Genomic DNA, 56,534 nt, shown 5'->3' with positions numbered 1-56,534 from the left:
GTGAAGAATGGGCAAGAAAAAAAGAGAAACTATTAAAGCTGTTTGAAAAAGGAATCGTCGTTGTGAAACCGATGAAAGAAACGGAAGTAACGAAAAAGAAAAAAGTTGTGAAACAAGTCGTTCCAGTAAAGAAAGAAGAAGTAGCTCCAAAGAAAGAAAATCAAGAATCTGTACCGTTTATTATTCAAAAAGTAATTCGGATGCTAGAACAAAACGATGTGGAACAATATTTCATTCATGCATATGCTGAAAAGTTAAAAATAAAGTTTGAAAATGCAACGATGATTACGGAAGAAGAAGTTATCAGGTACATATTGGAAGATATGAAATCTCATTTTAATACGGAAAACGTCTTTGAAAAAGAAGTACAAACAATTGCATTAATAGGTCCAACTGGCGTTGGTAAAACGACGACACTTGCGAAAATGGCATGGCAATTTCACGGTAAGAAAAAAACAGTTGGTTTTATAACGACCGATCATTCGCGCATAGGGACAGTGCAGCAATTGCAAGATAACGTAAAGACAATTGGATCTGAAGTAATTGCTGTGCGTGATGAAGCTGCAATGACAAGAGCGCTTACGTATTTTAAAGAAGAAGCACGCGTCGATTATATTTTAATTGATACAGCAGGGAAAAATTATCGTACGTCAGAAACAGTGGAAGAAATGATTGAAACGATGGGACAAGTAGAACCAGATTATATTTGTTTAACGTTATCAGCTTCAATGAAAAGTAAAGATATGATTGAAATTATTACAAACTTTAAAGATATTCATATAGATGGTATTGTGTTTACGAAATTTGATGAAACAGCAAGTAGTGGCGAATTGTTGAAAATTCCAGCAGTATCATCAGCTCCTATTGTATTAATGACAGATGGCCAAGACATAAAGAAAAATATACATATCGCTACAGCTGAACATTTAGCAAAACAAATGTTACAAACATCGTAGAAAAGAGGTGAAGAATAAGGCGCTTGCCTTATTCAAACGAATATGAACGGTCTTTATATAGGTTCTATGGGCATGATGAATTACATGCAGCGCATTAATGTTCATTCGAATAACGTTGCAAATGCTCAAACTACAGGATTTAAAGCAGAAAATATGACGTCTAAAGTATTTGATGTACAAGACACATATCGCCGCGGAGATGGGGCGGTAACAAATATCGGTTCGGTCGATTACGCTGTAGTACCAGCTGCAACGCATGTGAATTTAGTACAAGGAAATATACAAATGACAAATAGCGCTACAGATTTCTTTTTAGATGACGGCGCGGCCGGCACAACATCATTTTTTGTTACTTCTAAAAATGATGAAACGTTTTTAACGAGAGATGGTAGTTTCACATTAAATAGTGATCGATATTTACAAACATCTTCAGGTGCTTATGTTATGGATGTTAATAATGAGCGCATTCGTATTCCTGAAAATGTTGAGTTCTTCGTATCTAATAATGGAGAAATTTATAGAGAAGTTAACGATGGAACTTTGCAAAAACCAGATATTAAGAGAATAGTAATTGCACAATTACAAACAAAAACAGTAGATGCAGAAACGAATGCACGTCTCGTGCAACGTGAAAACAAAAGCTTTACACTAGCAGAAGGAAACATTGCTAATTTACCGAACGGAACAGGAATAGTAAAAAATCATATGCTAGAAAATTCAAATGTAGATATGACGAAAGAGATGGCCGATCTTATGACAGATCAAAAGATGATTCAAGCATCACAGCGTGTTATGACGTCATTTGATAAAATTTATGAAAAAGAAGCGAATGAAATATTGAGATAGTGGACTCCTAATAAAGGAGTCTTTTATTAATTTCAAATTTCAGAATTATCAATTGACTTTACGGAGCTTCTTTTTTATATTAGTAGGTATAACTATAACTACTAAAGAGGTGAGAGTATGGCAACGGCATTATATTTAGAAGATGCATACAAAACGAGTTGCGAAACAGAAGTGATAAGAGTAGAAGGGAATAAAGTATTTGTAAAAGAAACAATTTTTTATCCAACTGGTGGAGGACAGGAATGTGATACGGGTGTCATTGTACAAGATGGGTCTGTATTTGAAGTTGAAAAAGTAAAGAAGGAGCAAGGAGAAATAGTTCACTATATAAAAGATGAGGCGCAAGTAAAGTTAGGTCCAGTTAAATTAGAGATAAATTGGGAAAGACGTTATAATTTAATGCGTCATCACTCTTTACTTCATCTTATCGGAGCTGTTGTTTATGAAAAGTATGGAGCTCTATGCACCGGAAATCAAATTTATCCTGATAAAGCACGTATTGATTTTAATGAGTTACAAGAGTTATCGAGCGTGGAAGTAGAAGAAATTGTTGAGGAAGTGAATAAACTTATTAAGCAAAATAAAGAAATTTCCACTCGTTATATGAGCCGCGAAGAAGCAGAAAATGCTGTAGGAATGATTAAAACAGCAATAAATCTCCTGCCAACTACTATCCAAGAAATCCGCATTGTTACAATTGAAAATTTAGACGAACAAGCTTGTGGAGGCACACATGTGAAAAATACGAGTGAAATAGGAACACTTGTTATTGATAAAGTAAAAAGTAAAGGGAAGCAAAATCGTCGTTTTGAAGTAAGAGCGATTTAGATTGTGAGGGGTTACCGATGGATGAAATTATAAAGGAATTACAAAAGTTGGGATTTTCTCAGTATGAATGTAAAGCGTATATTGGACTACTAAAACATTCCCCAGTAACAGGCTATGAAGTGAGTAAACAAACAGGAGTACCTCGTTCTATGATTTACGAGGTACTCGGTAAGTTAATGGATAAAGGAGCGGTGCATATTGTACCTTCTGAACCAGTTAAATATGTACCAGTACCAGCTACCGAATTAATGAATCGAATGCGAAAAGACTTTGAGAAGTCCTTTGAGTTTTTAGACCAGAAATTAAATGATTTAGAACAAGAAAGACAGATTGATGTAATTTCGCATATTCGTTCAAATGATCGTGTTTTGAAAGAAATATGCAATATAATTAGTAGAGCTAAGGAAGAGTTATGGGTTTCTGTATGGGAAGATCAAGTGCATGAAATTGAGCCATACATTCATCAAAAGGAAGAGGAAGGCGTACATATATTTTCAATCTTATTTGGAGCTCCAGAAACAAAAATAGGAGCGACATTTCACCATAATTATATGACGCCCCACGTTGTTGAAAAGAGAATGGGTGGTCATTTAACTGTTATTGCTCGTGATGGAGAGGAAGTATTAATTGCGAACTTTTCAAATGATAGCACTTCATGGGCCGTTACAACGTATGACCCAGCGCTAGTTCTCGTTGCTACAGAGTATGTGCGGCACGATATTATGGTTGAAGAAATCACAAAGGAATTTGGGGCGGATAAGTTAGATACGTTATGGCGTGAAAATATAGATTTAGTTCATGTCGTAACAGGAAAACGAACTTTAGAAGGAATGGAGGATGATAGAGATGAGTAAAGCTCAGGCACATGTAGCTTTGCAGAGCGATGATACATTTCAGCAAGGAGTAAAAGATTGTTTACCAACTGTATTTGGTTACTTGAGCATCGGTATAGCAGCTGGTGTAATTGCAAAAACAGCTGGTTTCTCCATCATTGAAATTGCGTTTATGTCCACTTTAATTTATGCAGGTTCTGCCCAATTTATATTAGCTGGTATGTATGCAGCCGGTGCTCCTGCTTCCGCAATTATTTTTACTGTATTTTTTGTTAACTTGCGCCACCTTCTTATGAGTGCTGCACTTGCGCCATACTTTATGAAACTGCCTCTATTTAAAAACTTACTAATCGGTTCTCAAATTACAGATGAAACGTTCGGTGTTGCAGTGCAGCATGCAGCGCAAAAAGGATATTTAGGCGAAAGATGGATGATTGGGCTAAATGTAACGGCTTATTTAAACTGGATTCTTGCTACTATTATCGGCGGGCTATTTGGTGAGTGGATACCAGATCCACATACATACGGGATGGATTATGCATTACCAGCAATGTTTATCGGATTATTTGTACTTCAGCTCATAAGTAGTAAACCAAAGCTAGCAATTCATTTAAGTGTTGCAATTGTAGCGATTATTATCGCATACGTTTCACACCTATTTATGCCAGATAGTATAGCGGTTATTATCGCAACCTTACTAGCTGCGACGATTGGAGTGTTGATTGAAAAATGGAAATGAGATTAGATGTATTATTACTTTTACTAGCAGCAGGAGCTGTTACAATCGTGCCACGTATTTTACCTCTACTCGTATTTAGCAAACTACAAATTCCTGACTGGGGTTTAAAATGGTTAAATTACATACCAATTGCGATATTAGCAGCGCTTTTAGCACAAGTTTTATTTATGCATGAAACGATGCAGTGGGATTATCTTATTGCAGCAATTCCAACATTTCTTGTAGCGATATATACTCGTAGTTTATTAGGTACAGTATTAACGGGAGTGATTGTGATTATTTTGTTACGTTTCCTTTTCTAAAAAGGATTACACTCATATCATAGCGAAAAGTGTAATAACATGAAAAATATAGGGGTGGTGTTATGATACTTTTAACGATAGGAGCAATTTTGTTAACGTTATTTATTTTCTTTATTATCGGTTTCGTTACGTTTATGATGTTTGTTGATAAGGCGACACCTCAAATATATTATACACCTTGTGAATCAGTGACAGTGAAAACTAAAGGTAAACATAGAAGGAAGAAAAGTTGAACGTTAGCTTTTCTTCCTTCTTCTATTACATCCCCGAAAGAACTAACAACAATAATCCAAATAAAAAACTAGTCAAGGAAAGAAAACCGATACATATGGAGAATACACGATTATTTCCCCATTCACGCCAGAAAGTTATAAAACCTAAAATACAAAGGAAAAACCAAATGGGTAAGAATATGAACTCACTAACTTTCTCGGGGAGTAGCGAATAAAAAGTTGTTACATATAAGATCCAATTAGTAAAAAATAAAATGCAAACGATAATAGATTGTAAGTAGGGGCGGTTGAAAAATCCTCCTTTTTTTACGGTTATAAAAATGATAGTTAGCGCTGAGATAAAGGCAATGAGTATGAAAACAAGTAAGAGTAATGTCAGCGTCATTTGAGTCTCCTTCATAAGCTTGTTTTTATCCTGCATTAACGGGCAGTAAGACCCCCGCCTCAAAATTCAGCGTAAGAAAAGAGGTTATGTGGGGGATGAACAACCCCCACTGATTAAAGTTTCACTTTACAAGAAATGAATCTATTAAATTGTATGCTTGTTTTGTAGAGTGCTCGTTATATTTTTCAGTGTACGGATTTAGAAATCCATGTTCACCGTGTAGTTGTTTTATTTCTAATAAAGGGTTATTCTGTTGCTGCAATGTTTGAATGAAAGAGGATACTGAAAAACTAGCTTCTTTTTCAGGGAATATAAGTAATGTAGCGCATGTAGGCTTTATGTGAACATAGTCGCGTATACGAGAACCGTAACATCCGATAATAAAATTTATTTTCGGATTGTTACTACATAGCCATGAGATGGTAGCTCCAACACTAAAGCCGATAAGTCCAATATGTGTATAACTACTAGAAAGATGAGAAATGAATTCTTCAATTTGCTTTTTTCCATCATCAAATCCAATATGATTTACAAAATGTTCATATGCCTTTTCTTCATCACGATAATGAAATGCATGTTGTAAGTGTAGAAGATTAGGACAGAATACGTCTATATGAGATGAAGTAAAGTGCTGGGTAACGTGATGCATATGGTCGTTCACACCATATATTTCATGAACAATAACGAGAGCTAATTTTTCCTTCATAGTTATATTGTGCCTCTTTGAAACTTAAATTCTTTCTCAACAAGACAAATACGCAGGTGGAAGTTTTCATACCATTGCTCACGACCTCTTTTTTTCGCTTCTTTATGTAAGGTGTTCTTTTTCCAATTTTCAATCGCATCAAGTGATTCCCAATAAGAAATTGTTATTCCGAGTCCAGAATTACCTCTTGCACTTTCTACACCTAAAAATCCAGGTTGTTGCTTTGCAAGTTTCTCCATTTCTTCGGCAACGGTATTATAGTCTGTTGTATCATTTGATAAATTAGAAGTGAATATAACTGCATAATAAGGCTTGTTTTTTTCTAAAGTAGATGCCATTATTTTTCCTCCTTAATGTATAGTACGAATAATTAATCCATAGTTTGTATTTTAGCAGGTCACAAAAAGAAAAGAAGTAGAAAATTCTTATTTTTTCAGCTCATGTAAAATAAAGGGTTGAAGAAATTTATAATAAGTAATCTGAAAGAAGAAAAATGCCACTTCAAAAGAGAAGTGGCATTTCTTATATTTCCTCTAAGCTATTAACTGGAACAGTTAATTCGCGTCCTGGGTTTTTTACTTCATATATGCGGGCGGTTTCATTGCTTTCATCGACGTGTTGAATCATAACAGGCATGCCTTGAAAATTGACATTGGCTTGTTCTGCTGACATAGAAAGCTCTCTTGCACGTTGTATATTCATTTATATTCCTCCCATCATTATTATCTTTGCTAAAAAAGAGGAATAATATACCATTTAGAGACATTCTTAAAGTTTTTGTATTATTTGTAATGTTTCTTTAATAAATGAAGTGAAGATGGAATCAGGATAGCTATCTATTGCTTGAACGGCTTCTTTTGCCTCTTTTAAGGCAGATTTTTTATCTTGAAGTTCTATATAGCAAAGGGTACGATAAGACCCAGCTGTTAATACCCACGATTGATCAAGTGGATGACTCATATAATCTGGTATGGTAGCGTGTTTTAATATTGCCAAAGCTTCCTTATAACGTTTTAAGCCATACAAAGATTTTCCTTTTTCAAGATAATATAATCCATCGTCTTGAAAGATTGGTTCATCTTTTAGTTTTTCTCGAAATTGTTCTAGATGTTTTAATGCGATTGTATATTCATTAGTAATTGTGTTGTAATAGTATGCTTTTAAAATATCAATAATTGCGATGGATAGAATATCTTCTGTAAAAATGGCAAATTGCTCAGATTTTTTTATGTAATATAAATATTGTTCTTTATCAGCTGTAATGACTTTTTGGTAAGATAAAATCCGGTAAAATTCATCTGTTTTATAATACACTTGATGCTTTTTTGAAAATGCAAGTGCATCTAAAATGACTTTTTCACATTTTTCATAATTGCCGTATGCGAGTAAAATAATGGCTTCTTTTAAGTATAGTTGTATATGTGTAATCAGATCCATTTCTAAATTCTTTGCTTTATATTCATCACGAATTGTAGCAATCATCTGTAAACATTCTTTATATTTTTTACGTTTGAAGAGCATATAGTAAAACAGTAGTTTCGTTTCAGTGCTTTCTCGATATAAAGTATATTTTTCAAATATAGAAACAGCAGTTTCAACGTAATATTCAATATGATAATCGTTCATAATAACTGCTCCTGTTAGGAACTGTTTATATAAGCGAGCTGTATTTAAAGTAGAAGGTAGCTCTGTTTGAACGATAGGTAGTAAAGTCTTGTATACTTCATCGCATTTATTTGCTTTTATTAATGGCTCCATTTTTTGAATGAGTTCTACAATTTCTCCTTCATCTTCTTCTAATAAAAAGCTCATTTCACATTCAAGTTTTTCAGCAATATATTGTAATGTTTTCATAGAAGGTGTAGCTTTTCCATTTTCAATTTGACTAAGCATACTTTTTGTCAGTTCCGAACCTACCAGCTCTGTTTGTGTAAGTTTTTTTTCTTTTCTTAATGTTTTAATTTTTTCGCCGAGAGTTGCCATATTACTGCTCCTTTATATTTAAAAAGTTAAATTATATTTAACTTTATGTTGTGGAAATCGGAAAATTGATTATATAATAAGTTTAACACAATTTAACTTTTAAGGGGAGAGAGTCAAAAATGGGAGATATAAGTATAGGACAACATGATTCAAGAATGAAGATTGCAACGAGAAACATCATTTTAATGATGATTGGAAAAATGACGTCTTTATTAGGCGCAGGTATTTATACGTTCGCAATGGGGTTATACGTATTAAAGACTACTGGTTCAGGGATGGGGTTTGCAACTACGCTTATTTGCGGATCACTTCCAAGGATGATCTGTGGTCCAATTGCTGGTGCTGTAGCAGATCGCGTCAATCGAAAATGGCTTGTCATTGGTACTGATTTATTAAGTAGTTTAACGATGCTTAGTATGTTTATTCTTGCTACTATATTTGGACCATCACTTCTTTTTATTTATATTTCAGCAGCATTATTATCAATTTGTGCAAGTTTTTATTCCGTTGCATTAACTTCGTCTATTCCGAGTTTAGTAGATGAAGGACGTATTCAAAAAGCGAGTGCTTTAAATCAAACGGCGGCTTCTTTATCAAATATTTTAGGGCCGATTATTGGCGGAGTTGTATTTGGTTTCTTTTCAATTCAGTCGTTCTTTTTGTTGAATAGCATTACATTCTTTTTAGCGGTTATTTTGCAATTATTTATTGTATTTGATTTATATAAAAAAGAAGTGGCTGAGAGTAAAGAGCATTTCTTGACGAGTATAAAAGAAGGTTTTTCATATATAAAACGAAAACATGAAATATATGGTTTAATGAAAATAGCATTGTGGGTAAACTTTTTTGCGTGTGGTCTAACCGTTGCACTTCCATACATTATCGTACATACATTACATTTATCTTCAAAGCAACTTGGTACTGTAGAGGGAATGTTAGCAGTCGGGATGTTAATTGGTGCGATTGCTTTATCGGTGCGTAAAGAAGTGAATAATCCGTTTCGTTCAATTTATACTGGACTGTTTTTGTTTGCAGGTTTAAGTTTATGTACAGTCTTTCCGTTGTTAGTTACCATTCCAAAAGTAGCAAGTTTTATTTACTATATTGCTTTTATGATGTTAACTGGTATAGCAATTATGATTGTAAACATTCCAATGCAAGTACATATGCAAAAAACGACAGATCCGAACTACCTAGGGCGTGTGTTTGGCCTACTTGAAACAATTGCGACTGCAATCGCACCACTTGGTATGATTGTATATGGACTACTATTAGATATGTTGCCAACTAGCATTGTTATGATGACATTAGGCGTAGGTTTATTGTTAGTTGTATTAGTTGGAGTAAAGCAACATATGGCGAAAAAACAACTAGATGTGTCCGCTTAAAAATAATAAAAATTTGACTTATCATTATAAAAATGACTAAATTAGTATTTTAGTTTTTGAAACTCTTTTTCATGTATGTTAAAGTAAAGTGAGCTTGCAAAGAAAAGGAGACAACAGCATGAAAAAATTAAGTTTTGTTATGCTTTTTCTATTAGTCGTAATGGCTGGATGTAGCAATTATGACACATATATTGAAACAGGTATGCAATCATTGAAAGATGAAAAGTATAGTGATGCAACAATGTGGTTCGAAAAAGCAGAAAAAGAGAAATCAGGAAATGAAGCGAAATCATATAAAGAAGTTGCTGAGAAAATGGATCATGGAGCAACAGCATTAAAAGACGGTAAGTATTTAGAAGCGAAAGACATTGCAAATGAAGTGTTACAAAAGAAAAAAGATGATGAACTTGAAAAAGCTGTAACATCAAATGCAGAGAATATGCTTCAAAAAGCAAAAGATGTGGAAGAGAAAGTAAATGAAAGAGTGGCAAAGCGTAGAAAGGTAGAAGAAGAAGGAATCGATAAAATTATTAAAGCTGTCGATAGTATAGATGAAGTGAAAGAAAAAGAGAAGAAAGTATCAGAAGCATTAGATAAGGCTGAAGAGGCGCAAGCAAAAATTGAGGCAAAGAAAAATAAATAGATTTATAGTTTAAAAGGCTGTCGTGCATAACGACAGCCTTTTAATTTTTTGTTGCAAATGAAGTGATGCTCTGTAGTAAAAAAGAAATGATTTTAGAATTCCATCTGTCCTCATGATGAATCGTATAAATATTACGCTGAAATTCAAATTCAGGGATTGGTATATAGCATAGCTCATTTCGTTGTATTTCTTGTTCGATAGCAAGTTTAGAAATCAAGGCAATTCCATTACCATATTTTAAAATTTGTTTCATCGTTTCTAATGAATCTAATTCAATTTCTGATTGGAATGTAATGTTGTGCGCTAACGTCCATTGTGTAAGTAAATCTCTCGTTGTAGATGGGTTACGATGCAATAGTATGCGTTCCTTTTCTATATTTTGTAACGATACATTGTCTTTTTTTGAAAAATGATGTTCTTTGGAAAAGGCAAGAACAAGTGTATCGGGCATTATATTCGTTTGTTTTAAAAGTGGTTCATCAAATGGAGCAGCGGAAATTATCCCAAGATCGATTTCGTGATTTTGTAGCATCATTCGAATTTCAGGGGCTGTTTTCACTAGTAGCGTTATTTTTATATTGGGAAATTCACATTGAAATTGATGAACGACTGCTGGCAAAAGATAAGTCGCTGGTACATAACTAGCGCCGATTGTTATAGCACCTTTATGAAAATCTTTAAACTCTTGCGTGACACGTCTAGCTTCTTTCATAAGTGCATCTATTTTACAAGCATAATGGTGCAAAGCCTCACCAGCCTCTGTTAAGAAATACCTTCCAGAACGTAATTCGAATAAAGACACACCGAGTTCTTCTTCTAAGCTTTTTATATGAAAAGTAATAGTTGGTTGTTTAACGCCAAGTTTTTCTGCAACGATTGTAAGCTTTTTGTATTTCTTAATAAGTACTACAATTTCTAATTTTAAGAGATTCATTATGAATTGCCGCCTTTTTTATTTTAACTATAGAAAAAATCTATAGAAATAAATAGTTTATTAGAAGTTTTTTAATTTAATCTTTACAGTACATTAACATTAAGTATAAATCTTCCATATAGAATGAAAGCAGGTTAAGAATGAGGGGAGAGAGGTGAGACGATGGATATTAAAATTAATGGATTAGAAAAAACATTTGGAAAAACACAAGCGTTAAAGCCGTTGCAGATTGTAATGAAACAAGGGGAATTCACTACACTTTTAGGACCTTCGGGATGTGGGAAAACGACTTTACTTAGAATGATAGCAGGACTTGAAGAACCGGATAAGGGAGAAATATATTTTGGAGACCAGTGCATGTATTCTGCTACAAAAAAGATAAAGACATCTCCTCATGAACGGAATATCGGTATGGTATTTCAAGATTTTGCTTTATGGCCGCACATGACTGTTTTTGAAAATGTTGCATTTGGTTTAAGAGCTACAAAGCAAACGAATCATTTACGAGAAAAAGTAGAAGATGCAATAAAGCGAGTTCGCCTGCAAGGTATGGAGAAAAGGTATCCACACGAACTTTCTGGTGGACAGCAACAACGTGTCGCATTCGCTAGAGCAATTGTAACAAAACCTCATTTTATTTTGTTTGACGAACCGCTAAGTGCGCTCGATGCAATTTTGCGAGAAGAAATGAGAATAGAGCTTATGGATATCGTTCATTCCATTGGTTTAACTGCACTGTATGTCACTCACGACCAAACAGAAGCAATGTCAATGTCAGACCAAATTATTGTTATGAAACAAGGAGCAGTATTACAAAAAGGAACACCCGAAGATATTTATGTGAAACCGTCTCATGAATTTGTTGCCAAATTTGTTGGTAAGGCGAATTGGCTTGTAGAGGGGGAAAAAATGATTCGTCCAGAGCATGTGAGTTGGACAAAAAATGATGTGTGCGAAATGTATACAGGTGAAATTCAGCACGTTACATACGTAGGAGAGCGTTATGAAGTGAAAGTAAATATGGGGACTTTAGGCATCTGGACAGCCTATCACAATAGTAAGCTAAGCATCGGGAAACCAGTATTGTTATATGTACCCAAAAAATGTATTCATCATATAGGGGGAGAATCGTATGAAGAAATTCAGTTCGCTTAAGTCTTTATTTGTATGTACTTTACTATTTTCTACTGTAGTAACAGGTTGTAGTTCAAAGACAGGTAATGCAGATGCAAAAAGTAAAAATACGAATGAAAAGAAAATTGTTGTATATAGTGCAGGGCCAAAAGGGTTAGCAGAAAAAATTCAAAAAGACTTTGAAAAGAAAACTGGTATAAAGGTGGAAATGTTTCAAGGGACAACTGGTAAAATTTTAGCGAGAATGGAAGCTGAAAAGAAAAATCCAGTCGTTGACGTTGTCGTACTCGCTTCCTTACCAGCGATGGAAGGATTAAAGAAAGAGGGTCAAACGTTAGCTTATAAAGAGGCGAAACAAGCTGATAAGCTGCGTTCTGAATGGTCAGATGATAAAGGCCATTATTTCGGGTATAGTGCTTCAGCATTAGGGATTGTGTACAATACAAAAAATGTGAAGACGGCGCCTGAAGATTGGAGCGATATAACGAAAGGAGAATGGAAAGGGAAAGTGAATCTTCCAGATCCAGCACTTTCAGGTTCAGCTTTAGACTTTGTAACAGGATACGTGAAAAAGCATGGACAAGATGGATGGAATTTATTTGAGCAGCTTAAGAAAAATGAAGTTACAGTAGCAGGAGCAAACCAGGAAGCGTTAGACCCAGTTGTAACAGGTGCGAAAGATATGGTCATTGCGGGTGTTGATTATATGACGTATAGCGCAAAAGCAAAGGGTGAACCTGTTGATATTGTATATCCAAAAAGCGGAACAGTTATTAGTCCGCGTGCAGCGGGGATTATGAAGGGTAGTAAAAATGTTGAAGGTGCAAAAGAGTTTATTGATTATTTATTATCCGATGATGTACAAAAACAAGTTTCTAAAGCGTATTTATTGCCTGGTAGAACAGATATAAAAGCTGAAAATAGACCAAATATAGAAGAGATTCCAGTATTAAATATTGATTGGAAAACAGTTGAGAAAGAGCAAGATGAAATAGGAAAACAATTTAAGAAAGTATTTCAATAAGATGGTGATTCCATGGTAAATCGATTCGTATCAGTAAGACAAGTTGGAATGACGGTAGCATTATTACTTGTGGCGATGTTAATCGTCATTCCACTTTTTCTTATTTTATTTTCTAGTGTATATGAAAATAGCAGTTGGAATTTTTTAAAGCCTTTTGAAGTGATGCAGAGTGGTGGATTAGCTGGGATTTTTCTAAATTCGATGCTTCTAGGTGCACTCGTTGTAATAGGTGCTACAATATTTGCATTTCCATTGGCATTTATTATGAGCAAAACAGATGTAGGAAAGTATAGTAAGTTAGATATTGTTTTTATGATTCCATTTATGACACCGCCGTATATTGGATCGATGGGCTGGATTTTGTTCATGCAACCTAACGGCTATTTTGAACAATTTTTCCCGATGCTAAAGACAGTTTCATCATCGTTTTTTAGTTTAGGAGGTATGGTATTAATTATGAGTCTGCATTTATTCCCATTCCTTTATTTCATGCTGAAAAACACGTTACTTCAGATTGGGAGTAGTAAAGAAGAAGCTGCAGCAGTTCATGGCGGAAGTTTTTTCTATCGCTTAAGAAAAATAATATTGCCGTTATTAGTATCAAGTTATGTAATGGGTGCTTTACTCATTTTCGTAAAGACGATTGCTGAATTTGGAACACCGGCTACATTCGGACGTAGAATAGGATTCCACGTGTTAACATCAGAAATTCATAAATTTATTTCGAGTTGGCCAATTGATTTCAGTAGTGCAACAGCATTATCTTCTTTATTACTTAGTGCTTGTATGCTCATTTGGTATATGCAAAATGTATTGAATCGAAAGTATTCATATGCAATGGTTAGTGGAAAAGGTGTGAAATCTAAAAGATATACTTTGTCTATATTTACGCGCGTTGTAGCATGGATGTATGTAATTGGTTTATTAATCGTATCAATTGGAATTCCATACTTTTCTATACTTATTGCTTCTTTTTCAAAATTAAGAGGCGGCGGTTTACATGTAAATAACTTTACAATAAGTCATTATGAGGCATTGTTTACAATGGGGTCTCCGGGATTAGAGGCTTTATGGAATAGTTTTCTTTTTTCACTCGTAACAGCGATTATTGCGGTAATGATTGGAGTCTTTTTGGCACTTATGATTCGAAAGGGGAAAAAAACCTCTGAAAAATGGCTTGATATGTGCGGTATGTTACCGAATATGGTACCAGGAATCGTTATGGTTGTAGGTCTTATTCTATTTTGGAATTCACCATATATGCCTATGTCAATTTATAATACACCAATCATGGTTATCGTAACGTATGTTGTTCTGTTTTTACCTTACACGGTGCAATATGTAAAATCATCACTCGGACAAATTGATGATTCTCTCGTGCAGGCAGGAAGTATTTTTTCTGGAAATTATATTTATATTTTTAGAAAAATAATATTGCCTCTTATTATCCCAGGCATTCTTGCCGGATGGGCGATGACATTTACAATTTCAATAAGAGAGTTAGTAGCATCACTTCTCGTATTACCTCCATCAGTAGAAACGTCAGCAACGTTTATTTTTGCTCAATTTGAACAGGGTGAAGTATCTATAGGAATGGCGATGGCCGTTGTTTCTGTTGGACTTACAACAATGTGCTTATTACTGCTGCAACATATGGAGCAAAAGCGAAAAGGGGTAGCATGATGAGAGTGGAAGTATGGGGAGGAGCAGGAGAATACGGTCGCTCCTGCTATTTTGTAAAAAATAAAGAGACGAAAATAGTATTTGATTGTGGTATTAATCGATCTTATGAGAATGGTTATCCAAAAATAGAGAGAGAAGCTGTTCCATTTTTAGATGCGGTATTTTTATCACATATTCATGAAGATCATACGATGGGTTTACCTTTATTAGCGAAGTATGGCTATAAGAAAAAAATTTGGACGACTCGTTATACGAAGGAGCAACTGCCGTTATATTATGAAAAATGGAGAAACTATAATGTGATGCAAGGATGGAATTTACCTTATAGCGACCAACATATAAAAGATTTAAATTATGTATGTATTGATGAGATTAGCAATCCAAATGAATGGTTACAAATTACTCCTACATTGCGGTTTCAGTGGGGGTATAGTGGGCATGTATTAGGAGCTGTTTGGTTTTTAGTTGATATGTGTAATACATACGTATTTTATTCAGGCGACTATTCAGCAGAGTCTAATATACTACGAGCTAATTTACCTGAGAAATTGGGCCACAATATAAAAGTTGCAATTGTAGATGCCGCTTATCACACAGATGATGTTTCGCAAAATGAAAGATTAGACGACCTATGTGCAGAAATTGAACGAGTTATGCAAAATGAAGGAATAGCATTATTACCGCTGCCACAACTTGGTAGGGCGCAAGATATAGTATTGTATTTATATGAACGATATAAAGAATTTCCGCTTATAGTAGATAAAGAAATTTTGGCTGGATTTGAAGAGATGTTCATATATAAAGGTTGGATAAAAAATAATGAAGAACTTAAATGGATTATGGAGAGTTTAAAAAGAAACATAATAGTTATGGATAATGACATTAGTATGCAAAATAGTTACGGAATAGTTGTAATGAGTGATGCGAATATGCAAACGAAACGAGCACAGTTATACTATGAACAACTTCGGAATGAAAAACGGAATGCCGTTATTTTTACTGGGCATATTGCGAAAGGGAGTTTTGCAGAAAAAGTTATGAAAGAACATGTAAGGAGTACATGTAGGGTGAAGCGAGTTCCGTATAAAGTTCACCAAAGTATAAGAGACGTTAAAGAGATGTTAAATACATTATTACCAGAACATACGGTGTTAGTGCACGCTTTGAAAGAGGATACGGATCGATTACAACAAAAGCTAAGTACAGCAGGGTATGAAAATGTATATTCACTTGCAATGGAACGTATAGAAGTCATTTGAAATGTAAAGGGGATAGGTATATGAAAAAAGTATTTGTATTCGTCAGCATTTTCTTTTGTTGTTTCCTTTATAACGTTAAGGAAGGGTTTGCAGCTAGTCCAATGAAACCTAGTTTTGAAGTAAAGTTATTATTGAAGCCAGAACAAGTATTAGGTGATAACAAAGAGATGAAGCAAGAGGTGCTAGAACATTTCCAGGCTGGTACAAAATATGAAAGAATACAAGTGCAATTTTTAGATACTGCGAATAAAAGTTTAAGCGAGGAAGGTTGGTTTGCTAGAATTCGAAAGAAAGAATTTAGTAAAGATTTTGAATTAACATATAAAAAAAGATATCCTACTCCAAATGGTGTAATTCAAGATGCACTAGAAGTAGCTAAAAAAGAAGGATTCGATAGTAATACGGATAGTTATGAGGCGGAAATAGATTGGGGATTTGAGAAGAAAACATTAAGCATTTCAAATAAGAAAAGTTACAGCGCTAAAGGATATGGGATACTTGATTTACCAAATGAACAAGCTGCTCAAAACATGTTAATAGAAAAATTACCAGGGAAAATGAACAAATGGTTGTATACAAATTGGGGAGAGGAAATGTTAAAGAATTCCCGTATTTACGGTCCTGTATTAATGAAACGATATACAGGAGAGTTTGAAAACATAAAAGCAAATATTGAAATTTGGCCATTAAGTAATACCGGAAAATTAGAAGATGACTTCGTAATAGAAGTGTCATTTAAAACAAATGAAGAAAGTATTGCGACAAAGCAAAGGGAATTATTAATGGCGAGTTTAGAGAAAAAAGGCTGGTTGTTACCGAAAGATAGTTTGAAGACAGAGCTTATTTTTCAGTAAATGAGAAAAAAGGAATCCATATTTCGTGGATTCCTTTTTCCAATATATGAGTATTAAGCTAAGTCAGCTGACACGAACATATCACTATTTTGAAGGTTTTTAGAGCGTAAACTATAAGCAACTACCTTCTTTTTATATTGTTTTACAACATCAACATGCTCCTCGTGACTATAAATATAAAATGTAAAATTCTTTTTGCCACGTTTTGCATTGATAATTAAAGGCGTACCCTCATTGTGTGGTGGTGCATAATAGCGATCTAAAAATAAACCTTCGTTAAAATCATGAATAATTTTTGATTTCTGTTCGCCTTCTACGTTATTTCCATGAATTGTAATAGTCACATTCTCTTCTTCAAGTTTTGGATGTGTTTCGTACTTGCTAATAATGGATTCAATAACAGTGTTAGGAAGGCTAGAAACGATAATTTTAAATGCTCCAAATACAACTAACATTACAATAAACCAAGTCGTCATAGTATATCATCCCCTTTATTCTATTTAATAATATAACTCATATGGTAATAGTACATATGGTGAAGTTTTGTATAATTTGTGAAAAATATGCCATTTTCACGAACGAAATGTTAGAAAAATCAATTTTGTTACAAAAAGTTGAAATCGAAGTATTTTAAAAGAAAAAGGTTTATAATAAAAATATAACTAATAACCACATTACTAATTATAAGGAAGTGTAACTATGAGTACTGTAGCAATCGTATATGGTATTATTCTTTCCACAATTATTGTTTTGTTTTTCGTTGGGGTTTCACGTTATATTCATAAATGGAAAGAAGGCGTTGCGAAATTAAATCACATTGAAGAAGAACTTAGTGATTTAATGTTACATCATGGTAAGTAAACATTTTTTTTAACTAAACAATGTGAAGAATATCACAAAACGTGCTTTCCTAATGAAGGCATGTTTTTTGTTGTTTAAGAAAAGAAATGTTTTTGTATAAATAATCTAATTATTACTTAAAAAGGGAAATTTATTTAGTATAATATATAATATGTTTATTTTAGGGGGAGTATCATGAGGGGATTAAAAGTTGTTGGAATTATAGCTGGAATTACTATAGTAGGCTGTATAGCTTTCTTTTCAGTGAAGGAATATGTCAATTCCAAAGAAGACTCTAATTATGTGCTAAATTACATAAAAGAACATAAGGATGATAAAACAACTTCTTTAATTGTTAAAAGAAATGGTGAAACATTGACATCAATAAATGAAAAAGAAAAATTACCGCTAGCAAGTATGTCGAAAATCGTTATAGCAATTGAATATGCTAAGCAAGTAGCTGAAGGAAAAATAAGAAAAGACGAGAAAATTTCATTGAAAGAATTAGAAAAATACTATGTGAAAAATACTGATGGTGGTGCACACCCTGCATGGCTAGATGATGTAAAAGGTAAAGAGTTAGTGAAGGGTGGTCAAACTTCTTTAGAAGAAGTAGTGAAAGGAATGATCCATTATAGTTCGAATGCGAATGCATCATATTTATTGGACAAGCTTGGAGCAGCGCGGATAAATGAAAGTTTGAAAGAGTTAGGCTTAAATAGTCACGATGAATTTTATCCAACGTATACAGGGGCATTATATATGAGGGGCTATGTTGAAAAAGAACTGCATATTCCTCAAAATAAAGCATTGGACAAGCTACGTAATATGTCTAATGATGAATATGTTAAGCATGTATGGCAAATACATGAATGGATGAAAGACGAGAAAGAATGGACAAAACGCGAGATATCGTTAAAAGCCGATATGGATTTTCAGCGTATTTGGTCAGATCGGTTTATAGGTGCAAATGCTAAGGATTACATGAGTTTATTGGAAAAGATAAATAGCAGAAATTATTTTACACCACAAATGCAAGGTGAGGTTGAGAATATATTTAAAGGAACCGTAGGAGAGGGTATATTCGAATTTGCTGGACAGAAAGGTGGTTCTACGGCATTTGTATTAACAAATAGTTTCTATGGTACTGATAAAAAAGGGGATAAGATTGAGATTGTCTTTATGATGAACAATTTGAGTGAAAAAGCATTTGAAAAACTTCTAAGTAATATGGATTACTTTATTCGAGATATTGTCATAAGTGAGGAATTCAGAAATAAATTATAATGAAATAATTTTATTATGTAAACAAAGGGGCACTTATGAAAAGTGCTCTTTTGTAATACAGGATTTTCCAATCTTATTATTGAATATAGATGGAAAATAAGAAAGGAGGTTGAAAAATGACAACAATATATTTCGTTCGCCATGCCCATTCTACATATACAAAAGAAGAACGGGAACGATCTTTATCTGAAAAAGGGCACTGTGATGCAGAAAATGTAACGCATTTATTAAAAGATAAACATATTAATGTTGTTATTTCTAGTCCTTACAAAAGAGCAATCCAAACTGTACAAGGAATTGCGAATACATATAAATTATCAATACAAACTGAAGAAGATTTGCGTGAAAGATTATTGAGCACAGAGCCAGTATCAAATTTTAATGATGCTATGCAGAATGTGTGGAAAGATTGGAGTTTTGCATACGAAGGCGGAGAATCGAATGCTGTAGCACAAAAGCGCGCTGTAATATGTATACAAAATATATTAAAAAAATATGAAGGTAAGAATATTGTAATAGGTACGCATGGAAATATTATGGTATTACTAATGAATTATTTTAATTCGAAATATGATTTGGAGCTTTGGAAAACACTTCATATGCCTGATGTGTATAAATTAATTTTTGATAAAAATCGTTTCATTTCTGCTGAAAGAATAGAGAAAACAGGTCATCGGTTAAATATTTTGTAAAAGTTTATCAAAAAAAGAGGAAAGAGAGAAGTTATTGTAGAAGTATGACTTTGTAACATAAAAATTATATGTTAAAGGAGGCTGTTTACATGTTTGAGAAAGAGAAAGAAGGGCTTATTGAAGTTCACAACGTATATGAAATTGCACCAGCAGATGGAACAATTATTGGTATGGCAACAGAAGAAGAAATGGAAATTGCTGCTGAACTAGAGCTGCAGTACTATGCCCATTCTCGTTTGCTAGAAGCAAATATTCAGTTAGACGGTTCCTCCTATAAAGAGTTACTTCAGGAGTTCCAGGAGTACGAAAGAAAATCAATGAGCTTTTGGCGAGCAATACATAAGCGTTTAGCTGTGCCATGGGCATGGGTATTACGTATTGATGTTGCGAATGGCCCTATTTATGTAAGTAATGGGAATGCTTATTACGAAGAAATCGATGATGAAGAAGATTATGAATAGATAAGTAAGGAAGCAACTTTAGTTGCTTCCTTTTTTTATTTATAGAGATTGAACAGCCCCAATAATAATATCAGGCCGATCAATTTCGATTCCGTGACCAGCATGTTCGGCAAGTATATATTGGCTATGTATTGAGAGTTGTAATTGTTCATGGATCAGTTCTTGCCACATTGCTTCAAGTTGTGTTGCTTCCTCTTTTGGCATGCCACCATTAGTCAATTGAGTAATAGAATATTGAGGATCTCTACCGATAACGATTAATGGTATTTCTAATGTTTTACATAGCTCTTTTAGTGAGAGAGCACAGTTTTTCCACTCCGATAGTTCAGAAGCTGTCGCTTTATATAATGAAGGCGAGGTAGAGAATCCAATTTGCTGTTTTGATTGATCGGTGAGAATAGGTTTTAGTTCATTATAAAGTGTGTCTACATCCATTTTGGAGTATGTATTATATTTTTCAAGCCACATATCATCCGAGTCAGTTTGATCAGAAATTGGTAAATGAAGTTCATCTAAACGGTGTAAGTTCATCGAAGTAGAATCAACTAAAATAAGTGCTTGCAGCTTATCTTCATGTAACATCGCAAAATGTTGTGCACATAATCCTCCATAGGAATGACCGATTAGAATAAATGGCTCTTGAATAGCTAGTTTGTTTAGTAACATATGCAGCTCTTTTGTAACTTGCCTTATTGTACGTGGTTGATTTCCTAGCTCACTTTTCCCGTAACCTGGGCGATGGTATGAAACGACTGTAAAGTGCTGTGAAAGCTTTTTTATAATAGGAAGCCAATCATAAAATGAGCAACTCATTCCGGTTTGAATGACTACAGTTTGTTTACCACCTCCTTTTATATGTACTTCTATATTTTGCCCCATTATTTCTACAAATTTATGAATGTTAATTCCCCCTAAGCTTGAAATAATTTTTGAAAAGCAAAAACGATACACCAAACACCCATACCGAGTAGGACAGATGTACTAAGTGTAAATGAATTTTTTAAACCAATATAGACGATAAATAATAGTAGTGCTGATGCGGGGAATCCATATAATACTCCTAAAGCAAATTGACTCAATTCTTGTTTATTCCCGCCTTCGAATGAAATCCAAAATAGACTAAGTAAACTTACGAGAGGAAGAGCAGCAATAAAGCCACCTATCGTACTATAATGTTTGGCGACTTCAGTGATAACGCCGATAATAAGTGCCGAAACGATTACTTTAACGAGGAAATGCATATTTTGCCTCCTTCGCTAATAACGAAAATGCTTTTTCAATTAATTGTAGTTCTTCTTTTGATAACTGTGATTCTAATATTTTTATCTTTTCTTTATCTAGTAAAGTATGTTTTTCTAATACTTCAATTCCTTCAATTGTTAATGTAAGGTTTACCACTCTTTCATCTTTTTTATTTCTCTCTTTAACGATGAAACCCTTTTGAATAAGGCGCTTTATATGTTCAGATGCTGTGTTATGAGAAAGGCTAAGCTCAGTAGCGACTTTTCCAATTGTTATATCTTTCTCACGAGAAACGATTTGTAAAATACGAATTGCTTGGTGGGAAAGGTTGTCCTCGTATTCGTATCGTAAGTGATAATAAATGCTCTCCCAATGTTGATTAATGTTGTTCATAATAATAAATCCCCTTTTTTATATCGTATAGTAAGATATATTCGTCATTTTAGAAATAAAATCCTTTTATTTGGATAAAAAATGTTGAAAAAGTTTATTTTTATTGAAATATAAGGTAATCTATGTGTAAAGGTATAGATTTAGCAAGAGAGAGGATGATAGCTGTGAATACATTCAAATGGATGAGTCATGAACAGATGTATGTAGATGAAATACATGTTGAAAAATGTGGTCCTCTTTCAGTCGGCGTATATGGGGGAAATCAAGAAAGTGATGCATATGAACGAGGAGATGCGGTACTTGCTTGGTGGGACCCTGAATTACAATTTGAATTTGTTATGATTTTTGATACACACCACAAAACAAACAATATTGATTATATAATAGAAGCGATTTCAGAAAGAAAAGAGAAATTAAAAGAGTTATTTTCCTATCCAATACATTTAGCTTTTCATCATACACATATGTACTTATTAGCGTTATTTACAGATGAGTTATTTATTAAAAAGTGTGATCAAGATGATGAGGAACTCGCTTGCTTAATTTGTTTACGAAAAGGCGAATTTTTATATTGGTTATCAGTTGGTGATTGTTTCGCGTATTTATTCCATTCTGAGAAAACGAAAAATGGAAAAGGACGATTAAATAAACGGAAAAATTACGAATATATTGGCAGGAAAAATATTTTTGCAGCAAATACACCTTGCTTTACGTCAGGTGTAAGGGGATTAGAAAAAGGAATGAATCACATTGTAATGGCAACAGATGGTATTTTAGGGTGTGACAAACGAAGGTTTGATGATGATCAATCTTTAGTAGAAATATTACATGACGGGAATAGCTTACAGATTGAGCCAGTATTAACAAATGTACTGCAGTGGAAAGGTAGAGACTGTGCCACGATTATTGGATGGTCTATTGATACTGATAATAAACAATGTGCTAATTAATATAAAAGGAGTTCAAGGCTTTTATCCTTGAACTCCTTTTTGTTAAGCAATATGGATGTGATATGTTTTCAACCATTCATTTACTTGTAGCATATACTCCATGGCACTTCTTGCTTCAAAATTGTTAATCACTTTATTACTTTGATCAGCAATTGAAAGTAAGATGGAATGGTTAATAAGTGAGAAAATAGGGTTGTTTTTATTGTTACACATATCAAGTGTTAAATTACGGATTGTTTGTAAGTAGTGTGGATCTTGTGAAGTTGGATAAGCGCTTTTTCTTCTATTGCGTACATCGTCAGGTAAAGCTGGTTGTAGTGCTCTACGTAAAATGCCTTTTTCAATATTATCAATACTTTTTATGTTGAAAGGAACATTCCATAAATATTCAACTAATCTATAATCGCAAAACGGTACACGAACTTCAAATCCAACAGCCATACTCATACGATCTTTACGGTCAAGTAAGAAAGGAAGGAATCTTGTTAAAAATAAATAAAACATTTGACGTTGTTTCGCGGATTTTTTACTTTCGCCTTCAAGAGTAGGTACTTCAAGTATCGCTTCTTGGAATCGTGTATCAATATAGTCTTCTAGATTACATTGGTTACTTACTTCATTTAGTAGAAGAGGAGATGTATTTTTCCAATTTGTTAGCCAAGGAAACTTATCTACATATAGTAGTTCTTCTTGATGAAACCAAGGATATCCACCGAATACTTCATCAGCCGATTCGCCGGATAAAGCTACGGTCGCATCTTTTTTCATTTCGCAAAATAGTAAATATAGTGAAGTTTCCATTTCACCAGCACTCGGTAAATCTTTTGCATGAAGGGGAACGAATAAGTGATTTGCTAATTCTTCAGCATTCACAATGATATCATGATGCGCTGTCCCGACATGTTCAGAAACGCGTTTTACCCAAGGAGCGTCTAAACCAGTGCGAGCAAATGTCAGTTCGAAATCTTTTGCGCTATTTACAAAGTCAACAGAATACGTATGAAGTGTTTTATTTTCAGCAGCAAATTCTTTACCCGCAAGTGCAGTAATACCGCTAGAGTCTAATCCGCCTGATAACATACAAACGAGAGGAACATCGGCAATTAATTGTCTTTTTACTGTATCTTGTAAAATAGATAAAATATGCGAAGATGTATCTTCTATAGAGTCTGTATGGAACTTACTTTCTAAATTCCAATACTTAGTAACTACTTTTTTATGACGTGTAAATGTTATAGAATGTCCAGCACGTACTTCTTGAATATGTTTAAAGACGCCACATCCTGGAGTGCGAAATAAGCCTAATCCAAATATTTCATTTATTCCATTCGCATCAATTTCAGCAGGGACAGATGGATGCGCTAATAATGCTTTAATTTCAGAGCCGAAAATAATACTGCCATTTCTTTCTGTAAAAAAGAGTGGTTTTACACCTAAATGATCTCGTGCTAAAAACAATTGTTGCTTCTGATCATCCCATAAGGCAAAAGCGAAAATTCCGTTTAAATGTCGTACGCAGTCTTCTTTCCATTCTAAATAAGCATGTAGTAATACTTCTGTATCTGAATGGGTTTCAAATGCATGCCCACATTTTTGAAGCTGCTCTCTCAGTTCACGGAAATTATAAATTTCTCCATTATAAGTAAGAGCATACGTATAATCACCAGCACGAAATGTCTTAGGCTGTGTCCCGCCTTCTGGATCAATTACAATTAAACGCCGGTGTGCAAAGGCCGCATGAGGTGAAAACCAAAATCCTTCAGCATCCGGACCACGATGCTCAATACTATTTGCCATCTTTTTTAAAATAACATGTTGATTTGAAAGGTCTTCTTTCCAATCTACCCAACCTGTAATTCCACACATACACATCTCATCTCCTAATTTTTAAAATAGATTAATGAAATAAAATGTACACTAAATTAAAGAGTGACTATATAAATAGTGTACTACATGAATTAAATTACAGACTTGAGAAAGTTTTCTTTGAATGCATAGTTATGTGAGAAAATGGCTAAGGGAAAGTATTCCATTACATACAAAAAATAAAAAAGATGAGAGAAAAAATTTTCTCAGACGTTATATAGGGTGTAAAAGCTTTTACAAAACAATAAGGGGAATCGCTACATGAAATCAAATGAGAAAAATTTTATAAAAAGATTACAGCGGCAAAAAGAAGACGCGTTAGAATTCGTTGTCGATACATACTTACCACTCATAAAGGGGATCACGCATAAAGTTCTACTTCCCATTCAAAATGATGGACTCATAGAGGAATGTATAAACGATATATTTCTTTCCATTTGGAATAACGCAAATAAATTCCATGGAGAGCCGAGTGATTTTAAAAAGTGGATTGCAGCGATTGCGAAGTTTAAAGCAATTGATTATTACCGGAAATCGACTAAAACAGTAGAAATCATTTCAGATGAGTTTCATATCAGTACAGAAAAATCAGCAGAAGACGAATTAATCGTTATGGAAGATAGGGAAGAATTATTGAAGCTCATTAATCAATTAGAACCGCTAGATCAAAAGGTGTTCATTATGAAATATTTACTTGGTATGAAGACAGAGGAAATAGGTGACAAGTTAGGATTAACTCGGGCAGCAATTGATAATCGAGTGTACCGGGGGAAAAAGAAACTACAACAAAATGCTACGAATATTAGTTTTGGAGGTAGTGCAATATGAAAGACATTTATGAACTATTAAATGATATTGATATAGATGAAAAAGAACTAGAAGAAATTGAGGCTTCTGAAATTGAAAAGGAAAAAGTAAAACGAAATGTAAAACAATCGATACGTACGAAGAAAAAGATGAAAAGTTGGAAAAAAGGTGTCGCTACTGCATCTGTTTTAGTAGGGTTATCAGTTGCAACACTCGGTATTGGATTTCCTACATACGCTGGAGGACTACCAATAGTAGGGGACATATTCCGATTTTTAGATAATGGTAGAACGGGGTTATATGAAAATTATAAAGAGTTTTCGACTGAATTGAATATGACGAGAGAGAGTAATGGGGTTAAGGTTACCATTAATGATGCGGTGTTCGATGGTAGAACAATTACAATCACATATTCTATTGAGAGTGATAAAGATTTAGGGGAGAAGCCAAATATATTTGGATATCCGCAGGTGATGGGGTTTAATGGCGGGGGAGGAAGCTCTCAAGTAACAAAAGTTGGAGAGAAAAAGTACGTAGGTATGACTACGATGAGTGGGAATAGTAGTAAAAGGTTAGATGTTGCAAATGTTTGGTGGGATATGGAAGAAATTGAGATGGATTATAAAGGTAATTCAATTAAGGGGAATTGGAATTTCGCACTTAGTTTAAAGGCAATGAATAGTAAGGAAATAAAGGTTAATGGGGTTTCTGAAAATGAATTAATAAAAGTAAATATAGACAAAATGGAAGTAACCCCGATGTCATTTATCGTTTTTTTCAATCAGGAAGAATCTAAGGTATTAAGAAGTATATGGGATAGTGCGGATGTTGAGTTAGAAATAAAAGATGATTTAGGAAATCATTATGCTGGTGAAGGAAATGGCGGAAGTAGTACAGTAGCAGAGCCACATAAAAGTAGTTGGAGTGCCACCTTCCAAAAACTAAACGAAAATGCAACAAAGCTTATCGTTACACCTCGCGTGCACTTGCGAGTACATACACCTGAAAATCATGGTGGAGTAGAGTATGTGAATGGGAAAGAGAAGAAAATAGAAGTGCCGAAAAAAGAAGCGAAGAGCAAAGATATTGTGTTAGATGATATTGTCATTGATTTAAAGAAATAAAAGAGAGACTGCCTAAAATCATTTAGGCAGTCTTTTTTCGTTAAGAACTAGTGACGAATAGTGCATGCGGATGCTGCGTTTTATACTCATCTTTCCACGGAATGTTTAGTTGTTCCCACGATTCGCCGCTATCATTGGATTGAAAGACTCCATTGTTATTTAACGTGTAAAACGTATGTGGTTCGGCTTCGTTTGTAGCAAACATCGAAATGACTGTACCGATTGCAGATGGTAGTCCTTGTTGTACTTGCTGGAAAGGAGTATCTTTCGTTTTTCGATAAATATAAGACTCATAAGGGATACGATGATGAGCGAGATCAGCACTTGGCGCGGCAGAAACGAGAATCGTATCACAATCAGCTGGATCAATAGCCATGCTGTATAAATAATGATGTTCAAGTCCTGCACTACATGAGATCCAGCTGTTTCCATTGTTATAACTCTCAAGATAAGCACGATCAGGTCCGCCCATAAATCCGTCACCACATGATGCATAAAGGCGATTTGGTGCTTCAGGGTGCATAAGTAATTGATGAGCATCGATAGGAGCACCGAATTTTTTATCAATCCATGTATGCCCTTTATCATTACTTTGAATAACAGCACCAGCTTCGATTGAAACGTGTATTGTATTAGGGTTGTTTGGATCAACTGTAATCCAGCGTACGTGATGGGTAAAAGGTCTAGGCGGGAAAGCCCATGTATAAGAAGATAATAATGATTTCATATTTTTAAGTTCAGTCCACGTTTCACCACCATTTTCAGAGCGAAATAAAGCGCTCGGTTCTGTGCCGACATAAACGACCCCATATCCGTTAACTTGTTCATTTGAGCTTATTGTTATGGAAGTGATAGAGGAGTGCAAAATACCATCTTCTTTAGGGAAATCAAAGTAACGATAAGAATCTCCAATTGGTCGCCATGAATCCCCACTATCGTCACTTAACCATAGACCTCGTCCAAATGTTCCGCAATATACACGATTCTTTTGAAATGGATCAACAGCGATACAGGTAGGTTGCATATTTTGTAAGTGATAAGTCGTTTCATAGTTATCATTGTGTTCTTTCACTACAACAAGTTCACGTTCCATACAGAGAAATAAACGTTTCATTTAAGTAACCTCCTTAAAAATTCTTTCATTAGTAAACAATATGAAAATAAAAAAGAAGTAGTCTTGTTTTATTTGAGAAAAAGGGATTGTTTAAAAAATAGCGAAGTGTGTATACAGAGGAAGCGGGCGTTTACAATCAGTCAATTCGGGATAAAGATGGGGAGTTTGTTTCATACTAACATACAGATATTGTACTTAAAGGAGTATAAGTATGGGACATTTGCATGATCATGGTCATTCAAAAAATAAAAAGGCGTTACTAATTGCCTTCCTACTAACAACAAGTTTTATGATTGCAGAAGTTGTTGGTGGATTTGTAACAAATAGCTTAGCACTACTATCTGACGCGGGGCATATGCTAAGTGATGCAGTATCTTTAGCTTTAAGTTTACTTGCGTTTAAACTCGGAGAAAAAACAGCAACAACTGCGAAAACATACGGGTATAAGCGAGTCGAAATGTTAGCAGCATTATGTAACGGTGTCGTTCTTATTGTCATTTCGGTATACATTTTTATTGAAGCAATCCGTCGTTTTAAAGAACCAGTTGAGATTGCTAGTAATGGGATGCTCATTATTGCAGTCCTTGGTCTGCTTATTAATATTTTATCAGCTTGGATATTAATGAGAGGCGGAGATGTGAAAGGTAATTTGAATTTAAGAAGTGCTTTCCTGCACGTACTAGGCGATCTATTGGGTTCCGTCGGAGCGATTATTGCTGCGTTACTTATTAAATTTTTCGGATGGACTGCTGCAGATGCGATTGCTAGTATTCTTGTGTCTATTTTAGTCATTATTAGTGGATGGCGTGTAACACGTGATACGGTTCATATATTAATGGAAGGTGCACCACAGCACATAAATGTTGAAGAGGTAAAAAGTACGTTATTAAATATTCCGATTGTCAAAGAAGTTCATGATTTGCACATATGGTCTGTCACATCAGATTTTCAAGTATTAACATGTCATCTTATTATTAAAGGGAATGAAACGCAAAGTGTATTAAAAGAGGCTACGTATGTATTAAAGGAGAAATTTCATGTAGAACATGTCACCATTCAAGTAGAAATAGATGGTGAATTTAATCATGATGAGACAACTTGCAAAGTATGAAAGAAAAAGGATAAGAAAAAGTGTCATAACATTTTTCGCACGCCATACATATATATAATGTGGCCACAAGTACTTTGCAAGGTAAATATTTCATGAAATTACTTTACTTATAAAGAGTCATCTTTTATAATCAAAAGTGGTAATTGATAGAGATTATCATTTTCAATGATCGTAGAAAGGAGTTTTTTAAAAGATGAGTAGTCAACTCCGTTTTGCTGTTGAAAATCGTAAGAGGCATTTAATTGATGAGTTAATTGGAGCAGGTGTGTTTAAGATTCGCGACCGACAATTATACGAGCTGTCTTTAGAGGAATTGGAAAAAGAGTACGAAGATATGGAAGATTATGCGAATATTCAGGTGTAGCTATATAGATTAGTAAAAGGAGAGCTGGTTACGATTTTGTGTAACCAGCTCTCTTTTTATTTCGTAGAAATTATTTTTTGTATTTCTTTCATGGGACGGAGCCAGTTTTGGGTCATTATTTGTTCCATTTGTTTTTCGTCCTGCTTCTGTAATGCTTGAATGATAGAGTGATGTTCTTCAATAGATTGACTTGCTGGAACAAAGTTTTGGAAAAACAAATATTCAAGACGTAAAACGTGAAGTTGCATATTTTCTAGAAAGGGTTCAATATATTGGTTTTTAGCAATAGAAGAAATTGTATTGTGGAATTGTATATCTAATTCTAAAGCTTGTTTTGCGTTTTTTTTCTCTATAGATTGCTGAAAATGCTCATTTATTTCAGAAAGTAGTTGAATATCAGCGTTTGTAATGTTTTGAAGAGCTTGCTTTCCTATAATAGAGTGAAGACCAGCCATCGTTTCATAAATGATAAATACGTCGTCTAACTTAATAGGAGCAATTTTCGTTTTTTGCCCTGGTACCATTTCCACTAATCCAGAAAGCTCTAATATTTGAAGTGCTTCTCTTACAGGTGTTCTGCTTACTCCTAGTGCCTCAGCCAATTCCCCATCATTAATTTTTTCATTGGGCTTCAGTACACCTTCAATAATCCAATTTTGTAGTTGATTTAAAACGAGTGATTTTGCTGAAACTCTTCCTGGTTTTTTATAACTTTGAGGGACAGGCATAGTGAATTCAATCCTTTCATTGTATATTTTCCTTTTTTGCATGAACAAGCTTTAATTTTTGTTTCCCTTCATCCGGCTTTTGGCTTAAGATGAGCACCATTACAATGACACAAAAAGCGCCTAATAACTGAAAAGATTGAAATGGCACTTGCAATATAAGTACAGAAGAAATAATAGCTGCGAGTGGTTCTGTGCAACCAAATAATGTTGTTTCTTTCGGAGTCAGGTATCGTATGCTGTCTAAGTATAAATAAAAGGCAATAAGTGTCCCGAAAATGACGACAAATGTGATGAGCGGTAGGGTACTTAGTTTTACATATTTCATAGTTGATAATAAAATGAATTCGTTTGTAGAAATAAAGTGTACAATCGTTACACCAATACCCCCAATAATCATGCCCCATCCAACGATAACGGAGGAAGACCATTTTTCTAACAATTCCTTTGAATATAAACTATAAAAAGCGAGAGATAATCCAGATAAAATCCCCCAAATAATAGCTGGTGTAGAAACAGCCAAGTTATGAACAGACCCGTTTGTTAGTAAGAGAAAAGTGCCTACTAATGAAAGGGTAATTGAAATGAAATCAATTTTTGATGGACGAACGTTCCATTTGAAAAGTAAGTATACAGTGATGAATATAGGAGCTAAATATTGTAATAATGTTGCCACGGCAGCATTTCCTTCTTTAATTGAAGCGAAATACGTATACTGTACAGCAAGCATACCGAATAGACCAAACAAAATCATTTTAATAGCATCAGATTTTTGTTTCCAAATGCTAAATATCTCTTTTTTTCTCGTTCCGAATGAGGAAATAATGAGCAAAATAATTCCAGATATAAGTAAACGGATCGTAACTAACCATTCGGTTGAAACATTGTCATATTGAAAAAGTTGTTGTGCAGCTGTACCAGACAAGCCCCATAAACAAGCACCGATTATGACCATTATAATTCCTTTTAATCGATTTGAATCCATATGATCTAACATTCTCCTTTCTAAAAATACAAATTGAATACAATATGCAATATATCACAGAATGACGTGTTAATAAACTGAATTTTCTAATTTGTTTTTTATGTATAGTAAAATATTGTAGAGGAGGGGGAGTATATGTTAGCTGGATTTTTAGTTTATTTATTTGTTGGGTTACTTATCATTTTTTTAGGGTATCAAATACATGTGAAAAAGGGGGTGTTTTTGTTAGCAGGATATCAAGAAGAAACGTTTGTTGGAGATAAAAATAAATTAGCGAATCTTTCAGGAGCATTTTCTTATATAGTTGGAGTTGCTACTATAATATTACCGCTTGGCTTAGAAAAAATAGGTAATGTAGTTGGTATCGTATATGCTATATTAATTGTTTTAGGTACAATTGTATTCATAATTAAAGCAAACTTATTAAATAAGAGTACTATAAAGTAAAAAGGCTTCATTCTACTGAAGCCTTTTATTAATTGTTATGAAGTATAAGTAAAAGCTGGAATAGGATCAACAAATATATCCCAATCTTGTTTCATTTCTTTCTCTGTTAATAGACAACTATCTAATGATTGTTCAATTAAAGAACGGTTCATATCAATTCCGATAAATACGAGTTCGGTTATTCGATCTCCATATTGTTTATCCCAGTTTTTCAATACTTCTGGTTCTTCTGTAATCATTTGATTTCTTTCAGTTTCAGGTAATGCCGCTATCCACTCACCGGCTCCTTGAATTGTAATAGAGGAACCTGCTTGAGATAGAAGCCCTATCATATTATTACGAGATGCCAGCCAGAAGAATCCTTTCGCTCTTACAACATCTAAAGGCCATCTTTTTAGCCAATTCATAAGGCGCTCGGGATGGAAAGGATATTTGCGGCGGTAAACAAAGGAATTGATACCGTATTCTTCCGTTTCCGGTGTATGATGGTCACTATTTAATTCTTGTATCCAGCCGGCCGATTGACTGGCTTCTTCATAATTAAATAGATTTGTGTTTAAAATTTCTTGTAATGGTACTTTGCTAAACGAAGATTCAAGAACTTTTGCATTAGGATTTAATTTTTTTAGTAAATGATGAAGCTCTATCACATCTTCTTTTTCTAGCAAATCTATCTTATTAAGAATAATTACGTTTGCAAATTCAATTTGATCTATTAATAAATCAATAACTTCCCGGGTATCATTCTCATCGATTGCTTGTTTTCGGTCTAATAAACTTTCTCCATCTGCAAAATCATCCCAAAATCTATTTGCATCTACAACTGTAACCATCGTATCGAGGCGACAATTTTTCGTTAAATCAATGTTAAGAACTTCGTCTGTATAAGTAAACGTTTGAGCAACTGGAATAGGCTCACTTATACCAGAAGATTCAATAATAATATAGTCAATATCACCATTTTCCACAAGACGATTCACTTCTATCATTAAATCTTCTCGTAGTGTACAACAAATACAGCCATTTTGAATCTCTACTAGTTTTTCCTCCGTACGTGAAAAACCACCCTTTTTTATAAGAGATGCATCAATGTTTACTTCGCTCATATCATTAACGATAACAGCTACTTTTAAGTTATTCTTATTAGTCAAAATGTGATGTAGTAAGGTAGTTTTTCCAGATCCTAAAAAACCACTTAATACAGTGATAGGTACTTTTTTCATGAAACGATCTCTCCTTTAAATCGTAATGATTACGTTTTATATTAAACGATAGGAAAAGAAAAATCAATAATAAATCATAATGATTACGATTTAAGAATAGAAATAGACTATAAAATTTGTGCTGTAGTATGAAGCATTTGGACAAGCACATGTTTACATGTAAATAAAATGGAGGCGAGAAGCTTGGTCTTTAATAGAGTTTCAAAAGAATTAGTAGGCATAGCTCTTATCGCTATGTTTCTCTTTTTATTATTTTTTGTAGATTTTACAAGTCTAGTAAATTTGCACACAAATATACCGCAGGAATGGCTGAATGTGAATACGGTATTTTTAAGTATCATTTTTGAAGCAATACCTTTTATTTTATTAGGGGTAATTGTTTCTTCATGTATTCAAGTGTTTGTGACGGAAGATATGATTCAAAAAGTCATGCCGAAATCTCCAATTGTTGCAATGATTCCAGCAGTATTTGTGGGAGTTCTTTTTCCAATGTGTGAATGTGTCATTATACCAATTGTAAGAAGACTCATTCAAAAAGGGCTACCACTTCATGTAGGCATTGTTATTTTATTGAGTGCACCCATTATGAATCCAGTTGTTCTTTTATCTACTGTATATGCGTTTCCAAAAAATGATTACGTTGTATATGCACGCTTTGGGATAACAATTTTAGTTGCTCTATTTATAGGGCTAATTGTGTATTACTGCTATCGCGAAAGAAATGTTTTAAAAGACGTAGAGGTTTCAGTTCAAATAAGCAAAAAAAAGAGTTGGAAAGATGTTATGAATCACATTGTAGATGAGTTTTTTGATACTGGTAAATATTTATTGATAGGTGCTTTTTTAGCAAGTGTATTTCAGACGTTTTTTGATCGGAATATACTGGATGCAGTAGCACATAACGAAGTAATTGCCCCTTTTATTATGATGGGATTTGGTTATGTTTTATCAATTTGCTCTGCAGCCGATGCTTTTATAGCTGCATCTTTTGGACATGTTTTCTCGGTAAAGGCACTTCTCGCATTTCTTGTGTTTGGGCCTATGCTTGATATGAAAAATACGTTAATGCTATTTGCGTATTTTCAAAAGAAATTTGTATTCTTTTTGATGGGAATTGTCATTGTATCTGTGTATACCATCCTGCAAATCATAATGTTATAGGAGGTGAGAAAGAATGGAGAAAGAGGAGCAGAAGGCGTATCATCGCTATATACGTGGCATTATTTTAATTGGTTTAGCAATGCTCTTATTTAAACTACTTGTAACAGGAAATATTTATAATTTTATCGCTCCAAAAATGATCAAATTTACGTATATAGCTTTTGTAGTAATTTTAATTTTTGGTATTGTACAAGTTTGGGGAGATGGAAGAGAAAAACAGCATGATTGTAATTGTTGTAAACATCATACAACATCAAAATCAGGGATAAAAAGTTTCTTTGTATATGTTTTATTTGTTGTTCCGATAGTTAGTGCTTTTCTCTTTGGAAGTGTAACAATTGATGGAAGTTTAGCAGGAAAAAGGGGTATAAATCAAAGTGTACAGGCGAGAAGTCTGGAAAGAAACGAAAAAGAGGGGAAACAGGTTAAGTTTGATGAGCGAGAAGTATTAGTTGATTCAGAAGAAACATCAAATTTAGCAACGACTTATAAAACGGAAGAGCAAGTAGTAAAAAGTATGTTAGGACAGCGTAAACTACAAGTAAAGGATAAGGATTATGTTCAAACAATGAATGTAATTGGTCAAAATATTAATTGGTTTAAAGGGAAAGAAATTACATTTTTAGGGTTTATATATAAGGATAAAGATGTGACGGGTAATAAAGCAGTAGTGGCTCGATATGGCATAACTTGTTGTATTGCGGATGCATCAGTCTGGGGGATGATTGTTACCGGGAAAAATATTGAAAAAATTCCAGAAGAAACATGGGTGAAAATAACAGGATTATTAGATGAAACGACATATAAAGGAACAGTCTTTCCACTTGTAAAAGTAAACAAAATCGAGAAAATTAATAAGCCAACTGACCCATATGTATATGATGCTTTACCTCAATAGAAAAGAATAAATTCTTCATATTTTCATGAAATAGAATCATAATCAAGGCGATAAAAAAATAAAGATAAGAGTAATTTGGTTTGTTAAAAATATGTGCAGAAGGAGTTATGCGATGAACTGGGTTACTCATAAACCATCATTTGAATTTGAAACATTTAGTCCTATTATTCGGTCACAATCTGCGTGGAGTGGACATTTAGATTTTGCATATGACTTAGTACGATTTGAAAAACCAGAAACTTTAGTTGAGTTAGGTACACATTTAGGAGCTTCCTTTTTTAGTTTTTGTCAGGGAGTAAAAGATGGAGGGTTATCGACTAAATGCTTTGCAGTAGATACTTGGGCTGGAGATGGGCATACAGGTCCATATGGAGAAGGGGTTTTTCAAATAGTAGAAAAAGTAGTGAGCGATAACTACCTTAATATAGGAAATTTAATTCGATCTACTTTTGATGATGCTGTAGACCGGTTTCAAGATGAAACGATAAATCTTTTGCATATTGATGGCTATCATACGTATGAAGCTGTTTCTCACGATTATAATACATGGCTACCGAAAGTCGCGAAAAACGGTATTGTATTATTTCATGATATTGAAGTTAGAAGTAGTGATTTCGGCGTATATAAGTTTTGGGATGAGGTAAAAGCGAAGTACCCTCATTTTCAATTTTCGCATTCATATGGACTGGGAGTGTTATTTCCGAAGGGTTGTAGTGATAAGTTTGAGGAAATACTTAAAAATAAAGAAGAAATACAAAATATGTATAAATAAAGGTAGGGCATGCATCATTTTAATGATGTGTGCCCTATTTTTGTGTGGGAAATTATGGTGTGAATTAAAAAGTGAAGATAGTTGTAAAAAGTTTTGTTGCAGCAAATATTAAAAAAGTTAGTATGGGATTTTTCTTTGTAAATAAAGTGAAGCTTTAATACGTTCATATCAATTCGGAATTTTACAGTAGTTAATTTCTTACCTAAGTGCTTTGCACTTACTGAATTTTGAGACGGGGGTCTTATTGGCCGAAAATATCGGGATAAATAAAAATACAACATTTTTTATATTTTTCATTGCGAAAAACGTAATCTACTTTTACAATAGAAAGGGTTGTGAATATATTATACTGGAAAAATAAATCGAAATAATATGAAAATTTTGTTTTGTCTTCGCTAATTGTATATTACATACATGTAAGACGACATACGTCATGTTATCGACTTGTAAGGAGAGAAAAAAATGAAAAGTGTAAGATTACCATCGATGCTAGAAATCATAGTTCTTTTATTACTATTTCTTGCTGTTGTCTTTTCCTTCCAAACGATTTTTGATCTCCCAATTCAATTAGCGCTATTTATTTCATGGTTTTTAGTAATTGCGCTTGGATTAAGATTAGGATTTCGTTATCAAGAATTGCAAGATGCAATTACGAAAGGGATTTCTAACGGATTAGAAGCGATACTGATTTTAGTTGCAGTAGGTGCTTTAATTGGAACATGGATTGCTGGTGGGGTAGTACCAACATTAATCTATTATGGATTAGAATTTATTCACCCTAGCATATTCCTATTAGCAACATTAATTATTTGTTCTATAACTTCTATCGCAACAGGAACGTCTTGGGGAACAGTGGGAACAGCAGGTATTGCTATGATGGCGATTGGTGAAGGACTTGGTTTACCACTTCCGCTTGTTGCTGGTGCAGTTCTTTCAGGAGCTTATTTCGGCGACAAATTATCACCACTTTCTGATAGCACAGTTCTTGCAGCTTCTATGGCGAAAGTAGATGTTATTGCTCACGTTCGAGCTATGCTCGTATTAGATGTTCCAGCTTATATTATTACTAGTATTATGTTTACTGTAGCTGGTTGGATGTATGGCGGCGATAATGTAGATTTGAATCGAGTAGAATTTTTAAAAGAAGCTTTATTAAAGCAATTTGATATTAAAATATGGATGCTTGTTCCGGCGGTCATTGTTATCGTTCTATTAGCGATGAAGAAACCGTCTATGCCAACAATTGCAATGGGAGCTTTAATTGGTGCAATTTGGGCAACCCTTTTCCAAGGGATGAACTTTGGAGAGGCGATTGGAACAGCTTATAACGGATTCTCAATTCAATCTGGTGTTGAGTTTGTTGACAAGTTATTAAACCGTGGTGGAATTAACGGCATGCTTGGCTCAGTAGCCGTTATTATTTTCGGTTTAGGATTTGGTGGATTACTTGAAAAACTAGGTGTTTTAAAAGTAATCGTATCAAAATTTGAGAAGAAATTAAATTCTGCAGGTAATGTAACATTGTCTACATTAATCGTGGCATTCTTAGCTAATATATTTGGTTGTGCGATGTATGTATCACTAATTTTAACACCAAAAATTATGGAAGATAGCTATGATAAATTAAAAATAGACCGTCGTGTATTAGCGCGTAACTCAGAAGTAGGTGGAACGTTAACTTCAGGTATGGTTCCATGGTCTGATAATGGTATTTTTATGGCTGGTATTTTAGGTGTAGCAACGTTCTCATACGTTCCGTTTATGTGGTTAAGCTTCGTATCGTTAATTTTAGCAGTTATTTACGGATATACAGGCAAATTCATCTGGTATGTAGATGATGCAGATAAAGGAAAGCAAGCATCATAAAATAAAAATCACCTTCTACAATATGTAGAAGGTGATTTTTTTATTTTTTAATAGCATTTGCTGAAGTTATTTCATTCTCATATTTAGCAATTTTTTGTTGTATCTTTTTTAAGTTTTTTTCAGTGTCTTGAATGAGCTGTAAGACATTGGTCTCCTGTTGTTTCATTAATTCTAACCTTTGAAGGATGGTAGATTCTCCTTCCATAGACCAGTCGATAAATTGTTTTATTTTTTGAATTGGCATACCAGTGTTTTTTAAACACAAAATCATCTCTAAATATTTCAGTGCTTCTTCATCAAAAACTCGATCTCCTTTTTCGTTTCTTTGCAGAAAAGGAAACAGTCCTTGTTTATCGTAATAACGTATTTGAGAAATAGTTAAGTGTTGCATTTTGGCGACTTGCCCAATTGTATAATACATATCATTCATCCTTTTATTACCAAGGTATAATGCCATCTTTGTTAAGTATTTTACCATTATAGTTTGTTTCACTTAATGCATATTTAATAATAATTTTAGCACTTTCAGTGGTTGTATGGCCACCGGGGGAATTTCCATTAAGATCCGTAGTTGTAAAACCAGGAGTTACCCCAAATACTTCTGGACCGTTAGTGGCAAATTCTTTACTAAAAGCTAATGTTAAAGCATTAATAGCTGTTTTTGAAGAATTATATCCTAGTGTATTAATTGGATGTGTTTCACCATTAGCAAACATTGTTAGTGAGGCCATGTCAGTTGTTACATTTATTATTTTACTGTTGCTTGAATTCTTTAATAATGGTAAAAAGGCTTGCATCATTTGGAAAGTTCCAAAAAAATTAACTTCAAATCCTTGGCGTAAAGTTTCAATATTTAATTCACTAGGTAGCATATTGAAGTCTAGCGCTATGCCTGCATTATTAATTAATAAATGTAAGTGATCAGTCGTTTCGTAAATTTTCTTTGTTGCTTCTTGAATGGATTGTGAATTTGAAATATCTACTTGAATATAGGAAACGTTTGAAACATTTAAAGATTCTACGGCTTGTTGTCCAAGTTGTTCATTACGAGCACCTAAAAATACGTGATAATCTTTTTCTGCTAATTGACGAACAAGTTCATATCCAATTCCTTTATTCGCACCTGTTATAAAAGCATATTTTTTCATATTGAATTCCTCCAGTAATGTTATAGTAGGTTACAATGGAAAGGATACAGCCTAAACTTAAGTTTAGGTCAAGAGGAATTTTTTTAAATAAATATAGAATATCTATATATAAGAGTGAGAATTCTTATCATTTAAGAGAAAGTCTGTTATTATAAGAGATGTAGGTATTATATTTTCAAGGGGATGAAAACATGGAGTACAGAATTGAAAGAGATACATTAGGAGAAATAAAAGTTCCAGCTGATAAATTATGGGCAGCACAAACACAACGTAGTAAAGAAAACTTTCCAATTGGAACAGAGCAAATGCCGCTTGAAATTGTAAAAGCATTTGCAATTTTAAAGAAGAGTGCAGCGCTTAGCAATCAAAAATTAGGAAAGCTATCAGAAGAAAAAGCAGAAGCAATTGTAGAAGCTGCGGATGAAGTGATTGCAGGGAAATGGAATGAACATTTTCCGCTTGTCGTATGGCAAACAGGTAGTGGTACACAGTCAAACATGAATGTGAATGAAGTAATTGCAAATCGTGGGAATCAAATTTTGAAAGAGAAGGGATCTGACGTACATATTCATCCGAATGATGATGTGAACATGTCACAAAGTTCAAATGATACATTTCCAACGGCGCTTCATGTAGCTTGTGTAATCGCAGTAGAAAATCACGTATTACCAGCAATTACGAAATTAAAAGAAACTTTAGCAGAAAAAGTAACTGCATTTGAACATATTATAAAAATTGGTCGTACACATTTACAAGATGCAACGCCGTTAACTTTAGGGCAAGAAATTAGCGGATGGCACCGTATGCTTGAAAAAACAGAGCGTATGATTGCAGAGAGCAATACATATATGAAAGAGTTAGCAATTGGTGGAACTGCGGTTGGAACAGGTATTAATGCTCATCCTAAATTTGGTGAGATGGTATCAGAGGAAATTAGTCAATTTACAGGTAAACAATTTGTTTCTGCACCAAATAAGTTCCATGCATTAACGAGCCATGATGAAGTTGTATATACTCACGGTGCATTAAAAGCATTAGCTGCGGATCTAATGAAGATCGCTAACGATGTACGTTGGCTTGCAAGTGGTCCACGTAGTGGTCTTGGAGAAATTATTATTCCAGCAAATGAACCGGGAAGCTCTATTATGCCAGGTAAAGTAAATCCAACGCAAAGTGAAGCGTTAACGATGGTTGTAGCGCAAGTAATGGGGAATGATGCAACAATCGGATTTGCTGCGAGCCAAGGTAACTTTGAGTTAAATGTATTTAAACCTGTTATTGCTTATAACTTCTTACAATCAGCTCACTTATTAGCGGATGCAATTGTTTCGTTTAATGACAATTGTGCAGTTGGTATTGAAGCAGATGAAGAAGTAATTAATGAAAATGTGAATCGCTCACTAATGCTTGTAACAGCGCTAAACCCACATATCGGATATGAAAATGCAGCGAAAATTGCGAAGCATGCTCATAAAGAAGGATTAACTTTAAAAGAAGCAGCATTACAATCTGGGCTACTAACAGAAGAGCAATTTGATGAAATTGTAGATCCAAAGAAAATGATTGCTCCAAAAGAGTAATAGAAAAAGCCAGGGTTCTTAGTATAGAATCTTGGCTTTTTTGATGTTCATTTTTATGTTTCATCTACTTGCAATACTACAAGCTTCAAAATATATTATTTGTTAGCAGGCGTATTCATTACTTTCATCTGTGGGCAGTTCTCTTTTAAGAGTGAAATGAATTTTTCTTCTTCTAGTGGTATGAAAGTGGTCACTGAGTCAAATAAATTGTAATGGATTTCTAATTGTTGTCTAGTCCATTTTTTTGAATGAAGTTTTTTACCAGAGTATTTAACGTGACGAATATCTTCAAATGGAATTTCAGTATGAAAAATGAAACCGTGTTTTACAACAAGAGATGATTCCGTTACGTTGTAGTGAGAGAAATAGAATGAAGAAAGATTCACGATATTTAGCAGCATCATGAGAGTGAAAAAAATAGAATTTTCATTTTGGAAGAATAACGAAACGAAAAAAATAATTATAAATAATGTAATGAAAATGACGTGGAATGGATTTTTTTTCGCTTTAAATTTCAAGTTAGTCACCTCGGTATACTTGTTCTTTAACTAAATTAAATCATAACATTGTGATAAAACGTGTGAATATGCAGAATTGCATATTCACACGTTTTATTATTCATGTAAAATTTCTTGATGGGATAAATTCAAAAGAAGTTTTGTAATAGTGGAGTGGCATAAAGTGACTTACAAGAATAGAAAGATAGCGTTAGTCATAATTAGTTGTATGATGATTATGAGTAGTTGTGCTAATAAATTTGTTGAAGATAGAAATCGAAAGCATACATTTGTACAAGCAAGTAAGGTTTTAGTAGAGACTGTAAATAGAATATATAAAAAGTAAAGGATGTTTTCTTATACGAAAACATCTTTTTTGTAGTTAAAATTGAATACTGAAGTTTTGTAATGAGTGAATACCAGTTCCATATTCACTAATCGCATATGCGTTCTGTGCAATTTACTTAACGGTAAACCAAGGGTCTTGAAGAATATTCATGTTCTATTTTACATCCTATAAAATGAATTTGTATAAACATATTCGCTTTTCGTTGTATTAAATCCTTTCGATAGATGTTTTTATAAAAGTTTATAAAATGGGCAAACGAAACGTTGAAATGTTTGTTTGTGTTGTGATAAGATGATGAAGTGATAATAAACGATATAGCGATTTGTTTGGTTTTTAAATAAACATTTTGAAGGAGTGTTTAGTATGAGCGATATTTCAGAGAAGTTTTGGGATGCGTCAATAGAGGAATTAAAGAAAGGGTATGTGTTTGATGAAGAAAAAGAGGGGTACATTTGCTTAGCTTGTGGTGAAACATTTATTAAAGGTGTTATTTATCAAGATAATCAAGTTTTGTATGAAGCAGAGAAGTTCGTCCAATTGCATATTCAAAATGAGCATACGTCTATGTTTGATTATTTGCTAAATATGGATAAGAAATTTACTGGATTAACGGATTTACAAAAGAAAATGGTTCAGTTTTTCTATATGGGACTGAATGATAAAGAAATTGTAAAAGAGATGGATGGCGGAAGTACATCAACAATTCGTAATCATCGATTTACACTGCGAGAGAAAATGAAACAAGCAAAAGTATTTTTAGCGCTAATGGAATTATCAGAAGAAAAATCAAAAGTACAAACGAAATTTGTGCCAATTCATAGAACAGCAACGATGGTAGATGATCGATACAATATTACGGAAGAAGAAAATGATGAAGTATTAAAAGCTCATTTTACAGAAGGGTTAGATGGACCTCTCTCTAAATTTCCGAAGAAACAAAAGCGTAAATTAATTATATTGCGCCATTTAGTGAAGAAGTTTGATAGTAATAAAAAGTATACTGAAAAAGAAGTAAATACAGTGATAGAAAATGTATACCCTGATTTTGTAACATTAAGAAGATATTTAATCGAATATGGATTTTTAGATCGAACAGCCGATGGAAGTCAATATTGGGTGAAGTTATAATCATACGAAAAGAAAATGAATAGAAGCACAGTATTATAACAACTATACAAAGAGATAGAGATTGAAAATAGATGTTTAATAAAAGGAGAAATGAAATTTGAAACCACCTGCAGATAACAATAAAGAAGGTGCGGAGTCACATAAGTTGGAAAGTGAGAGTAAACCGATTTGGAAATCGATGTCGATGTTTTTAGTACCGTTATTATTAAGTAATGTACTACAATCAGTTGGACAATTATTTGGTATGGTAGTAGTAGGAAGATGGCTTGGAGTTAATGATTTAGCGGCTATATCAGCATTCTTCCCATTATTTTTCTTGCTCGTTTCATTTGTAATTGGTATCGGTTCAGGAAGCTCTATTTTAATTGGTCAGGCGTTTGGTGCTAAAAACGAAGATCGTTTAAAAGCTATCGTTGGTACGACGCTGACATTTATCTTTATTATTGGAGTTGTGTTGGCGATAATAGGAAGTATTTTTGCGATGGATATTATGCGTCTAATGGGAACACCAGAAAATATTATTGAAATAAGTGTACATTATGCACGGATTTTATTTATATCGATGCCAGTATTATTTTTATATTTCGCATATACAACATTTATGAGAGGTACAGGAGATTCTAAAACGCCATTTTACTTTTTAATTGTAAGTACAGCACTAAATATGATTTTATTACCGGTTCTTATTTTTGGATGGTTAGGAGCTCCGAAATTAGATGTGTATGGAGCAGCCTATGCCTCTGTTATATCTACAGTTATTACGTTTATTGTCATGCTTGTGTATTTAAAGAAGAAAAATCACCCATTACAACTAGATGGAACGGTTAGAAAATACCTTCGAATGGATGGGGAGTTATTAAAGCTATTGCTAAGGCTCGGTATACCGGCAAGTATAAATATGATATTAGTTTCATTATCTGAGATTGCCGTAATCGCATTTGTAAATCGTTACGGTTCGGATGCAACAGCTGCTTACGGCGTTGTGAATCAAGTTGCAAGTTATGTACAAATGCCAGCAGTTAGCCTTGGTATTACAGTTTCTATTTTTGCAGCACAATCAATTGGGGCGAATCAATTTGATCGATTGCAGAAAGTTGTGAAGGCCGGAATTATTATGAACTACGTCATCGGTGGTGTGTTAATATCTCTTATTTATTTATTCTCAAGAGACATTTTATCACTATTTTTAACGAGTCAAACTACAATTGAAATTGCTCATAGCTTAGTTATGATTACGTTATGGAGTTATTTAATTTTCGGTCATGCACAAATTATTAGTGCGACAATGCGAGCGAGCGGTACAGTACTTTGGCCAACTGTTATTGGAGTTGTTTCAATTTGGCTTGTAGAAGTACCCGTAGCATATTATCTTTCTTACCATACAAGTCTTGGAATAGAAGGTATCTGGATTGGGTATCCAGCAGCATTTATTGTCAGCTTACTATTGCAGTATGCATATTATAAGCTTTCATGGCAAAAGAAACGAATTACACGATTAGTTAGTTAAATAGAAAAAATGTCCCTAAGTTATTAGACTTAGGGACATTTTTTCTTAAGTGCAGGTTTACAAATAGCTTTTTAAAGTTATATCAAAATGTTGTCTAATGAGAGTTTTATCACTCATATAAAACTCCCACGCTTTTTCTGATTCACCGATAATCTCAAAGGATTCCTCTGTAATATATAAAGCGCAATTATCCTCCAGTGCAATTCCTTCTATATTCCCTTGATGATTTTGTAAAAAGGAATGGAAGGCGTTCATTCTGTTTAATTGATTATAATGTGGACAAAATCTTTTATTAACAATCCCCCATCCATTACTCTCTATATAACCAGAACCTTCATAATCTGATCGGATACTAGACGTGAACCAACACATAGCACCAGCGCTATAACCAGCAATAAGTGTTCCTTGTTGCAGAGCCAATAATAATTTTTCATCAAGTCTATGTTCTTTCCATTGCGTAAGCATGTGAATATAGTTTCCGCCACCCAGATAAATTAAATCGACTGAATGAATCATCTCGTCTATTTCATACTTAGAAGGTGAATCTGTTGTAATGCGTAAAATTTGTACTTCACAATGTAATTGTTTTTCAAACGTGTCTAAAAATAATTTTATATAGCTTTCATCATCATGACTAGCCGTTGGAATAAACAATACTTTTGGATACTGTTTATTTGTTAATTCTATAAGGCGTTCATTAATAGGCAAGTGATTTGAATCTTGTAAATCACCGCCACCAATGACAGCTAATTTCATAGTAAAGCACCACCTAATTATTTTTGTTATATAAAAATTCGATAGAAGAGAGTTACATTCCTTCTCTATATGTAATGAATAAGTAGAAAATGTAGTTTAAGTATATCGGGATAGTAAAGAAACTACTGACTATATATACCAATGAATTAGAAACCATTCATTGATATATAATATTTCATACTAATGTTTCAAAAAATGGAAAAAATATGTTTAAATAGATGTAATGAAGCATTCATTCATATTGAATTTATACTTATATTTTAAAAGGGTATCGGAAATAATAGCGATTTTCTAAAACAGTTTTTACTTTTAATAGGAAGTTGTATTACAATATGGTAAAATTATTTCAATATATTTATTTAATATGAAATACAAAGAAGGAGCGTGAAAAAAGTGGATTTTCGATTTGAATTTACAACGAAGCTGAAAGAATACTTAGACGATGAGAAGGATGAAAAAATAATAAAAGATGGACATAGAGATGTAATTTTTCACTATTTATATGCGTTAGAGACTGAAATTGGCGTTGTTAAAAATCCTAATTTTACTTTTTTTGCATCAGGAAGACGTTCACATATAGTGTTAGAAAACGTTGAATTTAAAACAGAAGTGAATGTGAAAAGTAATATAATCGAAATTGTAAAAATAGTGGATAATGTAGTTATTCCGTTAGATACTATCGTAGCGAAAGATCGGGAATTATTTGCCCTTGGGCGTAATGAGAAGTTTAGTGTACAAATATTAGAGCAGTATCTCTTTGATACATTTGGAGATAAGTTAGGCTTATAATGAATAGAATGATGTACGTATTTATAGGTACTGAATTTTAGTTTATATTACTCGCGTTTGACCTCTCATTTAATTTGTACTACAATTCGTAGTGTGAAAGGAGTCATACGATGTTTACGCAAAACTATAGGTTAAATGAGCAAGGATTAAATCATTTCTTTGGACCGCTTGAAGCGAAAATTATGGAGATTATTTGGTCTACTGAAGGTATTACTATTAAAGAAGTGCAGCAGAAATTAAGTGAAGAATCACCTGTGAATTTTAACACTGTTATGACAGTTATGAACAGGTTAGTAGAGAAATTACACTTAGAAAAACAGACTGTAAAAAGAAGTGGCATATATCGTGCTGTACAAACAAAAGAAGAATTCTTATCCAATCAAACGAAGAAAATGACACAGGAATTAGTGGGGGAATTTGGAGATTTAGTTGTAACTCATATGATAGATGAGCTAGAGCAGGCTGATCCGAATTTAATAAAAAAATTAGAAGACAAATTGAATCAGTTAAAAAAAGAGGATCGATGAAATGAAATGGCAAATGCGTAAAATCGTATTGTTAGCGCTCATTGTTAGTACCCTCTTTTTCAGCTTGTTATTGTATTATGTTACATATCCATTTCTCTTTCAAAACAAGGCATTCTTCCTTTCAAAGTTTTGCTTGTTTCAGTTAGAAAAACATATGAAAGAACTATCAATGGTTCGTATTATAGTAGCGGGGTTATTATTAATTACTGTATTGATTGTGTGTAAAAGAATTTGGCGGCAATTTTTCTATAGTAAAAAAGTACAAAAAGTACTTATCCCATTTATTAGAAAAGGAAAACAAATATATATACTGCCGACTGCGGAAGTTGCAGCGTTTACAATTGGATTATTCCGTCCGAAAGTTGTCATGTCGGAAGGTTTGCTTCAGACGTTTTCAGATGAAGAGATTGATGCGATTATTTTCCATGAAGAATATCATCAAAATAATTGGGATCCGCTAAAATTATTTTGTTTTACGTTATTAGCAGAAGGAATGATGTACATCCCGATATTAAAAGAATTGTTACAACGATATCATACGTATCAAGAGTTAGCAGCAGATAAATATGCGATGCAAAAAATGGAATCTTCATTTGAGTTAGGTAGCGCGTTATTAAAATTAATTAAAATAAAGACAATGGAGAATCGATGTGTTACAGCTTCATTTGCAAAAACAGCAATAAATTTACGAATCGAGCAAGTGTTAAATGAAAAGGTTGCTAAGCTTACTATTCCGTTACATACGAACTCGGTATATGTAACAGTAGGGTTATTCTGTGTGTCGATTGTACTTATTGTCGGAGAGTGCATATAGCCTCTTTTTTTTAGGATAAACACTACTCTATGTAGTGTGGATAGAGTGTTGTCATTTATATCATTATACTTTTTATCGCTATATATATCTTATTTATCATATATTACAGGTATTTTATTGTATACAAATCAAATGACGAAAATTACAGCATTCTTTATTCGTCTATTCGGTGGATTTACAGGTTTTTAAAAATGAGGAGGAAGAAAAGTGAAGAAACTAATTGCTATTATACTAGTAGGTGCTCTCGCTTGGGCGGGGGTTAACTTTTATAATTCAAAGAAAGAAGAAAAGGAAAGAAAAGCAAAGCAAGCAGAGTTACAAGAGAAAGAAGTATTACCACAAGTAGGTTTTAAAGCACCTGGCATCACATTAAAAGGATTAGACGGAAAGTTGCAGTCGTTAAATGATGCCAAGGGAAAACCATATATTATTAATTTTTGGGCATCATGGTGTGGGCCGTGTGAAATGGAGGCACCTGACTTAGTTCATATGTATGATAAATATAAAAAGGATGTTGAAATTTTTGCGGTGAATGCAACTGTTAGTGACCCAGTACAAGAAGCAAGCGCATTTGCTAATCGCTATGGATTTGAGTTTCCGGTTCTACTAGATATGGACGGAGTAGCTGGACTAGATTATAAAGTATTCTCTTTACCGACGACATTTTTTGTTAATAAGGATGGAATTATAGTAGATCATGTACGAGGTGTATTACCACCAGATCAATTAGAAAAGAAATTTAAGAAATTGATTGAGAGTTAAGAGCGGATTTTTCTATGGGGAAAATTAGAGTCACTAACAATGTAGAATTTAAGAACGAGGTAGTAGATTTATATTTAAAAGAAGGGATGAGATATAGTAATTAAGTCTTTTTTGTTTGACATGTTTACGTTTTTCTATAACAAACGTTCTGTAATTGCATACTTGGCCTATATGTAGGTGTACCTATAAAATGGTGATTATTAACAATATATTGTTAATATCCGAACATCAAAGAGTTAAGTGAAACACAAGCTGAAGCAGAAGAGGCTGTAGTTTCAATGCAAAAGAGCTCAAAAGAAGTCGAATCAGGAATAACTCCTGTTCAAAGTAGTGGTGCTTTCTTCGAAAAAATTTTAAAATCTGCACAAGCTGTTACAAATCAAATTAAAGCGACTTCGAGTAATTCAAGTGATATTTTTAAAAATAGTCAAACTATAATTCAGATTGTAAATGAATTATCACATATTGTTAATACATATGTGGATAGCAGTAGTAATGTAGAGACTAGTATGAAAGAACAAGAAGTATATGTACAAGATATTGCAGAACTAGCAACATCATTAAGTGGGCTATCACAAGAGTTACAAGAATTAATTGGAGAGTTTAAAATTCAATAAGGATTATATTGATTCATTTGAAAAACCTTTTTTAATTGGAATGTATTAATGTAAATTACACGCTTACTTAAATGAATATAAATTTTTCGTATTTAATTGGAAATAGAGCATGATATTACCAATTAAATGGAGGTGTGTTAGAAATGCAAATTCGAGAAAATAATAATTCAAACGAGATTTTGGTAGCGGCGGCAGCAAGTGCAATTGAGCAAATGAAGTATGAAATTGCTCAGGAGTTTGGCGTTACACTTGGACCAGACTCAACTTCACGAGCAAATGGTTCAGTAGATGGAGAGATTACGAAACGTTTAGTTCGTATGGCGCAAGAGCGGTTATCTGGTCAATATAAACTTCACTAAAGTTAAAGGTATATCCTATTGAAGGGATATACCTTTTAAATTTTTTTTTTAAGAGGATTGTTAAATTTTTTATTGTTGGTTAAGTTTAGAAACTGCGAATTGAGCTGTGAAATTCATTTTCTTCATGTAAGAAGAATTTACTCCTGCTTGAAATTGAACAGAAATATTACCGTCTTTTTGTGCTTTGAATACGCGACCATATTGTGAATTAGCATTGTATGTGCCAATTACTTGATTATCTGCATCAAAGACTGTATAAGAAATTGGAAACCCGGAATTTTGTACAAAGACAGTAAGTTCTTCCCCTTTATTAAGATTAAATGATTCTTTTTGGGAAACTTCATAGGAACTCATAGAGTAGTATATTGTAACTTCTTGAATTTCTAAATTTGTAGTTGCTGCACTTGCTTTTGATGCCTCTACTCCTGGTAAATTCATACCTGATAGTATTACAATTCCTAGTGCCCCTGCTAAAATAGCTTTTTTCATAATGTTAGTGCCTCCTTTAATATATTTTGAGATTTGAAAAGGAAGTAAAAATACCACTTCTTGAAACCATCATAGTTACGATGAGAATGATTTTCGATATGGCTTGATATGTAATTCTGCATACATAAGGTGGCGATATAAGATAATCTATTTGAGATTTTGAATATTCTTAGAAGAAGAGGAGGACAAATTTTTAAAACTATGAATGGACTTGTAGCTGTTTTTTTACATACGTTGGTTTTATAGTGAATATTTCGTTGAGTTTATTTTTGTATGGAGGGGGTATTACAGTTGATTGATTACTATCAAATCTTTTTAATTACTATGACAGGTATTACTTTATTTTTTTATATACAACATGTAGGGAAATTAACGAAAAGAAACAAATAGACATTCTTTGTTGTAGTGTTTTTCTTTTTGAATTATTTATTTCTTAAATTGGTATAGATAAATATAGGTGGGGATACGTTTTTATTTTAAAATATAAAAAAGGAAGGTGTAATCCTTCTTTTCATGATCCAGTATATCTATGTGAAGATTTAATGATATTGTTAAAGTATATATTATAAGATGTGAAGCGAACCTATTATTTAATTTACTAATGTTATTGGCGCTATGTAAATTGTATCAACAGAACCGTCAGCATTTGTAACTTCAACTTTATAGCGGAATGTGCCTGCAGCCCAAATATCTTCTCCATTGTCTGAGAAAGTGACTAATTCTTAAGTTGTACCAGCTGGTAACATAGAGTTCCAATTAAACCAAGTTTCATAATAGCCCCAGCCAGTTGCATATTGTTTTTCGATAGAAACTTTGTAATAAACTTATGTTTTTAGGATTTGAAGAATATTCTTAATATGGATTTTAAAGAAAATACATATTTTTTACTAGATGTGAGAAAAAGGAATTGAGGATATCCTTTAAAACAAGATATATTCTGGTCAAAAAATTAGAGGGCATCAATTCATTAAAGCAGTAAAAAACGTTTTTATGAATTGGTGTCCTTTTTGTTTTAAAAAGAGAATATATTTTCTCAACAGGACAAATGGTAATCAGCTATAAGTATTAATTATAAGGATAAAAGGAAAAGAGAAATTAATAATAAAGGAGAATGCGAAATGATAACATTAATATCTGAAAGAAATCTAGCTGAAATCCATGAAGACGATGTAGATGTATTAAAAGTAATGGCACATCCTGTTCGATTACAAATTGTAAATGAATTAATGCATCATAAAATGTGTAATGTTACACAGTTAACGGAAATATTAAGACTCCCCCAATCCACTGTTTCACAACATTTATCAAAATTGAGGAGAACCGTACTCCGTTCAGAAAGAAGAGGGTTAGAGATGCATTATTATATAGATAATGCTAAGGCACCTCAGATTGTTAAAATTTTAGGTTTATAGGTTAATAATACATAAAAGGTTTCCTGTTACAAGGCAGGAAACCTTTTTTATATGTATAACTAATTGTGTGATAATATCATACCGTAGAAGCTACCTAACAATAATTAAATTTAACAGCTTGTTTTATCTTGCCACACACAATTTAACACGATATATAGGTGTAAACTTACAAAGAAGGGTTTTAAATAGAAATTAGATATAACAATGGATAATGGTAAGTGTATTAAAGAAACCATAGAATTAATGAAATACAAAATAATAAATAATAAATAGTTGTTGTAAAGGCTTATTCTGATAATAAAAGGAATTAGATACATTAAATTCAACTATGAGTTTTTTTACTAAAAATATGTAAGTGAGGATTACAAGCAACATAATCCTTTTGTAGCTGATGGACGAAAAGCTTTCATGGATTTCTTTAAGGAGGATTTTGTTAAGAACCCTAATTCTTTTGCAGAAATTAAACGTGTAGTAGCTGAAGGAGATACAGTTGCTCTTCATGTACATTCTCGTACTCACTCTCAAGATAAGGGAGTTGCTATAGTGGATATTTTCCGTATAAAGGATGGAAAGATTGTCGAACACTGGGATGTAATTCAAGAGATTCCAAGTGAAGCAGCTAATGATAATACGATGTTTTAGGTAGAAAATCTATTTATAGATTGTTAAAATATTTTTTCGAAAATAAGTAAGATTGCGTTAGTAAAAATATCCTTAGAGTGATTCTTTCTTACTAACGCAATTTTAAACTTTTTAAGTCCGTAATTATACTTGAAATCACCGCGATACCTAATACTATCCTGTATAGTTTATAGGAATAATATCTCCCTAACTAAAGTTTTCAAGAAAGGATTTATAAATGTTTTTTAATTCATTGCATGATGGCAGGAATTTAAAGTGGCCTTTATCAATTCGTTATAACCTTTCTTAAAGTGAATAAATCCTCTTTTTATTTTCTCATTTCCTCCATTTTAGATATGTCTTTTTAGGATTTCAAATCTTACCTTTTCATCAAATTTATCTGCAATGTATATTACAGTTCCGGCAAGATATTTTAGTCCATAAGCTACGGGTGTCATCCAAAGTTTATTTAGAAAAGAAAGATCTTTAATTCGGTGCTTACTTGAAAAGAAAATCATATTGTTCACTCCATTTCTAAAGGTAATCGATACTTTAATAGTCGTCTTATTTATTGTTTTAGTTGCGTAAACAAGGTAAGGTACAAAATGTACTTTGCTATTTTGAGCAATTTCTTAGTTTGGAAATTTGTATAGAGATAGAAATAATAGGAATATTAAATAAACCCTACTAAAGTTTAGTAGGGTTAAGTAGATAAAGATGTGGAATGGATAATTTAGGAAATAAACGACATAAACTGTGCTTCTTAATTTTTTTGTGTAAGACTTTTAACAAATAACGTTAAATAGTATGAGGAAGAACCAACTAAAATAGCAAATGGTATTAGAATAATATCAATACCATTTACAATTACATAACCAAAAAATCCAGTCCAAAAGCCATTACAAAAAGAACAGTCTAAAAAAATTTCAAACAATTCATGAATACTGCGTAATCTTTCACGTGTGTACTGAAATTTTATTTCAAATAAAAATGCGCGTACCCCTAAGGATATAAATAGCAACAGGCTTATACTTATATCTAAATTCATTTTCTCACCTCCAATTCCTATTTAAAAGTCGTAATAAGTTGTTAGAAAGTTGAGGGTTACAAAATAATTAATATTTAACCGGGATATTTATTAAATCATATGAAGGATAGTTACTTCAGTAAAAGCCAATTTAATAAAATGAATTAAAGTATATTTTTTTCTATAGATATGGCCCAATGAATAAAATCTAATCTATTAACCTTAACTTTTCTGGCTCTATAGACCATATGATGGAGTCCCTCTAAATCAACTAAAATATAGCGTTGAGGGTTAATATCCTGATTAAAGGTAATTACAGCACTGTATTTAGATCGATTGTCCATATTTTCGATTAAGCTATAAGGATTTTTTATTCCAATCGCATTTTTTCCTATATCGTATCCAACAAATAAGAATTGATTACTTGTAGTAAGAACGACCCTTATCTGTTTATCATTGTATAAAAATGAAAAATATTTTTTTATATCAGTAGCATTTAAATTTCTATCTTTATGTAAATTCAAGATATCACCTCACTGTAGTTATCGAGATTTAAGTAACTATAGTTGCAAGTGAATTTTAAAGAGACTTATTAGTTTAAAGGTTGTTGCTGAATCACAAAGTATAAATTGCAGCATTTAATTTAAAGGTAAAAGCTGAATCAACCATATTAAAGCTAAATAATATTATTAATAAATTATTATCTATTATTTAATAATGATTATTTGATATAAAAATAGATTCAATACTATCTCATTTTAGAAACTAAAAATATTTAAAACCATTATTTTTATATTGAATTCCATCAATTTCAAAGTGGATTTAATTATTTAGTGTAATTTATAAACAAATTCAGAGAAATAAATCGTTTACATGTTTTATGTTAAATGACAAATACTTCTTTTAATAGAATTGCTAATTTGTTAATTGAAGAATAAATAAGAAAATCTTTGATCACGTCAATTCAATAGTTAAGAATGTACGTGAGTGTTTAATAGAATCTAAGTTTAAAAATCAATTTCGTTAAGAGTAATTATGGGGTGAGATAGAGTTTGACTAAATTTATTCTAAGTGATGTTAAATTTTCATTGTGATTTTCTTATATTGTTACTGCAAATACTTACAAGAGGGTTTGATGAGTTGTTCTTTCCACGTATCACTGATGTTTATGCTTGCATATATAAGACATTGAGAGAAGATAGTGTAATACGTAAATGTATGGGTCTTAATAATGTTACAGTAGATATGGAAAATGATATGCACATACAAAAGCGTATGTCTCCTAAAGAGGCACTAAATAAACAAATTCCTTTAATTGTATTTTACAATTCATTTGTTCAAAAGGAACGAAACAATGATATTCATGTGGTAACATTTGACTTCGATATTTACACAAATGATGGTGTGGAATTGGCATTAGACCTTGCAGATAGAATAAATCAATTATTCGATAATCAATCTCTGCGGTTATTTAAAGGAGTATTTTTCAAGGGTCAGTATGTAGGATTTGCAGAGGTTGCAAGTGAAATAGAACACTCTTATAAGTATTTCACTAGATTTGAATTTATTTTTGAAATTGAGGGGTGTAGTTAATGTCACAATTTGACAAGTTTAACAGTAAAAATAAGAAAATGATTATTAAAGGTGCAGGTAAATTTATGGCTAAAATTCCAGGGTGTGATGAATTAATTACACTAGGTCACATGGCGAATATGCGTCTTGATGTGCAGTTGGATATGGTTGATATTGAAGGGGGAGACTCTTCAGCACCTATTGATACTTTACTACGTAAAAAGGTAATTGATATTACTGCAGAGGATGCAAAATTTGATTTAAACATGGTACGTCTTGTGTTAGGGGCAAAACTTCGAGAAGGAGTTAGCGGATTAGCCTATGAATTGAAAAATGAAACAGTAACAATTGCTGGTGATACTGAACCTGTTTCTATTAAATTATCTAGTCCAGTATTAACAGGTAGCGGAGCACCTAAAGTACAAATTTTCAACCAAGTTGCAGGTTCATTTGTACCAGAATCAGCAATTACAGTAAATGGATCAGCAGTAACACTAAAAGGTGGTGCGGTTGAAGGTGATACTGTAGTAGTTTATTATCCTGTAGCGTCATCTTCTATCGATCCTGATGGTTTTGTATGGGTATTAGAAGAACGTCATGATGTTAAAGGTGGACTAGTAACTCTTAAGAATCCTCTATTTGGTGGATCTTTAGGTTCAGCTTCTTCTAAGACAGAGCATGTATCTGTAAGATTAGTAAAAGAGAATAAATTACTTAAGAAAGTAACAACTAATCCTGCAAAAGGTGAGTATACAATTGATCCTTCTACAGGGGAGATTAAGTTTAATGATTATCTTGAAGGAGAGCAAATTTATGTGAACTACAAACGACCAGAAGTTGTAGATGTAATGGCAATTGGTTCTCGTGATTTTCCTCTTACAGTATCTGTTGTTCATGATGGACATTTTGAACAAATGGATGGTAGCATTCAAGGATTCCAAGTTGAATTGTATTCTTGTCGAGTGAAATCTAATTTTACATTAGACACAGCACGACAAACAGCAGCGACTCATAGTATTACACTTACAGTTATTGATGGGGAACGTACAGACAGTCGTTTAGGTTCTATTAAGCGTTATCAAATTGAAAAAAATGGCGATGTTTGTTAATTAGAGAGGAGGATACTAATGTATCCTCTTTTTTATTGATTCATTTTTAAAACTTTAGATAAGGGTGAGAATGGATTATAAAAAATATCTATCACTTAAACCTTTTTTCATAAGGTTGTTACATTTAACACATAAATTCTTATATTAGTTACGAGGTCGTTTAGGTGATCCCCTTCCTTGCGTCCTCTATAAATTTATTAAGGGGTAATAGAGTAATATAGGGGGAGATTAAATGAGTGAACGTAATTTAGCAATTCCAAGTAGAGAAGAAGCTATTGAGGAACCTACTCTTGTAGAGGAAGCAGAGAAAAAGGTTGAACAGCAAGAACCTAATAAACAAGAGGAAGTAAAGTTAACTAAGCAGGAATCAGAGTTTATTGAAAAAGTATTCTTCGAAGAGGATGAAAAGGTAACATTACGTGATGGAAAAACCTATGCTATCCCTCCTTTAGGATTAAAAGATGCTAAAAACCTAATGAAAAAGTTGAATACAATTGATACAGGTGTCATTATTGCTAATTTAATTGCAGATGAAACAGGTAATGATAGTTATGATGAACTATTAGAGGTCCTATTGATGGGCTTTAAACCGTATTATAAAGAAATTTCAGCTCAGTATTTAGGGGATTATATTGATATTGTAACAGCTAAAGAAATTATAGATATTATGATTGGACTTAATGGCTTAAAAAAGTCTTTATAGACTCTGAGGAAGAAGAAAAAGAATATGACGAAAATGCCTACGTTGATTGGGCAGAAATTTTCTTTAACTTAGGTCACTACCTGGGGATGAAAAAACAGGATATATGGGATTTGACATTACCTCAGTTAAACTATTACTTAAAGAAATGCCATAAGCATATAGAGTTTACAGTTAAGGTACATTCAATGTCCTTCACTGGGTTATTTGGGGGCGGTTCAGCTCAAGCTACCGAACAGGATAATCTAAAACATAGTGATGGAAAAGAAGTAATTGACGGATATGAGGTTGCAAATGCTGATGACATGGAGTGGTTAGCAGGTATTCTCTAATAAATAATCCTGCCCTTCCTTTTTATTTGAGGATAGGGCGGGATTTTATTATGTAAAAGGAAGGTGAAATAAGTGACAGTCAATAATCAAAATATTGGTGCTACTATTGCACTAGAGTTTGATAAGTCAATAAAAAATATGAAAGAGTTTGGAGTACAGTTGGAACAGCTAGATCATCGTTTTGGTAGTATAGAAAAACGTATAGATACTATGAAAAGCTCTTTATCTTCGTTATCGGCTCAGACATCTAAGGCAGCGGGAAGTAACCTTAGAGCAAAACTTGAGCAAGAATTAAATAATATCGTCCAGGCAAATGGTATTACTTTATCTTCAGTTGGGACAGCACCTTTAAGTATTAAACAAGAAACCGTTCAACAATTGATGTCTAAAGTAGATAAAGAGTTAAATAAAACGATTGTAAAGATGATCAAAAATATAAACATTAATATGGATTCTGCTATGAATAATAGCGTAGTACCAGTTGGAAAAGATGAATTTAATAAAATTAATAAAGAAATTTCTAAGTTAATTAGTAATCAAATTAAACAATTAGTAAATTCCATTCGCGAAAATGGGGGGGATTTAGTAAATGCAGATAACTTGAGTGGACTTAAATTAGATATTTCTAAGGGAACGGTTAAGCAAATTTTAGTAAGTATTAAAAATCAATTAAAACCTATTTTACTGAACCCTGAGGTTGCTATTGAAGGACAGACATTCACAATTTCATCGAAAGATTTATCTGAATTAACGAAAAAAGTAAGAGGGAAAATAAAAGATTCTATAAAATTTGATTTCGAGGGTGTTATTAGCGAAGAGAATAGCATTGATAGCGAGATTATAAAAACAGCTAAGCGTATTGATAGTTTAATAGAAAATTATATAAAAGGCATACGAGGAGGGCTGCAAAAGATTGATCTCAAATCTGTAGAAGTACCTATGAAAAATATATCTAAACAACTTCAAAGGTATATTGCAAATGATTTAGGTGTTTCTCCAGCCGAGTTAGCTCATACTTTTCATTCTGTGGATAGAGGATCTCTAAGAGGATATGCTTTAAAAAGGCAGTTTGAGGGTATGGAAAATACAATTAATAAAAAATTAACTGCAGGAACAAATAAAATAATGATGTCAATGAAACAATCAGTAAGAGCTGTGGACTTTGAACCTCATTCTAATATTACGCAATATTTAACTAGTGAAATTAACAAGCTGAATAAGCAAATTATTAAAAAAATCAAGGAGTCCGTTGATAAGCAGTTTGCACATATAAGAAATGAAATTCTAGAAATTAATACTAACCCTCAAAAGGCGAATAGTAATAGACAGGTAAGCTTTATTGCAGGAAATAGTGCTAATACTTTAAATAACTCAAGTGGAT

Annotated in this window: 67 protein-coding genes and 2 pseudogenes (2 of these 69 only partly in view); 47 read left to right on the top strand and 22 right to left on the bottom strand. The window is 33.1% G+C overall.

The window, feature by feature from the left end; all coding sequences use genetic code 11:
* From flhF to AB6801_RS03830, 7 genes are all read left to right on the top strand, one after another.
* Window positions 1-956 carry the 3' portion of a flagellar biosynthesis GTPase FlhF gene (gene flhF, locus AB6801_RS03860; RefSeq protein WP_000446169.1) on the top strand. It extends 355 nt beyond the left edge of the window, so the window shows 956 of its 1,311 coding nt (coding positions 356-1,311); its start codon lies off the left edge, out of view; the stop codon is at window positions 954-956.
* A gap of 42 nt (window positions 957-998) precedes the next feature.
* Entirely contained in the window at window positions 999-1,802 is an 804-nt protein-coding gene (locus AB6801_RS03855; protein WP_001013939.1) for a flagellar basal-body rod protein FlgG, read from the top strand.
* A 117-nt stretch (window positions 1,803-1,919) separates the two neighbouring features.
* Complete coding sequence (locus AB6801_RS03850) at window positions 1,920-2,630, top strand: alanyl-tRNA editing protein (protein ID WP_097999137.1); 711 nt, start codon at window positions 1,920-1,922, stop codon at window positions 2,628-2,630.
* Window positions 2,631-2,647: 17 nt separating this feature from the next.
* Window positions 2,648-3,484, top strand: coding sequence for a TrmB family transcriptional regulator (locus tag AB6801_RS03845; RefSeq protein WP_097999138.1), 837 nt, complete (start codon window positions 2,648-2,650; stop codon window positions 3,482-3,484).
* Window positions 3,477-4,202: an AzlC family ABC transporter permease gene (locus AB6801_RS03840; RefSeq protein ID WP_000030474.1), complete on the top strand. Its 726-nt coding sequence runs from the start codon at window positions 3,477-3,479 to the stop codon at window positions 4,200-4,202. The genes AB6801_RS03845 and AB6801_RS03840 overlap by 8 nt, the downstream gene beginning before the upstream one ends.
* Window positions 4,193-4,504 (top strand): AzlD domain-containing protein, encoded by a 312-nt coding sequence (locus AB6801_RS03835; RefSeq protein WP_000425938.1) that lies wholly within the window; start codon window positions 4,193-4,195, stop codon window positions 4,502-4,504. The genes AB6801_RS03840 and AB6801_RS03835 overlap by 10 nt, the downstream gene beginning before the upstream one ends.
* Window positions 4,505-4,566: 62 nt before the next feature.
* Complete coding sequence (locus AB6801_RS03830; protein WP_000602244.1) at window positions 4,567-4,737, top strand: DUF3951 domain-containing protein; 171 nt, start codon at window positions 4,567-4,569, stop codon at window positions 4,735-4,737.
* Between the two features lie 25 nt (window positions 4,738-4,762).
* On the opposite strand, the gene AB6801_RS03825 is transcribed toward AB6801_RS03830, so the two are convergent.
* From AB6801_RS03825 to AB6801_RS03805, 5 genes are all read right to left on the bottom strand, one after another.
* Window positions 4,763-5,122 carry a hypothetical protein gene (locus AB6801_RS03825; RefSeq protein WP_002100887.1) on the bottom strand — a complete coding sequence of 120 codons (360 nt, stop codon included), beginning with the start codon at window positions 5,120-5,122 and terminating at the stop codon, window positions 4,763-4,765.
* 121 nt (window positions 5,123-5,243) lie between these two features.
* Complete coding sequence (locus tag AB6801_RS03820) at window positions 5,244-5,828, bottom strand: dienelactone hydrolase family protein (protein ID WP_000660115.1); 585 nt, start codon at window positions 5,826-5,828, stop codon at window positions 5,244-5,246.
* A 2-nt stretch (window positions 5,829-5,830) separates the two neighbouring features.
* Complete coding sequence (locus AB6801_RS03815) at window positions 5,831-6,166, bottom strand: antibiotic biosynthesis monooxygenase family protein (protein ID WP_000168852.1); 336 nt, start codon at window positions 6,164-6,166, stop codon at window positions 5,831-5,833.
* A 184-nt stretch (window positions 6,167-6,350) separates the two neighbouring features.
* Entirely contained in the window at window positions 6,351-6,530 is a 180-nt protein-coding gene (locus AB6801_RS03810) for an H-type small acid-soluble spore protein (protein WP_097999139.1), read from the bottom strand.
* Between the two features lie 66 nt (window positions 6,531-6,596).
* Entirely contained in the window at window positions 6,597-7,811 is a 1,215-nt protein-coding gene (locus AB6801_RS03805) for a helix-turn-helix domain-containing protein (protein ID WP_370941033.1), read from the bottom strand.
* A 119-nt stretch (window positions 7,812-7,930) separates the two neighbouring features.
* Between AB6801_RS03805 and AB6801_RS03800 the strand changes: the two genes are divergently transcribed.
* Together AB6801_RS03800 and AB6801_RS03795 are read left to right on the top strand one after the other, a co-directional pair.
* Window positions 7,931-9,199 carry an MFS transporter gene (locus tag AB6801_RS03800; protein ID WP_097999140.1) on the top strand — a complete coding sequence of 423 codons (1,269 nt, stop codon included), beginning with the start codon at window positions 7,931-7,933 and terminating at the stop codon, window positions 9,197-9,199.
* A 118-nt stretch (window positions 9,200-9,317) separates the two neighbouring features.
* Window positions 9,318-9,842: a COG3014 family protein gene (locus AB6801_RS03795; RefSeq protein WP_000736437.1), complete on the top strand. Its 525-nt coding sequence runs from the start codon at window positions 9,318-9,320 to the stop codon at window positions 9,840-9,842.
* Window positions 9,843-9,882: 40 nt separating this feature from the next.
* Here the strand turns inward: AB6801_RS03795 and AB6801_RS03790 are convergent, their stop codons facing one another.
* Window positions 9,883-10,776: a LysR family transcriptional regulator gene (locus tag AB6801_RS03790; RefSeq protein ID WP_001050594.1), complete on the bottom strand. Its 894-nt coding sequence runs from the start codon at window positions 10,774-10,776 to the stop codon at window positions 9,883-9,885.
* A 162-nt stretch (window positions 10,777-10,938) separates the two neighbouring features.
* Between AB6801_RS03790 and AB6801_RS03785 the strand changes: the two genes are divergently transcribed.
* Genes AB6801_RS03785 through AB6801_RS03765 form a run of 5 tightly spaced genes read left to right on the top strand, consistent with a single transcriptional unit; the run spans window position 10,939 to window position 16,730 of the window.
* Window positions 10,939-11,931, top strand: coding sequence for an ABC transporter ATP-binding protein (locus tag AB6801_RS03785; RefSeq protein WP_097999141.1), 993 nt, complete (start codon window positions 10,939-10,941; stop codon window positions 11,929-11,931).
* Window positions 11,909-12,934, top strand: coding sequence for an ABC transporter substrate-binding protein (locus AB6801_RS03780; protein ID WP_097999142.1), 1,026 nt, complete (start codon window positions 11,909-11,911; stop codon window positions 12,932-12,934). The genes AB6801_RS03785 and AB6801_RS03780 overlap by 23 nt, the downstream gene beginning before the upstream one ends.
* A gap of 12 nt (window positions 12,935-12,946) precedes the next feature.
* Complete coding sequence (locus AB6801_RS03775; RefSeq protein ID WP_097999143.1) at window positions 12,947-14,617, top strand: ABC transporter permease; 1,671 nt, start codon at window positions 12,947-12,949, stop codon at window positions 14,615-14,617.
* Window positions 14,614-15,876, top strand: a complete 1,263-nt coding sequence (locus AB6801_RS03770; RefSeq protein ID WP_033667064.1) for an MBL fold metallo-hydrolase — start codon at window positions 14,614-14,616, stop codon at window positions 15,874-15,876. Before AB6801_RS03775 ends, AB6801_RS03770 begins: the two co-directional genes overlap by 4 nt.
* A 20-nt stretch (window positions 15,877-15,896) precedes the next feature.
* Window positions 15,897-16,730 carry a hypothetical protein gene (locus AB6801_RS03765; RefSeq protein WP_097999144.1) on the top strand — a complete coding sequence of 278 codons (834 nt, stop codon included), beginning with the start codon at window positions 15,897-15,899 and terminating at the stop codon, window positions 16,728-16,730.
* 53 nt (window positions 16,731-16,783) lie between these two features.
* On the opposite strand, the gene AB6801_RS03760 is transcribed toward AB6801_RS03765, so the two are convergent.
* The gene (locus AB6801_RS03760; protein ID WP_000214592.1) at window positions 16,784-17,206 is read right to left on the bottom strand and encodes a YfmQ family protein; all 423 of its coding nucleotides are present in this window, start codon (window positions 17,204-17,206) and stop codon (window positions 16,784-16,786) included.
* A 41-nt stretch (window positions 17,207-17,247) separates the two neighbouring features.
* Here AB6801_RS03760 and AB6801_RS03755 point away from each other — a divergent pair, with 41 nt between their 5' ends.
* From AB6801_RS03755 to AB6801_RS03735, 5 genes are all read left to right on the top strand, one after another.
* A complete protein-coding gene (locus AB6801_RS03755; RefSeq protein ID WP_001987133.1) occupies window positions 17,248-17,364 on the top strand; it encodes a hypothetical protein in 117 nt (38 codons plus the stop codon).
* 65 nt (window positions 17,365-17,429) lie between these two features.
* A complete protein-coding gene (locus AB6801_RS03750) occupies window positions 17,430-17,591 on the top strand; it encodes a hypothetical protein (protein WP_000108701.1) in 162 nt (53 codons plus the stop codon).
* Between the two features lie 174 nt (window positions 17,592-17,765).
* Complete coding sequence (locus AB6801_RS03745; protein WP_046945481.1) at window positions 17,766-18,857, top strand: serine hydrolase; 1,092 nt, start codon at window positions 17,766-17,768, stop codon at window positions 18,855-18,857.
* A 116-nt stretch (window positions 18,858-18,973) separates the two neighbouring features.
* Window positions 18,974-19,549 (top strand): histidine phosphatase family protein, encoded by a 576-nt coding sequence (locus tag AB6801_RS03740; RefSeq protein WP_097999145.1) that lies wholly within the window; start codon window positions 18,974-18,976, stop codon window positions 19,547-19,549.
* Window positions 19,550-19,638: 89 nt separating this feature from the next.
* Complete coding sequence (locus tag AB6801_RS03735; RefSeq protein WP_000461766.1) at window positions 19,639-20,010, top strand: hypothetical protein; 372 nt, start codon at window positions 19,639-19,641, stop codon at window positions 20,008-20,010.
* A gap of 39 nt (window positions 20,011-20,049) precedes the next feature.
* Here AB6801_RS03735 and AB6801_RS03730 read toward each other — a convergent pair whose 3' ends face one another.
* From AB6801_RS03730 to AB6801_RS03720, 3 genes are read right to left on the bottom strand one after another with little or no spacing between them, the layout of a single operon-like run.
* Window positions 20,050-20,961 (bottom strand): alpha/beta fold hydrolase, encoded by a 912-nt coding sequence (locus AB6801_RS03730; RefSeq protein ID WP_114159456.1) that lies wholly within the window; start codon window positions 20,959-20,961, stop codon window positions 20,050-20,052.
* Window positions 20,922-21,251 (bottom strand): DUF3147 family protein, encoded by a 330-nt coding sequence (locus tag AB6801_RS03725; RefSeq protein WP_000545642.1) that lies wholly within the window; start codon window positions 21,249-21,251, stop codon window positions 20,922-20,924. The genes AB6801_RS03730 and AB6801_RS03725 overlap by 40 nt, the downstream gene beginning before the upstream one ends.
* Window positions 21,235-21,645 (bottom strand): MarR family winged helix-turn-helix transcriptional regulator, encoded by a 411-nt coding sequence (locus AB6801_RS03720; RefSeq protein WP_001059784.1) that lies wholly within the window; start codon window positions 21,643-21,645, stop codon window positions 21,235-21,237. The genes AB6801_RS03725 and AB6801_RS03720 overlap by 17 nt, the downstream gene beginning before the upstream one ends.
* A 122-nt stretch (window positions 21,646-21,767) precedes the next feature.
* Here AB6801_RS03720 and AB6801_RS03715 point away from each other — a divergent pair, with 122 nt between their 5' ends.
* Window positions 21,768-22,595: a PP2C family serine/threonine-protein phosphatase gene (locus AB6801_RS03715; RefSeq protein ID WP_370941032.1), complete on the top strand. Its 828-nt coding sequence runs from the start codon at window positions 21,768-21,770 to the stop codon at window positions 22,593-22,595.
* A gap of 42 nt (window positions 22,596-22,637) precedes the next feature.
* Here AB6801_RS03715 and asnB read toward each other — a convergent pair whose 3' ends face one another.
* Window positions 22,638-24,461, bottom strand: coding sequence for an asparagine synthase (glutamine-hydrolyzing) (asnB, locus tag AB6801_RS03710; RefSeq protein ID WP_000333936.1), 1,824 nt, complete (start codon window positions 24,459-24,461; stop codon window positions 22,638-22,640).
* Between the two features lie 261 nt (window positions 24,462-24,722).
* Here asnB and AB6801_RS03705 point away from each other — a divergent pair, with 261 nt between their 5' ends.
* Together AB6801_RS03705 and AB6801_RS03700 are read left to right on the top strand one after the other, a co-directional pair.
* Window positions 24,723-25,289, top strand: a complete 567-nt coding sequence (locus tag AB6801_RS03705; protein WP_000840007.1) for a sigma-70 family RNA polymerase sigma factor — start codon at window positions 24,723-24,725, stop codon at window positions 25,287-25,289.
* A complete protein-coding gene (locus AB6801_RS03700; RefSeq protein WP_097999147.1) occupies window positions 25,286-26,392 on the top strand; it encodes a DUF4179 domain-containing protein in 1,107 nt (368 codons plus the stop codon). The genes AB6801_RS03705 and AB6801_RS03700 overlap by 4 nt, the downstream gene beginning before the upstream one ends.
* A gap of 40 nt (window positions 26,393-26,432) precedes the next feature.
* On the opposite strand, the gene AB6801_RS03695 is transcribed toward AB6801_RS03700, so the two are convergent.
* Complete coding sequence (locus AB6801_RS03695) at window positions 26,433-27,506, bottom strand: WD40/YVTN/BNR-like repeat-containing protein (RefSeq protein WP_000825299.1); 1,074 nt, start codon at window positions 27,504-27,506, stop codon at window positions 26,433-26,435.
* 211 nt (window positions 27,507-27,717) lie between these two features.
* On the opposite strand from AB6801_RS03695, the gene AB6801_RS03690 reads away from it, so the two are divergent.
* Both AB6801_RS03690 and fbpA read left to right on the top strand, forming a co-directional pair.
* The gene (locus AB6801_RS03690; protein WP_000509923.1) at window positions 27,718-28,617 is read left to right on the top strand and encodes a cation diffusion facilitator family transporter; all 900 of its coding nucleotides are present in this window, start codon (window positions 27,718-27,720) and stop codon (window positions 28,615-28,617) included.
* A gap of 193 nt (window positions 28,618-28,810) precedes the next feature.
* On the top strand, window positions 28,811-28,981 hold the full coding sequence (gene fbpA, locus AB6801_RS03685) for a Fur-regulated basic protein FbpA (RefSeq protein WP_070757109.1): 171 nt from the start codon (window positions 28,811-28,813) through the stop codon (window positions 28,979-28,981).
* Window positions 28,982-29,037: 56 nt separating this feature from the next.
* On the opposite strand, the gene AB6801_RS03680 is transcribed toward fbpA, so the two are convergent.
* Window positions 29,038-29,709, bottom strand: coding sequence for a GntR family transcriptional regulator (locus tag AB6801_RS03680; protein ID WP_097999191.1), 672 nt, complete (start codon window positions 29,707-29,709; stop codon window positions 29,038-29,040).
* Between the two features lie 16 nt (window positions 29,710-29,725).
* Window positions 29,726-30,691 carry a DMT family transporter gene (locus AB6801_RS03675; RefSeq protein WP_000378087.1) on the bottom strand — a complete coding sequence of 322 codons (966 nt, stop codon included), beginning with the start codon at window positions 30,689-30,691 and terminating at the stop codon, window positions 29,726-29,728.
* A gap of 135 nt (window positions 30,692-30,826) precedes the next feature.
* Between AB6801_RS03675 and AB6801_RS03670 the strand changes: the two genes are divergently transcribed.
* Entirely contained in the window at window positions 30,827-31,138 is a 312-nt protein-coding gene (locus AB6801_RS03670) for a DUF3784 domain-containing protein (RefSeq protein ID WP_097999148.1), read from the top strand.
* A gap of 35 nt (window positions 31,139-31,173) precedes the next feature.
* On the opposite strand, the gene AB6801_RS03665 is transcribed toward AB6801_RS03670, so the two are convergent.
* Window positions 31,174-32,361, bottom strand: coding sequence for a GTP-binding protein (locus AB6801_RS03665; protein WP_097999149.1), 1,188 nt, complete (start codon window positions 32,359-32,361; stop codon window positions 31,174-31,176).
* A 168-nt stretch (window positions 32,362-32,529) separates the two neighbouring features.
* On the opposite strand from AB6801_RS03665, the gene AB6801_RS03660 reads away from it, so the two are divergent.
* The 4 genes from AB6801_RS03660 to nhaC all read left to right on the top strand — a co-directional run bounded on the left by AB6801_RS03660 (window position 32,530) and on the right by nhaC (window position 37,058).
* A complete protein-coding gene (locus tag AB6801_RS03660) occupies window positions 32,530-33,522 on the top strand; it encodes a permease (RefSeq protein ID WP_170950075.1) in 993 nt (330 codons plus the stop codon).
* A gap of 13 nt (window positions 33,523-33,535) precedes the next feature.
* Complete coding sequence (locus tag AB6801_RS03655; protein WP_097999150.1) at window positions 33,536-34,420, top strand: TIGR03943 family putative permease subunit; 885 nt, start codon at window positions 33,536-33,538, stop codon at window positions 34,418-34,420.
* Between the two features lie 112 nt (window positions 34,421-34,532).
* Window positions 34,533-35,192: a class I SAM-dependent methyltransferase gene (locus tag AB6801_RS03650; RefSeq protein ID WP_097999151.1), complete on the top strand. Its 660-nt coding sequence runs from the start codon at window positions 34,533-34,535 to the stop codon at window positions 35,190-35,192.
* 462 nt (window positions 35,193-35,654) lie between these two features.
* The gene (gene nhaC / locus AB6801_RS03645) at window positions 35,655-37,058 is read left to right on the top strand and encodes a Na+/H+ antiporter NhaC (protein ID WP_000843992.1); all 1,404 of its coding nucleotides are present in this window, start codon (window positions 35,655-35,657) and stop codon (window positions 37,056-37,058) included.
* A 40-nt stretch (window positions 37,059-37,098) separates the two neighbouring features.
* Here nhaC and AB6801_RS03640 read toward each other — a convergent pair whose 3' ends face one another.
* Together AB6801_RS03640 and AB6801_RS03635 are read right to left on the bottom strand one after the other, a co-directional pair.
* The gene (locus AB6801_RS03640; RefSeq protein ID WP_000291861.1) at window positions 37,099-37,479 is read right to left on the bottom strand and encodes a MerR family transcriptional regulator; all 381 of its coding nucleotides are present in this window, start codon (window positions 37,477-37,479) and stop codon (window positions 37,099-37,101) included.
* Window positions 37,480-37,495: 16 nt separating this feature from the next.
* Window positions 37,496-38,206, bottom strand: coding sequence for an SDR family NAD(P)-dependent oxidoreductase (locus AB6801_RS03635; protein ID WP_000759549.1), 711 nt, complete (start codon window positions 38,204-38,206; stop codon window positions 37,496-37,498).
* Window positions 38,207-38,397: 191 nt separating this feature from the next.
* On the opposite strand from AB6801_RS03635, the gene fumC reads away from it, so the two are divergent.
* Window positions 38,398-39,786 carry a class II fumarate hydratase gene (fumC, locus tag AB6801_RS03630; RefSeq protein ID WP_000456608.1) on the top strand — a complete coding sequence of 463 codons (1,389 nt, stop codon included), beginning with the start codon at window positions 38,398-38,400 and terminating at the stop codon, window positions 39,784-39,786.
* 95 nt (window positions 39,787-39,881) lie between these two features.
* Here the strand turns inward: fumC and AB6801_RS03625 are convergent, their stop codons facing one another.
* Window positions 39,882-40,304: a PH domain-containing protein gene (locus AB6801_RS03625; protein ID WP_000669070.1), complete on the bottom strand. Its 423-nt coding sequence runs from the start codon at window positions 40,302-40,304 to the stop codon at window positions 39,882-39,884.
* A gap of 163 nt (window positions 40,305-40,467) precedes the next feature.
* Between AB6801_RS03625 and AB6801_RS03620 the strand changes: the two genes are divergently transcribed.
* The 3 genes from AB6801_RS03620 to AB6801_RS03610 all read left to right on the top strand — a co-directional run bounded on the left by AB6801_RS03620 (window position 40,468) and on the right by AB6801_RS03610 (window position 43,267).
* Window positions 40,468-40,629 carry a hypothetical protein gene (locus AB6801_RS03620; protein ID WP_000221432.1) on the top strand — a complete coding sequence of 54 codons (162 nt, stop codon included), beginning with the start codon at window positions 40,468-40,470 and terminating at the stop codon, window positions 40,627-40,629.
* Between the two features lie 366 nt (window positions 40,630-40,995).
* Complete coding sequence (locus AB6801_RS03615) at window positions 40,996-41,760, top strand: DUF2087 domain-containing protein (RefSeq protein ID WP_001280278.1); 765 nt, start codon at window positions 40,996-40,998, stop codon at window positions 41,758-41,760.
* Between the two features lie 97 nt (window positions 41,761-41,857).
* A complete protein-coding gene (locus AB6801_RS03610) occupies window positions 41,858-43,267 on the top strand; it encodes an MATE family efflux transporter (RefSeq protein WP_097999152.1) in 1,410 nt (469 codons plus the stop codon).
* Between the two features lie 57 nt (window positions 43,268-43,324).
* Here the strand turns inward: AB6801_RS03610 and AB6801_RS03605 are convergent, their stop codons facing one another.
* Complete coding sequence (locus AB6801_RS03605; RefSeq protein ID WP_087948134.1) at window positions 43,325-44,023, bottom strand: peptidase E; 699 nt, start codon at window positions 44,021-44,023, stop codon at window positions 43,325-43,327.
* 393 nt (window positions 44,024-44,416) lie between these two features.
* On the opposite strand from AB6801_RS03605, the gene AB6801_RS03600 reads away from it, so the two are divergent.
* The 7 genes and pseudogenes from AB6801_RS03600 to AB6801_RS03570 all read left to right on the top strand — a co-directional run bounded on the left by AB6801_RS03600 (window position 44,417) and on the right by AB6801_RS03570 (window position 47,891).
* Window positions 44,417-44,812, top strand: coding sequence for a DUF3942 family protein (locus AB6801_RS03600; protein ID WP_016109724.1), 396 nt, complete (start codon window positions 44,417-44,419; stop codon window positions 44,810-44,812).
* Window positions 44,813-44,922: 110 nt separating this feature from the next.
* Window positions 44,923-45,339, top strand: a complete 417-nt coding sequence (locus AB6801_RS03595; protein ID WP_044584297.1) for a BlaI/MecI/CopY family transcriptional regulator — start codon at window positions 44,923-44,925, stop codon at window positions 45,337-45,339.
* Between the two features lies 1 nt (window position 45,340).
* Window positions 45,341-46,153 carry a M56 family metallopeptidase gene (locus AB6801_RS03590; RefSeq protein WP_097994953.1) on the top strand — a complete coding sequence of 271 codons (813 nt, stop codon included), beginning with the start codon at window positions 45,341-45,343 and terminating at the stop codon, window positions 46,151-46,153.
* Window positions 46,154-46,201: 48 nt separating this feature from the next.
* The gene (locus tag AB6801_RS03585) at window positions 46,202-46,342 is read left to right on the top strand and encodes a hypothetical protein (protein WP_015382254.1); all 141 of its coding nucleotides are present in this window, start codon (window positions 46,202-46,204) and stop codon (window positions 46,340-46,342) included.
* 18 nt (window positions 46,343-46,360) lie between these two features.
* A complete protein-coding gene (locus AB6801_RS03580) occupies window positions 46,361-46,915 on the top strand; it encodes a TlpA family protein disulfide reductase (protein ID WP_000733174.1) in 555 nt (184 codons plus the stop codon).
* Window positions 46,916-47,145: 230 nt separating this feature from the next.
* Window positions 47,146-47,532 (top strand): annotated as a pseudogene (locus AB6801_RS03575) (chemotaxis protein); the annotation flags it as partial.
* 143 nt (window positions 47,533-47,675) lie between these two features.
* Window positions 47,676-47,891, top strand: coding sequence for an alpha/beta-type small acid-soluble spore protein (locus AB6801_RS03570; protein WP_001167051.1), 216 nt, complete (start codon window positions 47,676-47,678; stop codon window positions 47,889-47,891).
* A gap of 69 nt (window positions 47,892-47,960) precedes the next feature.
* Here the strand turns inward: AB6801_RS03570 and AB6801_RS03565 are convergent, their stop codons facing one another.
* Window positions 47,961-48,380: a hypothetical protein gene (locus AB6801_RS03565; RefSeq protein WP_097999154.1), complete on the bottom strand. Its 420-nt coding sequence runs from the start codon at window positions 48,378-48,380 to the stop codon at window positions 47,961-47,963.
* A gap of 1,118 nt (window positions 48,381-49,498) precedes the next feature.
* On the opposite strand from AB6801_RS03565, the gene AB6801_RS03560 reads away from it, so the two are divergent.
* Entirely contained in the window at window positions 49,499-49,792 is a 294-nt protein-coding gene (locus AB6801_RS03560; RefSeq protein WP_044584299.1) for an ArsR/SmtB family transcription factor, read from the top strand.
* A 345-nt stretch (window positions 49,793-50,137) separates the two neighbouring features.
* Window positions 50,138-50,434 (top strand): annotated as a pseudogene (locus tag AB6801_RS03555) (nuclear transport factor 2 family protein); the annotation flags it as partial.
* A 742-nt stretch (window positions 50,435-51,176) separates the two neighbouring features.
* On the opposite strand, the gene AB6801_RS03550 reads toward AB6801_RS03555, so the two are convergent.
* Together AB6801_RS03550 and AB6801_RS03545 are read right to left on the bottom strand one after the other, a co-directional pair.
* Complete coding sequence (locus AB6801_RS03550; RefSeq protein ID WP_044584300.1) at window positions 51,177-51,461, bottom strand: hypothetical protein; 285 nt, start codon at window positions 51,459-51,461, stop codon at window positions 51,177-51,179.
* Window positions 51,462-51,604: 143 nt separating this feature from the next.
* Entirely contained in the window at window positions 51,605-51,964 is a 360-nt protein-coding gene (locus tag AB6801_RS03545) for a BRO-N domain-containing protein (protein ID WP_044584301.1), read from the bottom strand.
* Between the two features lie 616 nt (window positions 51,965-52,580).
* Here AB6801_RS03545 and AB6801_RS03540 point away from each other — a divergent pair.
* From AB6801_RS03540 to AB6801_RS03520, 5 genes are all read left to right on the top strand, one after another.
* On the top strand, window positions 52,581-53,033 hold the full coding sequence (locus AB6801_RS03540; RefSeq protein WP_097999155.1) for a hypothetical protein: 453 nt from the start codon (window positions 52,581-52,583) through the stop codon (window positions 53,031-53,033).
* Window positions 53,033-54,121, top strand: coding sequence for a hypothetical protein (locus tag AB6801_RS03535; RefSeq protein ID WP_090976054.1), 1,089 nt, complete (start codon window positions 53,033-53,035; stop codon window positions 54,119-54,121). Before AB6801_RS03540 ends, AB6801_RS03535 begins: the two co-directional genes overlap by 1 nt.
* 232 nt (window positions 54,122-54,353) lie before the next feature.
* Window positions 54,354-54,824 carry a DNA polymerase III subunit gamma/tau gene (locus AB6801_RS03530; protein ID WP_090976056.1) on the top strand — a complete coding sequence of 157 codons (471 nt, stop codon included), beginning with the start codon at window positions 54,354-54,356 and terminating at the stop codon, window positions 54,822-54,824.
* Between the two features lie 110 nt (window positions 54,825-54,934).
* On the top strand, window positions 54,935-55,153 hold the full coding sequence (locus tag AB6801_RS03525; RefSeq protein WP_238143102.1) for a hypothetical protein: 219 nt from the start codon (window positions 54,935-54,937) through the stop codon (window positions 55,151-55,153).
* Between the two features lie 72 nt (window positions 55,154-55,225).
* Window positions 55,226-56,534 carry the start of a phage tail tape measure protein gene (locus AB6801_RS03520; RefSeq protein WP_097999156.1) on the top strand. It continues 4,043 nt past the right edge of the window, so 1,309 of the gene's 5,352 nt are visible here — the first part of the coding sequence; it begins with the start codon at window positions 55,226-55,228; the stop codon falls past the right edge of the window.

The organism is Bacillus sp. RCC_6_1, assembly GCF_041360755.1.
Taxonomy (GTDB): Bacteria; Bacillota; Bacilli; order Bacillales; family Bacillaceae_G; genus Bacillus_A; species Bacillus_A cereus.
The sequence above is the reverse complement of the archived record's forward strand: the minus strand, read 5'-3'. Positions and strand labels throughout refer to the sequence as shown.

Coding starts and splice junctions, on each gene's coding strand:
- AB6801_RS03680 (WP_097999191.1), bottom strand. CDS start 29,709: ATGCCTGTCCCTCAAAGTTATAAAAAACCAGGAAGAGTTTCAGCAAAA.
- AB6801_RS03855 (WP_001013939.1), top strand. CDS start 999: ATGAACGGTCTTTATATAGGTTCTATGGGCATGATGAATTACATGCAG.
- AB6801_RS03665 (WP_097999149.1), bottom strand. CDS start 32,361: ATGAAAAAAGTACCTATCACTGTATTAAGTGGTTTTTTAGGATCTGGA.
- AB6801_RS03640 (WP_000291861.1), bottom strand. CDS start 37,479: ATGTATTATACAATTGGGCAAGTCGCCAAAATGCAACACTTAACTATT.
- AB6801_RS03740 (WP_097999145.1), top strand. CDS start 18,974: ATGACAACAATATATTTCGTTCGCCATGCCCATTCTACATATACAAAA.
- nhaC (WP_000843992.1), top strand. CDS start 35,655: ATGAAAAGTGTAAGATTACCATCGATGCTAGAAATCATAGTTCTTTTA.
- AB6801_RS03800 (WP_097999140.1), top strand. CDS start 7,931: ATGGGAGATATAAGTATAGGACAACATGATTCAAGAATGAAGATTGCA.
- AB6801_RS03720 (WP_001059784.1), bottom strand. CDS start 21,645: ATGAACAACATTAATCAACATTGGGAGAGCATTTATTATCACTTACGA.
- AB6801_RS03820 (WP_000660115.1), bottom strand. CDS start 5,828: ATGAAGGAAAAATTAGCTCTCGTTATTGTTCATGAAATATATGGTGTG.
- AB6801_RS03830 (WP_000602244.1), top strand. CDS start 4,567: ATGATACTTTTAACGATAGGAGCAATTTTGTTAACGTTATTTATTTTC.
- AB6801_RS03560 (WP_044584299.1), top strand. CDS start 49,499: ATGATAACATTAATATCTGAAAGAAATCTAGCTGAAATCCATGAAGAC.
- AB6801_RS03765 (WP_097999144.1), top strand. CDS start 15,897: ATGAAAAAAGTATTTGTATTCGTCAGCATTTTCTTTTGTTGTTTCCTT.
- AB6801_RS03835 (WP_000425938.1), top strand. CDS start 4,193: ATGGAAATGAGATTAGATGTATTATTACTTTTACTAGCAGCAGGAGCT.
- AB6801_RS03570 (WP_001167051.1), top strand. CDS start 47,676: ATGCAAATTCGAGAAAATAATAATTCAAACGAGATTTTGGTAGCGGCG.
- AB6801_RS03845 (WP_097999138.1), top strand. CDS start 2,648: ATGGATGAAATTATAAAGGAATTACAAAAGTTGGGATTTTCTCAGTAT.
- AB6801_RS03760 (WP_000214592.1), bottom strand. CDS start 17,206: ATGACGACTTGGTTTATTGTAATGTTAGTTGTATTTGGAGCATTTAAA.
- AB6801_RS03565 (WP_097999154.1), bottom strand. CDS start 48,380: ATGAAAAAAGCTATTTTAGCAGGGGCACTAGGAATTGTAATACTATCA.
- AB6801_RS03775 (WP_097999143.1), top strand. CDS start 12,947: ATGGTAAATCGATTCGTATCAGTAAGACAAGTTGGAATGACGGTAGCA.
- AB6801_RS03850 (WP_097999137.1), top strand. CDS start 1,920: ATGGCAACGGCATTATATTTAGAAGATGCATACAAAACGAGTTGCGAA.
- AB6801_RS03530 (WP_090976056.1), top strand. CDS start 54,354: ATGAGTGAACGTAATTTAGCAATTCCAAGTAGAGAAGAAGCTATTGAG.
- AB6801_RS03750 (WP_000108701.1), top strand. CDS start 17,430: ATGAGTACTGTAGCAATCGTATATGGTATTATTCTTTCCACAATTATT.
- AB6801_RS03700 (WP_097999147.1), top strand. CDS start 25,286: ATGAAAGACATTTATGAACTATTAAATGATATTGATATAGATGAAAAA.
- AB6801_RS03670 (WP_097999148.1), top strand. CDS start 30,827: ATGTTAGCTGGATTTTTAGTTTATTTATTTGTTGGGTTACTTATCATT.
- AB6801_RS03745 (WP_046945481.1), top strand. CDS start 17,766: ATGAGGGGATTAAAAGTTGTTGGAATTATAGCTGGAATTACTATAGTA.
- AB6801_RS03805 (WP_370941033.1), bottom strand. CDS start 7,811: ATGGCAACTCTCGGCGAAAAAATTAAAACATTAAGAAAAGAAAAAAAA.
- AB6801_RS03650 (WP_097999151.1), top strand. CDS start 34,533: ATGAACTGGGTTACTCATAAACCATCATTTGAATTTGAAACATTTAGT.
- AB6801_RS03825 (WP_002100887.1), bottom strand. CDS start 5,122: ATGACGCTGACATTACTCTTACTTGTTTTCATACTCATTGCCTTTATC.
- AB6801_RS03590 (WP_097994953.1), top strand. CDS start 45,341: ATGAAATGGCAAATGCGTAAAATCGTATTGTTAGCGCTCATTGTTAGT.
- AB6801_RS03770 (WP_033667064.1), top strand. CDS start 14,614: ATGATGAGAGTGGAAGTATGGGGAGGAGCAGGAGAATACGGTCGCTCC.
- fbpA (WP_070757109.1), top strand. CDS start 28,811: ATGAGTAGTCAACTCCGTTTTGCTGTTGAAAATCGTAAGAGGCATTTA.
- AB6801_RS03840 (WP_000030474.1), top strand. CDS start 3,477: ATGAGTAAAGCTCAGGCACATGTAGCTTTGCAGAGCGATGATACATTT.
- AB6801_RS03550 (WP_044584300.1), bottom strand. CDS start 51,461: ATGAATTTAGATATAAGTATAAGCCTGTTGCTATTTATATCCTTAGGG.
- AB6801_RS03735 (WP_000461766.1), top strand. CDS start 19,639: ATGTTTGAGAAAGAGAAAGAAGGGCTTATTGAAGTTCACAACGTATAT.
- AB6801_RS03690 (WP_000509923.1), top strand. CDS start 27,718: ATGGGACATTTGCATGATCATGGTCATTCAAAAAATAAAAAGGCGTTA.
- AB6801_RS03635 (WP_000759549.1), bottom strand. CDS start 38,206: ATGAAAAAATATGCTTTTATAACAGGTGCGAATAAAGGAATTGGATAT.
- AB6801_RS03780 (WP_097999142.1), top strand. CDS start 11,909: ATGAAGAAATTCAGTTCGCTTAAGTCTTTATTTGTATGTACTTTACTA.
- AB6801_RS03790 (WP_001050594.1), bottom strand. CDS start 10,776: ATGAATCTCTTAAAATTAGAAATTGTAGTACTTATTAAGAAATACAAA.
- AB6801_RS03755 (WP_001987133.1), top strand. CDS start 17,248: ATGGTAATAGTACATATGGTGAAGTTTTGTATAATTTGTGAAAAATAT.
- AB6801_RS03535 (WP_090976054.1), top strand. CDS start 53,033: ATGTCACAATTTGACAAGTTTAACAGTAAAAATAAGAAAATGATTATT.
- AB6801_RS03705 (WP_000840007.1), top strand. CDS start 24,723: ATGAAATCAAATGAGAAAAATTTTATAAAAAGATTACAGCGGCAAAAA.
- AB6801_RS03655 (WP_097999150.1), top strand. CDS start 33,536: ATGGAGAAAGAGGAGCAGAAGGCGTATCATCGCTATATACGTGGCATT.
- AB6801_RS03595 (WP_044584297.1), top strand. CDS start 44,923: ATGTTTACGCAAAACTATAGGTTAAATGAGCAAGGATTAAATCATTTC.
- AB6801_RS03810 (WP_097999139.1), bottom strand. CDS start 6,530: ATGAATATACAACGTGCAAGAGAGCTTTCTATGTCAGCAGAACAAGCC.
- AB6801_RS03725 (WP_000545642.1), bottom strand. CDS start 21,251: ATGCATTTCCTCGTTAAAGTAATCGTTTCGGCACTTATTATCGGCGTT.
- AB6801_RS03785 (WP_097999141.1), top strand. CDS start 10,939: ATGGATATTAAAATTAATGGATTAGAAAAAACATTTGGAAAAACACAA.
- AB6801_RS03715 (WP_370941032.1), top strand. CDS start 21,768: ATGTGTAAAGGTATAGATTTAGCAAGAGAGAGGATGATAGCTGTGAAT.
- AB6801_RS03615 (WP_001280278.1), top strand. CDS start 40,996: ATGAGCGATATTTCAGAGAAGTTTTGGGATGCGTCAATAGAGGAATTA.
- AB6801_RS03815 (WP_000168852.1), bottom strand. CDS start 6,166: ATGGCATCTACTTTAGAAAAAAACAAGCCTTATTATGCAGTTATATTC.
- AB6801_RS03660 (WP_170950075.1), top strand. CDS start 32,530: ATGGAGGCGAGAAGCTTGGTCTTTAATAGAGTTTCAAAAGAATTAGTA.
- AB6801_RS03695 (WP_000825299.1), bottom strand. CDS start 27,506: ATGAAACGTTTATTTCTCTGTATGGAACGTGAACTTGTTGTAGTGAAA.
- AB6801_RS03795 (WP_000736437.1), top strand. CDS start 9,318: ATGAAAAAATTAAGTTTTGTTATGCTTTTTCTATTAGTCGTAATGGCT.
- AB6801_RS03675 (WP_000378087.1), bottom strand. CDS start 30,691: ATGGATTCAAATCGATTAAAAGGAATTATAATGGTCATAATCGGTGCT.
- AB6801_RS03605 (WP_087948134.1), bottom strand. CDS start 44,023: ATGAAATTAGCTGTCATTGGTGGCGGTGATTTACAAGATTCAAATCAC.
- asnB (WP_000333936.1), bottom strand. CDS start 24,461: ATGTGTGGAATTACAGGTTGGGTAGATTGGAAAGAAGACCTTTCAAAT.
- fumC (WP_000456608.1), top strand. CDS start 38,398: ATGGAGTACAGAATTGAAAGAGATACATTAGGAGAAATAAAAGTTCCA.